This window comes from Frankia sp. RB5, assembly GCF_059816245.1.
The window spans coordinates 1-54,674 of sequence record NZ_JCBATA010000021.1 but is presented as its reverse complement, the minus strand read 5'-3'; the positions used below and the strand labels follow the sequence as shown (position 1 = coordinate 54,674).

At 72.6% G+C, this 54,674-nt stretch carries 62 protein-coding genes, 1 pseudogene and 1 riboswitch; of the genes and pseudogenes, 56 read left to right on the top strand and 7 right to left on the bottom strand.

Annotated features, from left to right (window positions below; genetic code table 11):
• The first annotated feature begins 634 nt into the window (after window positions 1–634).
• The 36 genes from rpsL to truA all read left to right on the top strand — a co-directional run bounded on the left by rpsL (window position 635) and on the right by truA (window position 24,187).
• Window positions 635–1,009, top strand: a complete 375-nt coding sequence (rpsL, locus tag AC6EXY_RS13490; protein ID WP_009740532.1) for a 30S ribosomal protein S12 — start codon at window positions 635–637, stop codon at window positions 1,007–1,009.
• Window positions 1,009–1,479, top strand: coding sequence for a 30S ribosomal protein S7 (rpsG, locus tag AC6EXY_RS13485; protein ID WP_101832667.1), 471 nt, complete (start codon window positions 1,009–1,011; stop codon window positions 1,477–1,479). The genes rpsL and rpsG overlap by 1 nt, the downstream gene beginning before the upstream one ends.
• Before the next feature lie 6 nt (window positions 1,480–1,485).
• Complete coding sequence (fusA, locus tag AC6EXY_RS13480) at window positions 1,486–3,582, top strand: elongation factor G (RefSeq protein ID WP_101832668.1); 2,097 nt, start codon at window positions 1,486–1,488, stop codon at window positions 3,580–3,582.
• A gap of 74 nt (window positions 3,583–3,656) precedes the next feature.
• The gene (gene tuf / locus AC6EXY_RS13475) at window positions 3,657–4,850 is read left to right on the top strand and encodes an elongation factor Tu (protein WP_101832669.1); all 1,194 of its coding nucleotides are present in this window, start codon (window positions 3,657–3,659) and stop codon (window positions 4,848–4,850) included.
• A 302-nt stretch (window positions 4,851–5,152) separates the two neighbouring features.
• Window positions 5,153–5,461 (top strand): 30S ribosomal protein S10, encoded by a 309-nt coding sequence (gene rpsJ / locus AC6EXY_RS13470; protein WP_007514815.1) that lies wholly within the window; start codon window positions 5,153–5,155, stop codon window positions 5,459–5,461.
• 17 nt (window positions 5,462–5,478) lie between these two features.
• Entirely contained in the window at window positions 5,479–6,183 is a 705-nt protein-coding gene (gene rplC / locus AC6EXY_RS13465) for a 50S ribosomal protein L3 (RefSeq protein WP_101832670.1), read from the top strand.
• Window positions 6,180–6,887: a 50S ribosomal protein L4 gene (gene rplD / locus AC6EXY_RS13460; RefSeq protein WP_101832671.1), complete on the top strand. Its 708-nt coding sequence runs from the start codon at window positions 6,180–6,182 to the stop codon at window positions 6,885–6,887. The genes rplC and rplD overlap by 4 nt, the downstream gene beginning before the upstream one ends.
• Window positions 6,884–7,180 carry a 50S ribosomal protein L23 gene (gene rplW, locus AC6EXY_RS13455; protein WP_101832672.1) on the top strand — a complete coding sequence of 99 codons (297 nt, stop codon included), beginning with the start codon at window positions 6,884–6,886 and terminating at the stop codon, window positions 7,178–7,180. Before rplD ends, rplW begins: the two co-directional genes overlap by 4 nt.
• Before the next feature lie 49 nt (window positions 7,181–7,229).
• Window positions 7,230–8,063 (top strand): 50S ribosomal protein L2, encoded by an 834-nt coding sequence (rplB, locus tag AC6EXY_RS13450; RefSeq protein ID WP_101832673.1) that lies wholly within the window; start codon window positions 7,230–7,232, stop codon window positions 8,061–8,063.
• A gap of 87 nt (window positions 8,064–8,150) precedes the next feature.
• Window positions 8,151–8,432, top strand: a complete 282-nt coding sequence (gene rpsS / locus AC6EXY_RS13445) for a 30S ribosomal protein S19 (RefSeq protein WP_009740524.1) — start codon at window positions 8,151–8,153, stop codon at window positions 8,430–8,432.
• Window positions 8,425–8,850, top strand: coding sequence for a 50S ribosomal protein L22 (rplV, locus tag AC6EXY_RS13440; RefSeq protein WP_101832674.1), 426 nt, complete (start codon window positions 8,425–8,427; stop codon window positions 8,848–8,850). The genes rpsS and rplV overlap by 8 nt, the downstream gene beginning before the upstream one ends.
• Complete coding sequence (gene rpsC, locus AC6EXY_RS13435) at window positions 8,850–9,836, top strand: 30S ribosomal protein S3 (protein WP_101832675.1); 987 nt, start codon at window positions 8,850–8,852, stop codon at window positions 9,834–9,836. Before rplV ends, rpsC begins: the two co-directional genes overlap by 1 nt.
• A gap of 3 nt (window positions 9,837–9,839) precedes the next feature.
• Entirely contained in the window at window positions 9,840–10,256 is a 417-nt protein-coding gene (gene rplP, locus AC6EXY_RS13430) for a 50S ribosomal protein L16 (RefSeq protein WP_101832676.1), read from the top strand.
• Window positions 10,256–10,522, top strand: coding sequence for a 50S ribosomal protein L29 (gene rpmC / locus AC6EXY_RS13425; protein ID WP_207770364.1), 267 nt, complete (start codon window positions 10,256–10,258; stop codon window positions 10,520–10,522). Before rplP ends, rpmC begins: the two co-directional genes overlap by 1 nt.
• Before the next feature lie 5 nt (window positions 10,523–10,527).
• Complete coding sequence (gene rpsQ, locus AC6EXY_RS13420; RefSeq protein WP_207770365.1) at window positions 10,528–10,836, top strand: 30S ribosomal protein S17; 309 nt, start codon at window positions 10,528–10,530, stop codon at window positions 10,834–10,836.
• Between the two features lie 87 nt (window positions 10,837–10,923).
• The gene (gene rplN, locus AC6EXY_RS13415) at window positions 10,924–11,292 is read left to right on the top strand and encodes a 50S ribosomal protein L14 (RefSeq protein ID WP_009740518.1); all 369 of its coding nucleotides are present in this window, start codon (window positions 10,924–10,926) and stop codon (window positions 11,290–11,292) included.
• Window positions 11,293–11,294: 2 nt separating this feature from the next.
• On the top strand, window positions 11,295–11,621 hold the full coding sequence (rplX, locus tag AC6EXY_RS13410; protein WP_101832708.1) for a 50S ribosomal protein L24: 327 nt from the start codon (window positions 11,295–11,297) through the stop codon (window positions 11,619–11,621).
• A gap of 42 nt (window positions 11,622–11,663) precedes the next feature.
• Window positions 11,664–12,260, top strand: coding sequence for a 50S ribosomal protein L5 (rplE, locus tag AC6EXY_RS13405; protein ID WP_101832679.1), 597 nt, complete (start codon window positions 11,664–11,666; stop codon window positions 12,258–12,260).
• A 4-nt stretch (window positions 12,261–12,264) separates the two neighbouring features.
• Complete coding sequence (locus AC6EXY_RS13400) at window positions 12,265–12,450, top strand: type Z 30S ribosomal protein S14 (RefSeq protein ID WP_101832680.1); 186 nt, start codon at window positions 12,265–12,267, stop codon at window positions 12,448–12,450.
• 167 nt (window positions 12,451–12,617) lie between these two features.
• Complete coding sequence (gene rpsH, locus AC6EXY_RS13395; RefSeq protein ID WP_101832681.1) at window positions 12,618–13,028, top strand: 30S ribosomal protein S8; 411 nt, start codon at window positions 12,618–12,620, stop codon at window positions 13,026–13,028.
• A gap of 12 nt (window positions 13,029–13,040) precedes the next feature.
• A complete protein-coding gene (gene rplF, locus AC6EXY_RS13390) occupies window positions 13,041–13,577 on the top strand; it encodes a 50S ribosomal protein L6 (protein ID WP_101832682.1) in 537 nt (178 codons plus the stop codon).
• A 10-nt stretch (window positions 13,578–13,587) separates the two neighbouring features.
• The gene (rplR, locus tag AC6EXY_RS13385; protein ID WP_101832683.1) at window positions 13,588–13,962 is read left to right on the top strand and encodes a 50S ribosomal protein L18; all 375 of its coding nucleotides are present in this window, start codon (window positions 13,588–13,590) and stop codon (window positions 13,960–13,962) included.
• 50 nt (window positions 13,963–14,012) lie between these two features.
• Window positions 14,013–14,633 carry a 30S ribosomal protein S5 gene (gene rpsE, locus AC6EXY_RS13380; RefSeq protein WP_101832684.1) on the top strand — a complete coding sequence of 207 codons (621 nt, stop codon included), beginning with the start codon at window positions 14,013–14,015 and terminating at the stop codon, window positions 14,631–14,633.
• Window positions 14,633–14,818 carry a 50S ribosomal protein L30 gene (rpmD, locus tag AC6EXY_RS13375; protein WP_101832685.1) on the top strand — a complete coding sequence of 62 codons (186 nt, stop codon included), beginning with the start codon at window positions 14,633–14,635 and terminating at the stop codon, window positions 14,816–14,818. The genes rpsE and rpmD overlap by 1 nt, the downstream gene beginning before the upstream one ends.
• 2 nt (window positions 14,819–14,820) lie before the next feature.
• Entirely contained in the window at window positions 14,821–15,321 is a 501-nt protein-coding gene (rplO, locus tag AC6EXY_RS13370; protein WP_101832686.1) for a 50S ribosomal protein L15, read from the top strand.
• Window positions 15,322–15,574: 253 nt separating this feature from the next.
• Window positions 15,575–16,867: a preprotein translocase subunit SecY gene (gene secY / locus AC6EXY_RS13365; protein WP_101832687.1), complete on the top strand. Its 1,293-nt coding sequence runs from the start codon at window positions 15,575–15,577 to the stop codon at window positions 16,865–16,867.
• Entirely contained in the window at window positions 16,867–17,520 is a 654-nt protein-coding gene (locus tag AC6EXY_RS13360; RefSeq protein WP_101832688.1) for an adenylate kinase, read from the top strand. The genes secY and AC6EXY_RS13360 overlap by 1 nt, the downstream gene beginning before the upstream one ends.
• 125 nt (window positions 17,521–17,645) lie before the next feature.
• Complete coding sequence (gene map, locus AC6EXY_RS13355; protein WP_101832689.1) at window positions 17,646–18,491, top strand: type I methionyl aminopeptidase; 846 nt, start codon at window positions 17,646–17,648, stop codon at window positions 18,489–18,491.
• 252 nt (window positions 18,492–18,743) lie between these two features.
• Window positions 18,744–18,965, top strand: coding sequence for a translation initiation factor IF-1 (infA, locus tag AC6EXY_RS13350; RefSeq protein ID WP_006541558.1), 222 nt, complete (start codon window positions 18,744–18,746; stop codon window positions 18,963–18,965).
• A 110-nt stretch (window positions 18,966–19,075) separates the two neighbouring features.
• Entirely contained in the window at window positions 19,076–19,189 is a 114-nt protein-coding gene (gene rpmJ, locus AC6EXY_RS13345; RefSeq protein WP_003956441.1) for a 50S ribosomal protein L36, read from the top strand.
• Window positions 19,190–19,464: 275 nt separating this feature from the next.
• On the top strand, window positions 19,465–19,845 hold the full coding sequence (rpsM, locus tag AC6EXY_RS13340) for a 30S ribosomal protein S13 (RefSeq protein ID WP_101832690.1): 381 nt from the start codon (window positions 19,465–19,467) through the stop codon (window positions 19,843–19,845).
• Between the two features lie 88 nt (window positions 19,846–19,933).
• Window positions 19,934–20,338, top strand: coding sequence for a 30S ribosomal protein S11 (gene rpsK, locus AC6EXY_RS13335; RefSeq protein WP_009740503.1), 405 nt, complete (start codon window positions 19,934–19,936; stop codon window positions 20,336–20,338).
• 77 nt (window positions 20,339–20,415) lie between these two features.
• On the top strand, window positions 20,416–21,045 hold the full coding sequence (gene rpsD, locus AC6EXY_RS13330; RefSeq protein ID WP_101832691.1) for a 30S ribosomal protein S4: 630 nt from the start codon (window positions 20,416–20,418) through the stop codon (window positions 21,043–21,045).
• Between the two features lie 243 nt (window positions 21,046–21,288).
• Window positions 21,289–22,338 (top strand): DNA-directed RNA polymerase subunit alpha, encoded by a 1,050-nt coding sequence (locus AC6EXY_RS13325; RefSeq protein ID WP_101832692.1) that lies wholly within the window; start codon window positions 21,289–21,291, stop codon window positions 22,336–22,338.
• A 120-nt stretch (window positions 22,339–22,458) separates the two neighbouring features.
• Window positions 22,459–23,136, top strand: a complete 678-nt coding sequence (rplQ, locus tag AC6EXY_RS13320) for a 50S ribosomal protein L17 (RefSeq protein ID WP_499817612.1) — start codon at window positions 22,459–22,461, stop codon at window positions 23,134–23,136.
• A 163-nt stretch (window positions 23,137–23,299) separates the two neighbouring features.
• Window positions 23,300–24,187 (top strand): tRNA pseudouridine(38-40) synthase TruA, encoded by an 888-nt coding sequence (gene truA / locus AC6EXY_RS13315; protein WP_243407695.1) that lies wholly within the window; start codon window positions 23,300–23,302, stop codon window positions 24,185–24,187.
• Window positions 24,188–24,200: 13 nt separating this feature from the next.
• On the opposite strand, the gene AC6EXY_RS13310 is transcribed toward truA, so the two are convergent.
• Window positions 24,201–25,868 (bottom strand): hypothetical protein, encoded by a 1,668-nt coding sequence (locus AC6EXY_RS13310; RefSeq protein ID WP_499817613.1) that lies wholly within the window; start codon window positions 25,866–25,868, stop codon window positions 24,201–24,203.
• Between the two features lie 308 nt (window positions 25,869–26,176).
• Here AC6EXY_RS13310 and rplM point away from each other — a divergent pair, with 308 nt between their 5' ends.
• The 4 genes from rplM (at window position 26,177) to glmS (ending at window position 30,637) form a co-directional block, all read left to right on the top strand.
• Window positions 26,177–26,620 (top strand): 50S ribosomal protein L13, encoded by a 444-nt coding sequence (gene rplM, locus AC6EXY_RS13305; RefSeq protein WP_101832696.1) that lies wholly within the window; start codon window positions 26,177–26,179, stop codon window positions 26,618–26,620.
• Between the two features lie 85 nt (window positions 26,621–26,705).
• Window positions 26,706–27,113 (top strand): 30S ribosomal protein S9, encoded by a 408-nt coding sequence (gene rpsI, locus AC6EXY_RS13300; RefSeq protein ID WP_101832697.1) that lies wholly within the window; start codon window positions 26,706–26,708, stop codon window positions 27,111–27,113.
• A gap of 115 nt (window positions 27,114–27,228) precedes the next feature.
• The gene (gene glmM / locus AC6EXY_RS13295; protein ID WP_101832698.1) at window positions 27,229–28,593 is read left to right on the top strand and encodes a phosphoglucosamine mutase; all 1,365 of its coding nucleotides are present in this window, start codon (window positions 27,229–27,231) and stop codon (window positions 28,591–28,593) included.
• Between the two features lie 100 nt (window positions 28,594–28,693).
• Window positions 28,694–30,637: a glutamine--fructose-6-phosphate transaminase (isomerizing) gene (gene glmS / locus AC6EXY_RS13290; protein WP_101832699.1), complete on the top strand. Its 1,944-nt coding sequence runs from the start codon at window positions 28,694–28,696 to the stop codon at window positions 30,635–30,637.
• Between the two features lie 163 nt (window positions 30,638–30,800).
• On the opposite strand, the gene AC6EXY_RS13285 is transcribed toward glmS, so the two are convergent.
• Window positions 30,801–31,364, bottom strand: coding sequence for an SWIM zinc finger family protein (locus AC6EXY_RS13285; protein ID WP_101832700.1), 564 nt, complete (start codon window positions 31,362–31,364; stop codon window positions 30,801–30,803).
• 205 nt (window positions 31,365–31,569) lie between these two features.
• On the opposite strand from AC6EXY_RS13285, the gene AC6EXY_RS13280 reads away from it, so the two are divergent.
• From AC6EXY_RS13280 to alr, 4 genes are all read left to right on the top strand, one after another.
• A complete protein-coding gene (locus AC6EXY_RS13280) occupies window positions 31,570–32,535 on the top strand; it encodes a PadR family transcriptional regulator (RefSeq protein WP_101832701.1) in 966 nt (321 codons plus the stop codon).
• Between the two features lie 181 nt (window positions 32,536–32,716).
• Window positions 32,717–33,073 (top strand): holo-ACP synthase, encoded by a 357-nt coding sequence (locus AC6EXY_RS13275; protein ID WP_101832702.1) that lies wholly within the window; start codon window positions 32,717–32,719, stop codon window positions 33,071–33,073.
• A gap of 61 nt (window positions 33,074–33,134) precedes the next feature.
• Entirely contained in the window at window positions 33,135–34,700 is a 1,566-nt protein-coding gene (locus tag AC6EXY_RS13270) for an NAD(P)H-hydrate dehydratase (protein ID WP_101832703.1), read from the top strand.
• Window positions 34,701–34,710: 10 nt separating this feature from the next.
• Window positions 34,711–35,874 (top strand): alanine racemase, encoded by a 1,164-nt coding sequence (gene alr / locus AC6EXY_RS13265; protein WP_101832704.1) that lies wholly within the window; start codon window positions 34,711–34,713, stop codon window positions 35,872–35,874.
• A 70-nt stretch (window positions 35,875–35,944) separates the two neighbouring features.
• Here alr and AC6EXY_RS13260 read toward each other — a convergent pair whose 3' ends face one another.
• Entirely contained in the window at window positions 35,945–36,379 is a 435-nt protein-coding gene (locus AC6EXY_RS13260; protein ID WP_499817614.1) for a hypothetical protein, read from the bottom strand.
• Window positions 36,380–36,502: 123 nt separating this feature from the next.
• Window positions 36,503–36,588, top strand: a riboswitch (ZMP/ZTP riboswitch).
• A gap of 27 nt (window positions 36,589–36,615) precedes the next feature.
• Between AC6EXY_RS13260 and glyA the strand changes: the two genes are divergently transcribed.
• The 5 genes from glyA to AC6EXY_RS13235 all read left to right on the top strand — a co-directional run bounded on the left by glyA (window position 36,616) and on the right by AC6EXY_RS13235 (window position 41,160).
• A complete protein-coding gene (gene glyA / locus AC6EXY_RS13255) occupies window positions 36,616–37,878 on the top strand; it encodes a serine hydroxymethyltransferase (RefSeq protein ID WP_101832710.1) in 1,263 nt (420 codons plus the stop codon).
• 94 nt (window positions 37,879–37,972) lie between these two features.
• Window positions 37,973–39,118, top strand: a complete 1,146-nt coding sequence (locus AC6EXY_RS13250; RefSeq protein ID WP_243407697.1) for an alpha/beta fold hydrolase — start codon at window positions 37,973–37,975, stop codon at window positions 39,116–39,118.
• Between the two features lie 147 nt (window positions 39,119–39,265).
• Window positions 39,266–39,757: a tRNA (adenosine(37)-N6)-threonylcarbamoyltransferase complex ATPase subunit type 1 TsaE gene (gene tsaE, locus AC6EXY_RS13245; RefSeq protein ID WP_499817615.1), complete on the top strand. Its 492-nt coding sequence runs from the start codon at window positions 39,266–39,268 to the stop codon at window positions 39,755–39,757.
• 33 nt (window positions 39,758–39,790) lie between these two features.
• Window positions 39,791–40,543: a tRNA (adenosine(37)-N6)-threonylcarbamoyltransferase complex dimerization subunit type 1 TsaB gene (gene tsaB, locus AC6EXY_RS13240; RefSeq protein WP_499817616.1), complete on the top strand. Its 753-nt coding sequence runs from the start codon at window positions 39,791–39,793 to the stop codon at window positions 40,541–40,543.
• A gap of 53 nt (window positions 40,544–40,596) precedes the next feature.
• Window positions 40,597–41,160 carry a GNAT family N-acetyltransferase gene (locus tag AC6EXY_RS13235; protein ID WP_101832713.1) on the top strand — a complete coding sequence of 188 codons (564 nt, stop codon included), beginning with the start codon at window positions 40,597–40,599 and terminating at the stop codon, window positions 41,158–41,160.
• Window positions 41,161–41,184: 24 nt separating this feature from the next.
• On the opposite strand, the gene AC6EXY_RS13230 is transcribed toward AC6EXY_RS13235, so the two are convergent.
• Window positions 41,185–41,820: an FMN-dependent NADH-azoreductase gene (locus AC6EXY_RS13230; protein WP_101832706.1), complete on the bottom strand. Its 636-nt coding sequence runs from the start codon at window positions 41,818–41,820 to the stop codon at window positions 41,185–41,187.
• A 145-nt stretch (window positions 41,821–41,965) separates the two neighbouring features.
• Between AC6EXY_RS13230 and AC6EXY_RS13225 the strand changes: the two genes are divergently transcribed.
• Entirely contained in the window at window positions 41,966–42,667 is a 702-nt protein-coding gene (locus AC6EXY_RS13225) for a MarR family winged helix-turn-helix transcriptional regulator (RefSeq protein ID WP_101832707.1), read from the top strand.
• A 341-nt stretch (window positions 42,668–43,008) separates the two neighbouring features.
• Here the strand turns inward: AC6EXY_RS13225 and AC6EXY_RS13220 are convergent, their stop codons facing one another.
• Window positions 43,009–43,374 (bottom strand): hypothetical protein, encoded by a 366-nt coding sequence (locus tag AC6EXY_RS13220; RefSeq protein WP_499817620.1) that lies wholly within the window; start codon window positions 43,372–43,374, stop codon window positions 43,009–43,011.
• A gap of 295 nt (window positions 43,375–43,669) precedes the next feature.
• On the opposite strand from AC6EXY_RS13220, the gene groES reads away from it, so the two are divergent.
• Both groES and groL read left to right on the top strand, forming a co-directional pair.
• On the top strand, window positions 43,670–43,975 hold the full coding sequence (gene groES, locus AC6EXY_RS13215) for a co-chaperone GroES (RefSeq protein WP_009740479.1): 306 nt from the start codon (window positions 43,670–43,672) through the stop codon (window positions 43,973–43,975).
• A 127-nt stretch (window positions 43,976–44,102) separates the two neighbouring features.
• Entirely contained in the window at window positions 44,103–45,743 is a 1,641-nt protein-coding gene (gene groL, locus AC6EXY_RS13210) for a chaperonin GroEL (RefSeq protein ID WP_499817617.1), read from the top strand.
• Between the two features lie 224 nt (window positions 45,744–45,967).
• Here groL and AC6EXY_RS13205 read toward each other — a convergent pair whose 3' ends face one another.
• Both AC6EXY_RS13205 and AC6EXY_RS13200 read right to left on the bottom strand, forming a co-directional pair.
• A complete protein-coding gene (locus AC6EXY_RS13205) occupies window positions 45,968–46,300 on the bottom strand; it encodes a WhiB family transcriptional regulator (protein ID WP_011602341.1) in 333 nt (110 codons plus the stop codon).
• 795 nt (window positions 46,301–47,095) lie between these two features.
• A complete protein-coding gene (locus AC6EXY_RS13200; protein WP_499817618.1) occupies window positions 47,096–47,512 on the bottom strand; it encodes a DUF5319 domain-containing protein in 417 nt (138 codons plus the stop codon).
• A gap of 385 nt (window positions 47,513–47,897) precedes the next feature.
• Between AC6EXY_RS13200 and guaB the strand changes: the two genes are divergently transcribed.
• From guaB to AC6EXY_RS13180, 4 genes and pseudogenes are all read left to right on the top strand, one after another.
• Entirely contained in the window at window positions 47,898–49,493 is a 1,596-nt protein-coding gene (gene guaB, locus AC6EXY_RS13195) for an IMP dehydrogenase (protein ID WP_101831720.1), read from the top strand.
• Window positions 49,494–49,685: 192 nt separating this feature from the next.
• Window positions 49,686–50,816, top strand: coding sequence for a GuaB3 family IMP dehydrogenase-related protein (locus AC6EXY_RS13190; protein ID WP_101831719.1), 1,131 nt, complete (start codon window positions 49,686–49,688; stop codon window positions 50,814–50,816).
• A 169-nt stretch (window positions 50,817–50,985) separates the two neighbouring features.
• The gene (locus AC6EXY_RS13185) at window positions 50,986–52,281 is read left to right on the top strand and encodes a hypothetical protein (RefSeq protein ID WP_499817619.1); all 1,296 of its coding nucleotides are present in this window, start codon (window positions 50,986–50,988) and stop codon (window positions 52,279–52,281) included.
• A 319-nt stretch (window positions 52,282–52,600) separates the two neighbouring features.
• Window positions 52,601–54,674 (top strand): annotated as a pseudogene (locus AC6EXY_RS13180) (hypothetical protein); the annotation flags it as partial.

Genomic DNA, 54,674 nt, shown 5'->3' with positions numbered 1-54,674 from the left:
GGAGCGGGGTGCTCGGGCCCGGAGGTTCGTGGTCGAGGTGTCGTCCGCGATCCCGCGGCTGCGCCCCGCTGCCCCGGTGAACGATGTCGCCGCCGGAGTCCGGCCGCCCCGCAGCGCGGGTAGTGATCGTCGGCTTCGGTGTAGGGCATCGGTTTCGGCGGCGCCGTCCGCCTGGTCGGGCCTGATCAGGCGTTGTCGGGCCGCCGCGGGGCTGGGGTTGTCTGCGCGGGAGGTCGGCCGATACCCCGTTCGACACGTGACGCGGCCGTGGAGTACTGTTGATGACCGTGGCCGGAGTCCGCGTGACTCTGGCGTGCGTCTCGCACTTCGATGTGGCGCCGTGGTGTCGGATCGGTTGACGAAAGGTCACCATCCAGCAGCCGTCGGCGACTGTCGGGCTCGGTTTCCGCGAAGCGGCCGGGCGGGCTGACGCGCTCTCCACCGTGGTGGATCTTCGTATCCGGAGATCTGACGGTCGAGATGGCGCGACACGCCCGACCGCGTGGGTCGGAGCAACCGGTCGCGGGTCACCGAGAGTGGCCCGGGTGCGGATCGCAAGCAATGCAGGTAGGCCGGCGTACCGGTCTGGTTGCCCAAGGCAGTACGACGAGGCGTCACAGGAACGGGAGCGGCGTTGCCCACGATCCAGCAGCTGGTCCGCAAGGGCCGGCAGGACAAGGTCGAGAAGACCAAGACCCCGGCACTCAAGGGGAGCCCTCAGCGTCGTGGTGTGTGCACCCGCGTCTACACGACCACCCCCAAGAAGCCGAACTCGGCGCTGCGCAAGGTGGCGCGAGTCCGGCTGAACAGCGGGATCGAGGTCACCGCCTACATCCCCGGTGTCGGCCACAACCTGCAGGAGCACTCGATCGTCCTCGTCCGTGGTGGTCGGGTGAAGGACCTCCCGGGCGTCCGCTACAAGATCGTCCGCGGCGCTCTCGACACGCAGGGCGTCCGTAACCGCAAGCAGGCTCGCAGCCGCTACGGCGCGAAGAAGGAGAAGGGCTGATGCCGCGCAAGGGGCCCGCGCCCAAGCACGCCGTCGTCGTCGACCCGGTGTACGGGTCGCCGCTGGTGACCGCGCTGGTGAACAAGGTGCTGATGAGCGGCAAGAAGTCCGTCGCGGAGCGCATCGTGTACGGCGCGCTGGAGGGCGCGAAGAACAAGACCGGCAACGACCCGGTCGTCACGCTCAAGCGGGCGCTCGACAACGTCAAGCCCACGCTGGAGGTGCGCAGCCGCCGCGTCGGTGGCGCCACCTACCAGGTCCCGGTGGAGGTCCGCGCCGGCCGCAGCACGACACTGGCGCTGCGCTGGCTCGTCGGCTACTCCCGGGCTCGCCGCGAGAAGACGATGACCGAGCGGCTGATGAACGAGCTCATCGACGCGAGCAACGGCCTCGGCGCGAGCGTGAAGCGCCGGGAGGACACCCACAAGATGGCGGAGTCCAACAAGGCCTTCGCCCACTACCGCTGGTAGCTCTCCATGGCATCTGACGATCGTTCCTTGCTGGCCAGGACCCGCAACATCGGGATCATGGCCCACATCGACGCGGGCAAGACCACCACCACCGAGCGCATCCTCTTCTACACCGGTGTGAACTACAAGATCGGTGAGGTCCACGAGGGCGGCGCCACGATGGACTGGATGGAGCAGGAGCAGGAGCGGGGGATCACCATCACCTCCGCGGCCACCACCTGTATCTGGCGCGACCACACCATCAACATCATCGACACGCCCGGCCACGTCGACTTCACGGTCGAGGTCGAGCGGTCGCTGCGCGTCCTCGACGGCGCCGTGGCGGTGTTCGACGCCGTCGCCGGCGTCGAACCGCAGAGCGAGACGGTCTGGAAGCAGGCCGACCGCTACGACGTGCCGCGCATCGCGTTCGTCAACAAGATGGACCGGGTCGGCGCGGAGTTCCACCGCTGCGTGGACATGATGGTCGACCGGCTCGACGCCACGCCTGCCGTCATCCAGCTCCCCTGGGGCGTGGAGTCGGACTTCCGCGGCGTCATCGACCTGATCCGGATGAAGGGCCTGCTCTGGCAGAGCGAGGACAAGGGCGCTTCCTACGAGGCGGTCGACATCCCGGGCGACCACGCCGAGGCCGCGCAGGAGTGGCGCGACAAGCTCATCGAGACCGTCGCCGAGAACGACGACGAGCTGATGGAGCTCTACCTCGAGGGCGAGGAGCCCTCGGAGGAGCAGCTCGTCGCCGCGCTGCGGCGGGGTACGCTGGCGAGCAAGATCAACCCGGTGCTGTGTGGCTCCGCGTTCAAGAACAAGGGCGTGCAGCCCATGCTCGACGCGGTCGTCAACTTCCTGCCGAACCCGCTCGACATCGGCGCCACCGTGGGTCATTCGGTGAGCGACGAGTCCACGGAGGTCCGGCGCGAGCCGACCGAGGACGAGCCGTTCTCCGCGCTCGCGTTCAAGATCATGAGCGACCCGTACGTCGGCAAGCTGACCTACATCCGGGTGTACTCGGGCAAGCTCACCGCGGGCTCGCCGGTCCTGAACTCGACGAAGGACCGCAAGGAGCGCATCGGCCGCATCCTGCAGATGCACGCCAACCACCGGGAGGACCGGGACGGCGTCGGTGCGGGTCAGATCGTCGCCGTGGTGGGCCTGAAGAACACCACCACCGGTGACACGCTCTGCGACCCGAACGCTCCGGTGATCCTGGAGTCGATGACGTTCCCGGCGCCGGTCATCCACGTCGCGATCGAGCCGAAGACCAAGGCCGACCAGCAGAAGCTGGGCACCGCGATCCAGCGGCTCGCCGAGGAGGACCCGACCTTCCAGGTCCGCACCGACGAGGAGACCGGTCAGACGATCATCGCGGGCATGGGCGAGCTGCACCTCGACGTGCTGGTCGACCGGATGCGACGCGAGTTCTCGGTCGAGGCGAACGTCGGCAAGCCGCAGGTGGCCTACCGCGAGACGATCCGCCGCAAGGTGGAGAAGGTCGACTACACCCACAAGAAGCAGACGGGTGGGTCGGGCCAGTACGCCCGGGTGATCATCAGCCTGGAGCCCTCCGGCGGCGACGGCGGTGGCTACGAGTTCCAGAACAAGGTCACCGGTGGCCGCATCCCCAAGGAGTACATCCCCTCGGTGGACGCCGGCTGCCAGGAGGCCATGGAGTTCGGCGTCCTCGCGGGCTACCCGCTGGTCGACGTCAAGGTGACCCTCCTGGACGGCCAGTTCCACGACGTGGACTCGTCCGAGCTCGCGTTCAAGATCGCCGGTTCGATGGCGTTCAAGGACGCGGCCCGCAAGGCGGACCCGGTGCTGCTGGAGCCGCTGATGGCCGTCGAGGTCACCACGCCCGAGGACCACATGGGCGACGTGATCGGCGACCTGAACTCGCGGCGCGGGCAGATCCAGGCCATGGAGGAGCGCGGCGGCTCCCGCATCGTGCGGGCGACCGTCCCCCTGTCGGAGATGTTCGGCTACGTCGGCGACCTGCGGTCGAAGACGTCCGGCCGGGCCAGCTACTCGATGCAGTTCGACTCCTACGCCGAGGTTCCCGGGAACGTCGCCAAGGAGATCATCGCCAAGGCGAGGGGGGAGTGACCGCGCCGTCGGCGTGATCACCACCCCAACCTGACTACACCAGCACGACACCACCCGTCCTTGGAGGGACACCCGTGGCGAAGCAGAAGTTCGAGCGGACGAAGCCGCACGTCAATATCGGCACCATCGGTCACATCGACCATGGCAAGACCACGCTGACCGCTGCGATCACCAAGGTCCTGCACGACGCGCACCCGGACCTCAACCCCTTCACGCCGTTCGACCAGATCGACAAGGCGCCGGAGGAGAAGGCCCGCGGCATCACGATCTCGATCGCGCACGTCGAGTACCAGACCGACGCCCGGCACTACGCGCACGTCGACTGCCCGGGTCACGCGGACTACATCAAGAACATGATCACCGGCGCCGCGCAGATGGACGGCGCGATCCTGGTGGTCTCCGCGACCGACGGCCCGATGCCGCAGACGAAGGAGCACGTGCTGCTCGCTCGTCAGGTCGGCGTGCCGTACATCGTCGTGGCGCTCAACAAGGCCGACATGGTCGACGACGAGGAGATCCTCGAGCTCGTCGAGCTCGAGGTCCGAGAGCTGCTGAACACCTACGAGTTCCCCGGCGACGACGTTCCGGTCATCCGCGTCTCCGCGCTCAAGGCGCTGGAGGGTGACAAGGAGTGGGGCGCCAAGCTGCTCGAGCTCATGGCGGCGGTCGACGAGTCGATCCCCGAGCCGCAGCGTGACATCGACCGGCCGTTCCTCATGCCGATCGAGGACGTCTTCACGATCACCGGTCGCGGCACGGTCGTCACCGGCCGCGTCGAGCGCGGAATCGTCAAGGTCAACGAGACCGTCGAGATCGTCGGTATCAAGCCGGAGACCACCTCGACCACCGTCACCGGTGTCGAGATGTTCCGCAAGCTGCTCGACGAGGGTCGCGCCGGTGACAACGTCGGCCTGCTCCTGCGCGGCATCAAGCGCGAGGACGTGGAGCGCGGCCAGGTCATCGTGAAGCCGAAGTCGATCACCCCGCACACGGTGTTCGAGGCTCGCGTCTACATCCTGAACAAGGACGAGGGCGGCCGCCACACCCCGTTCTTCAAGAACTACCGGCCGCAGTTCTACTTCCGCACCACCGACGTGACCGGCGTCGTGACCCTCCCCGAGGGCACCGAGATGGTCATGCCGGGCGACAACACCGAGATGACGGTCGAGCTCATCCAGCCGATCGCCATGGAGGAGGGTCTGCGCTTCGCCATCCGCGAGGGTGGCCGGACCGTCGGCGCGGGCCAGGTCACGAAGGTTCTCAAGTAGTACGTGCGGGCGGTGGGTCTGCGATCACGGACCCACCGCCCGCATTGCTGCCCGGGACGGCGATCGTCGCCCCGGGTGGCACCGGCTGCCGGTGGTCCCGGCCGCCGACGTGGCAGGCAATCCGGCTCCGACCGTCGATCCGTCGGCGGGGGACCGGCACGAGACAGCGGTGGAACCGGCAGATCCGCACCGCCGGCGGTGGACAGCGCGAAGGCGCGCGGTCCGCGGCGCGCGGATCTACGGGCGGTGACCCGGTAAGCGGTACCGGCCGGACGAGACAGACAGGACAGGCGAAGCCCACCATGGCGGCACAGAAGATCCGCATTCGGCTCAAGGCCTATGACCACGAGGTCATCGACAGCTCGGCGAGGAAGATCGTCGAGACGGTGACCCGGACGGGTGCGCAGGTCGCGGGACCGGTGCCGCTGCCGACGGAGAAGAACATCTACTGCGTCATCCGGTCGCCGCACAAGTACAAGGACAGCCGCGAGCACTTCGAGATGCGGACGCACAAGCGGCTGATCGACATCCTTGACCCGACGCCGAAGACGGTCGACTCGCTCATGCGCCTCGACCTCCCCGCCGGCGTCGACATCGAGATCAAGCTGTAAGAGGGGCCGGCGCAGTCATGCTCATCCGCAACTACAGAGGGCTCCTGGGCACCAAGCTCGGGATGACCCAGGTATGGGACGCGAACAACCGCGTCGTGCCGGTCACCGTCATCAAGGCCGGACCCAACGTCGTCACGCAGGTCAAGTCGCCCGACGCCGACGGCTACTCGGCCGTCCAGCTCGGCTACGGCGAGGTCGACCCGCGCCGGGTCAACAAGCCGGCCCGCGGGCACTTCGCCACCAGTGGGGTCACGCCGCGGCGCCACCTCGCCGAACTGCGCACCGCCGACGCGGGCAACTACCGCCCCGGCCAGCAGCTGACCGGCGAGGTGTTCGCGCCGGGTGTCGTCGTCGACATCACCGGCACCTCCAAGGGCAAGGGCTTCGCCGGTGTCATGAAGCGCCACGGCTTCAAGGGCCTGGGCGCCGGGCACGGCGTCGAGCGCAAGCACCGCTCGCCGGGTTCGGTCGGCGGCTGCGCCACCCCCGGCCGGGTCTTCAAGGGTCTGCGCATGGCCGGCCGCATGGGCCACGCCCGCACGACCACCCCCGGCCTGACCATCCACGCCGTCGACACCGAGCGTGGCTACCTGCTGGTGAAGGGCGCGGTGCCCGGCCCGGACGGCGGGCTCGTCTTCGTGCGCAGCGCGGCCAAGCGCCCGGCGCCCGAGAACTTCGCCCCGGCCGCGGCGACCGGCGCCGCTGAGGAGGTCTCGGCATGAGCCCGGCGGCGATCGCATCCGAGTCGGATGCCATCACCCGCACAGTCGAGGTGCACGGCGGGGACGGCGGCAGCGCCGAACTGCCCGCCGGCGTGTTCGACGTGCCGCTGAACGTCCCGCTGATTCACCAGGTCGTCGTCGCGCAGCTCGCGGCGGCCCGGCAGGGGACCCACGACACCAAGACCCGCGGCGAGGTTCGTGGCGGCGGCCGTAAGCCCTACCGCCAGAAGGGCACCGGCCGCGCCCGGCAGGGCTCGCTGCGCGCCCCGCAGTTCGCCGGCGGTGGCGTCGTGCACGGCCCGACGCCGCGCTCGTACGACCAGCGCACCCCGAAGAAGATGAAGGCCGCCGCGCTGCGCGGTGCCCTGTCCGACCGGGCGCGCAACAACCGGGTGCACGTAGTGAGCTCGCTGGTTTCCGGCGACGCGCCGTCGACGAAGGCCGCGGTCACGGCGCTGCGCGCGATCGCCGACACCCGCCGGGTGCTCGTGGTCGCCAGCCGCTCCGACGAACTGATCTGGCTGAGCCTGCGCAACGTCGCCGCGGTGCACCTGCTCGACCCGGGCCAGCTCAACACCTACGACGTCCTGGTCAGCGACGACGTCGTGTTCACCAAGGAGGCGCTGGCCGCGTTCGTCAACCGTGACAGCAAGCCGGCCCGCGGCAACCAGCCGAGCACCACCGGGGCGGAGGAGGACAAGTGATTCCCGACCCGCGTGACGTGATCCTGCGGCCGGTCGTCTCGGAGAAGAGCTACGGCCTGCTCGATGAGAACGTCTACACGTTCATCGTCCGCCCGGACGCGAACAAGACCCAGATCAAGCTCGCCGTCCAGCAGATCTTCAACGTGCGGGTCCTGCGGGTGAACACCATCAACCGGCAGGGCAAGCGCAAGCGCACCAAGCATGGCTGGGGCCACCGGGCCTCGACCAAGCGCGCGCTGGTGAGCCTCGCGCCCGGTGACACGATCGAGATCTTCGGAGGTCCCGGTGCCTGAGCGCGCGTGCCGCGCGACGACGGCGGCGGGCCAGGGACGGTAGGAAGCCATGGGTATTCGTAGATACAAGCCGACGACCCCGGGCCGTCGCGGCGCGAGCGTGGCCGACTTCGTCGAGATCACGCGGGACCACCCGGAGAAGTCGCTGGTCCGCCCGCTGCACTCCAAGGGCGGCCGCAACGTCCACGGCCGGATCACCACCCGCCACCAGGGCGGCGGCCACAAGCGCGCCTACCGGATCATCGACTTCCGTCGGGACAAGGACGGCGTGCCGGCCAAGGTCGCGCACATCGAGTACGACCCGAACCGCACCGCCCGGATCGCGCTGCTGCACTACGCCGACGGCGAGAAGCGCTACATCCTCGCCCCGGTCCGGCTCAAGCAGGGCGACCAGGTCAGCTCCGGCATCGGGGCGGACATCAAGCCCGGCAACGCGCTGCCGCTGCGCAACATCCCGACCGGTACCGTGATCCACGCCATCGAGCTGCGGCCCGGCGGCGGCGCGAAGATCGCTCGCAGCGCCGGCGCCAGTGTGCAGCTCGTCGCGAAGGACGGCCCCTACGCCCAGCTGCGGATGCCCTCGGGCGAGATCCGCAACGTCGACGTCCGCTGCCGCGCAACGGTCGGCGAGGTCGGCAACGCCGAGCAGAGCAACATCAACTGGGGTAAGGCCGGCCGGATGCGCTGGAAGGGCCGCCGGCCCACCGTGCGCGGTGTGGCGATGAACCCGGTCGACCACCCGCACGGTGGTGGTGAGGGCAAGACCTCCGGTGGTCGCCACCCGGTCAACCCGAAGGGCCGTCCCGAGGGCCGGACCCGGGCCCACAAGAAGTCGTCCGACGCGCTGATCGTGCGTCGTCGCAAGCAGAACAGGCGGCGGTAGTGACCTCACGACACCGGACCCACGCTCCCGTGAGCCACCCGTCGCACCGCGTCAACCAGATCTGAGCAGGAAGGAGGAGACACAGCCATGCCACGCAGTCTGAAGAAGGGCCCGTTCGTCGACGACCACCTGCTCAAGAAGGTGGACGTGCAGAACTCCAAGGGCACCAAGCACGTCATCAAGACCTGGTCGCGCCGCTCGACCGTGATCCCCGACATGTTGGGGCACACGATCGCCGTGCACGACGGCCGCAAGCACGTGCCGGTGTTCATCACCGAGGGCATGGTCGGGCACAAGCTCGGCGAGTTCGCCCCGACCCGGACCTTCCGCGGGCACGTCAAGGAGGACCGGAGGTCGCGCCGTGGCTGACGATCTCGTCGACGGCCTGACCCGGGCCGGCCTGCCCGGCGCCAAGGCCAGCGCGCGCTACGTTCATGTGTCGCCGACCAAGGCCCGCCGGGTCGTCGACCTGGTCCGCGGTCGTTCCGTCACCGAGGCCCTGGACATCCTCCGCTTCGCCCCGCAGTCCGCCAGCGACGACGTGTTCAAGGTCGTCGCCAGCGCCGCGGCGAACGCCGAGAACAACCACAACCTCGACCCCGCCACCCTGTGGGTCGGCGAGGTGTACGTGGACGAGGGGCCGACGCTCAAGCGCATCCGCCCCCGCGCCCAGGGACGGGCCTACCGGATCCGCAAGCGCACCAGCCACATCACCGTCGTGGTGGAGAGCCGGGAACCGGTCGCCGCGGCCGGCCGGGGCGCGAAGACGACTAGGAGGGCCCGGTAGTGGGACAGAAGGTCAACCCGCACGGGTTCCGGCTTGGCATCACGTCGGAGTTCACCTCCCGCTGGTACGCCGACAAGCAGTACAAGGCGTACGTCGGCGAGGACGTGAAGATCCGCAAGATGATGTCACGGGGCATGGAGCGGGCCGGGATCAGCCGGGTCGACATCGAGCGGACCCAGGGACGGCTGCGGGTGGACATCCACACCGCGCGCCCGGGCATCGTCATCGGCCGCCGCGGCGCGGAGGCCGACCGCATCCGCGGCGACCTGGAGAAGCTCACCGGCAAGCAGGTGCAGCTGAACATCCTCGAGGTCAAGAACCCCGAGGTCGACGCACAGCTCGTCGCCCAGGGCGTGGCCGAGCAGCTGTCCAGCCGGGTCAGCTTCCGGCGCGCCATGCGCAAGGCGATGCAGACCGCCATGAAGGGCGGCGCCAAGGGCATCCGGGTGCAGTGCTCCGGTCGCCTCGGCGGCGCCGAGATGAGCCGCTCGGAGTTCTACCGCGAGGGTCGGGTCCCGCTGCACACGCTGCGCGCGGACATCGACTACGGCTTCTACGAGGCCCGGACGAACTTCGGCCGGATCGGCGTCAAGGTCTGGATCTACAAGGGCGACATCGTGCAGAGCCGCGCCGAGCGTGAGGCGCAGGAGGCGCTGCAGCGTCAGTCCCGCCGGGACCGGCCGCGGCGCGGGCCGCGCTCGGGTTCGTCCGGCACCACCCAGGGCGGCACCGACGCCGGCCGCGCGGCGGCGCGCAGCGAGCGCCGGGGACGTGGCGGCGGTGGCGGCGGCAACGCGCCCGCCCCCGAGTCCACCTCGCCCGAGACGGCTCCGGCGGACACGGCTCCGGCCGAGACGGCTCCGGCCGAGACGGCTCCGGCCGAGGCCGCTCCGGTGGAGGCCACGGCGGCGCAGGCGCCCGCCTCGACCGCCCCGGAGTCGACCAGCGCGCCGACCGCGGGCACCGCGGAGAAGGCGGAGGAATAGATCATGCTGATTCCCCGGAAGGTCGCGCACCGCAAGCAGCACCACCCCAGGCGGACCGGCGCGGCCAAGGGTGGCACCAAGGTCACCTTCGGTGAGTACGGGATCCAGGCGCTGGAGTCCGCGTACGTGACGAACCGCCAGATCGAGTCGGCGCGTATCGCGATGACCCGCCACATCCGCCGTGGTGGCAAGGTGTGGATCAACATCTACCCGGACCGGCCGCTGACGAAGAAGCCGGCCGAGACCCGGATGGGTTCCGGTAAGGGCTCGCCCGAGTGGTGGATCGCGAACGTGAAGCCGGGCCGGGTCATGTTCGAGCTGTCCGGTGTCGCGGAGCCCGTGGCCCGGGAGGCGATGCGGCGCGCCATCCACAAGCTGCCGATGAAGTGCCGGTTCGTGGTTCGTGAAGGTGGTGCGTGATGGCTGTCGCTACCGCGGACGAGCTGCGGAGCCTGTCGGGCGACGAGCTCGTTGACAAGCTCCGGGAGGCCAAGGAGGAGCTGTTCAACCTCCGGTTCCAGGCGGCGACCGGGCAGCTGACCAACAACCGCCGGCTGCGGTCGGTGCGGCGCGACATCGCCAAGATCTACACGGTGATGCGCGAACGGGAGCTGGGAATCACCGGCGATCCGGCGCTGGTCGCCGGCACGGCGGACGATGACGCGACGCAGTCGGAACGGGCGTGAGGGCAGTGGCAGACGAGACGGCCTCGCAGCAGGCCAGTGAGCAGGACGGCGCCGCGGGCGCCGACCGCGGCTTCCGCAAGGTCCGTGAGGGCCTCGTGGTCAGCGACAAGATGACCAAGACCGTCGTGGTCGCCGTCGAGGACCGCGTGCAGCACCCGCTGTACGGCAAGACGATCCGCCGGACGAAGAAGATCAAGGCGCACGACGAGCACGGCACCACCGGTGTCGGTGACCGCGTGCTGCTGATGGAGACCCGGCCGCTGTCGGCCACCAAGCGGTGGCGTGTCGTGCAGGTGCTGGAGAAGGCGAAGTAGGTCCTCCGGGCCGCGTGACCCCCCCGGGGCGCGACCCGACCAGGCAGTACCGGTTGATCAGTAGTACCGGGTGATCAGGAGCAGAAAGTGATTCAGCAGGAGTCGCGACTTCGGGTCGCCGACAACACCGGGGCACGGGAGATCCTCTGCATCCGGGTGCTTGGCGGCTCTGGGCGTCGTTACGCGGGGATCGGCGACATCATCGTCGGCACGGTCAAGGACGCCCTGCCCGGCGCCGGCGTGAAGCGCGGCGACGTGGTCAAGGCGGTCGTGGTGCGCACCACCAAGGAGCGCCGGCGGCCGGACGGCTCCTACATCCGGTTCGACGAGAACGCCGCGGTGCTGATCCGGGACGGCGGCGACCCGCGGGGCACCCGCATCTTCGGCCCGGTGGGCCGCGAGCTGCGGGACAAGAAGTTCATGAAGATTATTTCCCTGGCGCCGGAGGTGCTGTGACCGTGGCCACTCTGAAGATCAAGAAGGGTGACACGGTCCAGATCATCACCGGCAAGGACCGTGGCCTGAAGGGCAAGGTCATCCGGGCGTTCCCGGAGCAGAACAAGGTCCTCGTCGAGGGCGCGAACCGGATCACCCGGCACACCCGTGTCCAGCAGAGCGCGCGAGGCTCGCAGTCCGGCGGCATCATCACCCAGGAGGCGCCGATCCACGTGAGCAACGTGATGATCGTCGATCCGTCGGACGGCAAGCCCACGCGCATCGGCTACCGCGTCAACGAGGACGGCACCAAGGTCCGTATCTCCCGGCGCACCGGCACCGAGCTGTAGGCCGAGCGAGCAGTCGAGCAGTTTGGGAATCGAGATCAGACAATGACTGTGACCACCGAAGACCGGACCACCGGTGACCGGCCCGAGGCTCGTCCCGTCCCCCGGCTCAAGCAGCGGTACCGGGCGGAGATCGCGCCGGCGCTGCGGGAGGAGTTCTCCTACCGCAACGTCATGCAGATCCCCGGCGTCGTGAAGGTCGTCGTGAACATGGGTGTCGGCGACGCCGCCCGGGACGCGAAGCTCATCGACGGCGCCGTGCGTGACCTCGCGGCCATCACGGGCCAGAAGCCGGCCGTGCGCCGGGCGAAGAAGTCCATCGCCCAGTTCAAGCTGCGCGAGGGCATGCCGATCGGCGCGAAGGTGACCCTGCGCGGCGACCGCATGTGGGAGTTCCTCGACCGGCTGGTCTCCATCGGCCTGCCCCGCATCCGTGACTTCCGTGGGCTGTCCCCGAAGCAGTTCGACGGCGCGGGCAACTACACGTTCGGCGTGGTCGAACAGTCGATCTTCCACGAGATCGACATCGACCGGATCGACCGGGTCCGGGGCATGGATATCACGGTCGTCACCACGGCGACCACCGACGACGAGGGCCGGGCGCTCCTGCGAGCGCTGGGCTTCCCCTTCCGGGAGAACTAGACAGATGGCCAAGAAGGCACTGATCGAGAAGTCGAACCGCAAGCCGAAGTTCGCGGTGCGCGGCTACACCCGCTGCCAGCGCTGCGGCCGGTCCCGCTCGGTGTACCGGGTGTTCGGGCTGTGCCGGGTCTGCCTGCGGCAGATGGCGCACCGCGGCGAGCTGCCGGGCATCACCAAGAGCTCCTGGTAGAACCGGAGCTCCTGGTGGACCAGGCGCCACCGGTGGTCTGACCACCGGCATCGCACCACCTCCGAACCACCCCCGCAGTCCACCCGATCGCGGCAGGCCCGAACCCCGGCAGCCAGGGCGCCCAGCCCGGAGCCGATGGGAACCGCCGTGAGAAAGGCGTCAAGCCCATGACGATGACCGACCCGATTGCGGACATGCTCACCCGTGTCCGCAACGCCAGCCGGGCGTACCACGACCGCGTGGTGATGCCCCACAGCAAGATCAAGACTCACATCGCCGAAATCCTCCAGCAGGAGGGCTACATCTCCGGCTGGCACGTCGAGGACGCGACCTTGGCCGGCGGTGTCGGCAGCACGCTGGTCATCGATCTGAAGTACGGCCCGAACCGCGAGCGTTCGATCGCCGGGATCAAGCGCATCAGCAAGCCGGGCCTGCGGGTCTACGCCAAGGCGACGACTCTTCCCAAGGTGCTCGGTGGCCTGGGTGTCGCGATCATCTCGACCTCGTCGGGGCTGCTGACCGACAAGCAGGCGAGCAAGCGGGGCGTGGGCGGAGAAGTCCTCGCCTACGTCTGGTAAGGAGGGCGAGCGATGTCACGGATCGGGCGCCAGCCCATTCCCGTCCCCAGCGGTGTCGACATCACCGTGGAGGGGGCCACCGTCACCGTCAAGGGGCCCAAGGGCACCCTGAGCCACACCGTCGTCGACCCCATCGTGGTCAACAGCGAGGACGGCAAGCTCGTCGTGGTCCGCCCCGACGACGAACGCCGCTCCCGGGCGCTGCACGGCCTGACCCGCACGCTGGTCGCGAACATGGTCACCGGCGTCACTGCCGGGTACTCCAAGACGCTGGAGATCGTCGGCGTCGGGTACCGCGTCCAGGCGAAGGGCTCGGACCTCGAGTTCGCGCTCGGCTACAGCCACCCCGTCCCGGTCAAGGCCCCCGAGGGCATCCGCTTCGAGGTGCAGACCCCGACCCGCTTCGTCGTCCACGGGATCGACAAGCAGCAGGTCGGCGAGGTCTCCGCGAAGATCCGCGGATTGCGCAAGCCCGACCCGTACAAGGGCAAGGGCGTGCGGTACCAGGGCGAGGTCGTCCGCCGCAAGGTCGGGAAGACCGGGAAGTAGGAGATAGATCATGGCAGTGAGCCTTGGCGCCAGCGCGAAGCGACGGACCTCGAAGCTCCGTCGGCACGCCCGCGTGCGCAAGAGGGTGGTGGGCACCCAGTCCCGCCCCCGGCTCGTCGTCACCCGGTCCTCGCGGCACATCTACGCCCAGGTCATCGACGACGCCGCCGGCCACACGCTGGCCTCGGCGTCCACCCTGGACGTGACCCTGCGCGGCGGCGAGGGCGACAAGTCCGCCCTGGCGCGCAAGGTCGGCGAGCTGGTCGCGCAGCGGGCGAAGGCCGCCGGCGTCGACGCCGTCGTGTTCGACCGCGGCGGGCGGACCTACGCCGGGCGGATCGCCGCCCTCGCGGACGCGGCCCGGGAAAGCGGGTTGAGCTTCTGATGACCCGCCGGCACGGATTCCAGGACAGCCAGAACAGGGAGATGTTGTAGATGCCAGGCCAGCAGCGCCGCGGCGGCGGCTCCGGCGGCTCCGACCGTCGGGAACGCCGGGACCGGTCGGGCGGCGGCCCGGCCCAGGAGAAGAACGCCTACGTCGAGCGGGTCGTCGCGATCAACCGCGTGGCCAAGGTCGTCAAGGGCGGTCGCCGGTTCAGCTTCACCGCGCTCGTCGTGGTGGGTGACGCGGACGGGACCGTCGGCGTCGGCTACGGCAAGGCGAAGGAGGTGCCGGCCGCCATCGCCAAGGGTGTCGAGGAGGCCAAGAAGCACTTCTTCAAGGTGCCTCGCATCGGCTCCACGATCCCGCACCCGGTGCAGGGTGAGGAGGCGGCGGGCGTCGTCCTGCTCAAGCCGGCCTCGCCCGGTACCGGTGTCATCGCCGGCGGCCCGGTGCGTGCCGTGCTGGAGTGCGCCGGCGTGCACGACGTGCTGTCGAAGTCGCTCGGCTCGTCGAACCCGATCAACATCGTGCACGCGACGGTGGCCGCCCTGCGCGGCCTCATGCGGCCCGAGGAGATCGCGGCCCGGCGTGGCCTGCCGCTCGAGGACGTCGCCCCGCCGGCCATGCTGCGCGCCCGCGCGGCGGCGGCGGGAGCGGGGGCGAGTGCGTGATGGCGAAGCTGCGCATCACCCAGATCCGTTCGGGCATCGGCGGCACCCACAACCAGCGGGCGACGCTGCGGACCCTCGGTCTGCGCAAGATCAATGCGTCGACCGTCCGTGAGGACCGTCCCGAGGTCCGCGGGATGATCAGGACTGTGACCCACCTTGTCCGGGTCGAGGAGGTGGACTCCTAGCCATGGCCGAACTGACGAAGACCGACGCGGGCGACACCGAGGCGGCGGGGACCGAGCGTGGCCGGGGCCTGAAGGTGCATCACCTGCGCCCGGCCCCCGGGGCGCACCGCAAGAAGATCCGGGTCGGCCGCGGTGAGGGCTCCAAGGGCAAGACGGCCGGGCGCGGCACCAAGGGCTCCAAGGCCCGCAAGCAGGTGCCGGCCCGGTTCGAGGGTGGCCAGATGCCGCTGCACATGCGGCTGCCCAAGCTCAAGGGCTTCAACAACCCAGCCCGCGTCGAGTACCAGGTGGTGAACGTCGCCACCCTCGCGCAGCTGTTCCCCGAGGGCGGCGAGGTCACGAAGGCCGATCTCGTGGCCCGGGGCGCCGTGCGCGCCAAGTCACCGATCAAGGTGCTCGGCACCGGCGACATCGCGGTCGCGCTGCACGTCAGCGCGGACGCGTTCTCGGCCTCCGCGCGTGAGAAGATCGCGGCGGCCGGGGGGAGCGTCACCGAGAGTTAAGACGGCGGACGGGGGTGGCCTTCGGGCCGCCCCCGTCTCGTGCGTCCGCGGACACCCGGGCCGGCGGCCGGTGCGCACCGACACCAGCCAGTCCATCCCGGCTACCGACGCTCACCGGACGTGATGTCCGGACGAGTGGACCGGGTGTCCTGTTACAGTCGCCTAACCGACGTCGGCCACCGGCCGGCATCGGCGCTCCGCACCGGGCAGGATGTCCACTACCCGTCGGTCGCAATCCCAAGCAGGAGGAGCCGTGCTCACCGCCTTCACGCGGGCATTCCGCACTCCTGACCTGCGGAAAAAGCTGCTGTTCACCGTCGGGGTCGTGGTGCTGTTCCGGTTCGGCAGCGTCATGCCCTCGCCCGGGGTCTCGACCCGCGCGGTCAACACCTGCCTGAACGCCGCGAGCGCCAGCAACAGCAACGTCTACTCGCTGATCAACCTGTTCAGCGGCGGCGCACTGCTCCAGCTGTCGATCTTCGCGCTGGGCATCATGCCCTACATCACCTCGAGCATCATCATCCAGCTGCTCGTCGTGGTGATCCCGCGGCTGGAGCAGCTGAAGAAGGAAGGCAGCTCGGGCGAGCAGAAGCTCACCCAGTACACCCGCTACCTGACGATCGCCCTCGGCGTCCTGCAGGCGACCGGGATCGTGGCCCTGGCCCGCAGCGGCCGGCTGTTCCCGAGCTGTACGGCGGCCATCATCCCGGACACGAGCCTGTTCCGGATCACGACGATCGTCGTCACGATGACGGCTGGTACCGCGGTCATCATGTGGATGGGTGAGCTGATCACGGCTCGCGGCGTCGGCAACGGCATGTCCCTGCTGATCTTCACCTCCATCGCGGCCCGGCTGCCCTCGGAGGGCACGAGCATCCTGCAGGTCGCCGGTGGCGTGGTGTTCAGCCTGGTGCTGCTGCTCGGGCTCGCGATCGTGGTGTTCGTGGTGTTCGTGGAGCAGTCGCAGCGGCGGATCCCCGTCCAGTACGCGAAGCGGCTCATCGGCCGGCGGATGTACGGGGGCACCTCCACCTATCTGCCGATCAAGGTGAACCAGGCTGGCATCATCCCGGTCATCTTCGCCTCGTCCCTGCTCCAGCTCCCGCAGCTGGTGGGGCAGGTGTGGAGCAACCAGGGCTTCCAGGACTTCGAACAGCGATATCTCTCCCGCGGTGACCACCCGCTCTACCTGGTCACCTATTTCGCGCTCATCATCTTCTTCACCTACTTCTACGTCGCCATCACCTTCAACCCGACGGAGGTGGCCGACAACATGAAGAAGTACGGCGGATTCATCCCCGGGATCAGACCGGGCAACCCGACGGCGGAGTACCTCAAACACGTCCTGGACCGGATCACGCTGCCAGGCTCCCTGTTCCTGGGAGTGATCACCGTCCTTCCGTTGGCACTGTTGAACCTGACCAAGGACCAGCCGTTCCCGTTCGCGGGCACCTCGGTCCTGATCATGGTGGGGGTTGGGCTGGAGACCGTGAAGCAGATCGAAAGCCAGCTCATGCTCCGCAACTACGAAGGTTTCCTCCGGTAGTGCGAATCGTACTGGTGGGACCGCCCGGTGCCGGAAAGGGTACGCAGGCCGCGTTCATCGCCCAGGCGCGGTCCATCCCCAAGATCTCGACTGGGGACATCTTCCGAGCGAACGTGCGACAGGGAACGGAGCTGGGCGTCAAGGCCAAGACCTTCATGGACGCCGGCGACCTCGTGCCGGACGAGATCACCATCGGCATGGTCCGCAACCGGCTCGCCGAGGACGACGCGGTCAAGGGCTTCCTGCTCGACGGCTTCCCCCGCAACGTCCCGCAGGCCGAGGTTCTCGGCCAGATGCTCGACGGCATGGGGACCCGGCTCGACGTCGTGCTGGAGCTCGTCGTCGACGACGACGAGGTCGTGCGGCGGCTGTCCGGCCGGCGGACGTGCCGCAACTGCGGTCACATCTGGCACCTCGACTTCGACCCGCCGTCGGTCGAGGGTGTGTGCGACCGGTGCGGCGGCGAGCTGTTCCAGCGCGACGACGACCGGTCGGAGACCGTGCGCCACCGGCTGGAGGTCTACGCGGACCAGACGTCCCCGCTGGTGGCCTACTACGCCGAGAAGGGCATCCTGATCGGTATCGACGCCACCGGGCCGGTGGACAACGTCACCGATCGCGCCCTCGACGCGCTGCGCCACTACGGAGACTGACGCCCGAGGGCCCGCCGGCGCCGGGGGCGGAGCCCGGTCACGTCGGTGATCATCCGCGTCGTCGGCGCGGGGGCGGCTAGCATCGGGAAACGGACCAGTACACGGACACAGACCGGGGCGAGAGCGTGGCGCGACGAGAACACGTCCAGATCAAGACGGCGGCGGAGATCGCCAAGATGCGAGTGGCCGGCCTGCTCGTCGCCAAGACGCTGGCCCGCCTGCGCGAAGCGGTCGCCCCCGGCGTCAGCACAGCGGATCTGGACGCCCTCGCCGAGAAGACGATCCGTGCCGACGGTGGCATCCCGTCGTTCAAGGGGTACGCCCAGCCGCCCTATCCGGCGTCGATCTGCAGCTCCGTGAACGACGAGGTGGTCCACGCGATCCCGTCCCGCAAGCGGGTGCTTCGCGAGGGTGACATCATCTCGATCGACTGCGGCGCGATCGTGGACGGCTGGCACGGCGACGCGGCGATCACGGTCCCCGTCGGCGAGGTCGGGCCGGACGTCCTCGCCATGATCGAGACCTGTGAGGGCTCGCTGTGGGCGGGCCTGGCCGCGGCGCAGCTCGGTGGCCGGCTCACCGACATCAGCGCCGCGGTCGAGCGGCACATCAAGCCGCACGACTACGGCATCGTCGACCACTACGGCGGGCACGGCATCGGCACCGAGATGCACCAGCCGCCGCACGTGCTCAACTACGGCCGGCCCGGTCGCGGCATCCGACTGGTCGAGGGCCTCGCGCTCGCCATCGAGCCGATGATCACGATGGGATCGGCGGACACGACGGTGCTGTCCGACGACTGGACCGTCGTTACCCGCGACGGCAGCCTCGCCGCCCACACCGAGCACTCGGTGGCGATCACGCATCGGGGCCCGTGGGTGCTGACCGAGCCGGACGGCGGGGTGGCCCGCCTCGCCGCGCTCGGCGTCGCCTGCGGCCAGCCCGCCGACGCCCCGACCGGCATCGCCTGAGCCTGGTTGGCCCTTGACGACTGGGCCACGTACACTCTTCAGTTGGCGGTCTTCTCACGCCGGTGTGCTCCACCGCGTCGATAGCAGTCCTGTTACGTGGCAGTTGCGGTCGGTGGCAGTGTGGTTGGTCGGTCGGGTCCCCTCAAGGGTGGCCAGGCCGCTGACCTGGGTTGTTCCGGGCTCGTCCCGGACCACTCGACCGGTCGCGGCCGAACCGCCGGCTCAGTCGTCGACGTCAGGACAGCGGAGGACATGCCGAAGAAGGACGGGGCCATCGAGATCGAGGGCCGAGTGGTGGAGCCGCTCCCGAACGCCATGTTCCGGGTGGAGCTCCAGAACGGTCATCGCGTTCTCGCCCACATCAGCGGGAAGATGCGCCAGCACTACATCCGGATCCTGCCGGAGGACCGCGTCGTGGTCGAGCTCTCGCCCTACGACCTGTCCCGTGGTCGCATCGTCTACCGCTACAAGTAGTCGATAACCAGTAGTCGATCACCGCTCGGCGATCGCTACGCTGCATCCATCGCCCTACGTTCACCATCGCCACGCGCGGCCCGCGGCTGCGCAGGAGGTTCGCAACAGCCGTGAAGGTCAAGCCCAGCGTCAAGAAGATCTGTGACAAGTGCAAGGTGATCCGCCGCCACGGGCGTGTCATGGTCATCTGCGACAACCTTCGTCACAAGCAGCGTCAGGGCTGAGGACCTGGCAGGACCCGCACGGCCATACCCGGCCGAGCGGATCCCGGCAGTAGTCCTGCTCCTGACGGGTGCCCCGCACCCGCTCACAAGCCGACGCGCGCGGCCCGCGCGCCGTCGGCGCCGGGCCCGGTGCGAGGATCACCACCACCACGCGATGCCAGACGTCCCGCGAGGGACGTTTCACCCCCGGTCGGAGGCCGGGGCCCGGCCGGCCCGTTCGCCGGCCGGGGCGGCATCGCCCGAGACCTCCGGTCGCAGGAAGGAAACATCGGTTCATGGCACGCCTTTCCGGCGTCGACCTGCCCCGCGAAAAGCGGGTCGAGATCGCTCTGACCTACATCTTCGGGATCGGCCGCAGCCGCTCGCGAGACACCCTCGCCGCCACCGGGATCAACCCGGACACGCGGGTGCGGGATCTCAGCGAGGAGGAGATCGTCCGGCTGCGCGAGTGGATCGACGCGAACTACCGGGTCGAGGGTGACCTCAACCGGGAGATCAAGCAGGACATCCGCCGCAAGATGGAGATCGGCTGCTACCAGGGTCTCCGCCACCGGCGCAACCTGCCCGTCCACGGTCAGCGCACCCACACCAACGCGCGCACCCGCAAGGGCCCGCGCCGTGCCATCGCCGGCAAGAAGAAGGCCGGCAAGAAGTAGTCAGGGTGCCCGGCGGGCCGGCCAGGTCCGCCCGCTGACGACCCCTGATCGACGACCTCGACCTCGCACACGGAGACCACACGCGAAGATGCCTCCCAAGACGCGCGCAGCCGGCGCCAAGAAGGTCCGGCGCAAGGAAAAGAAGAACGTCGCCCACGGGCACGCTCACATCAAGAGCACGTTCAACAACACGATCGTCTCGATCACCGACCCGACCGGGAACGTGATCTCCTGGGCCTCCGCCGGCCACGTCGGCTTCAAGGGCTCCCGCAAGTCGACCCCCTTCGCCGCGCAGATGGCCGCCGAGAACGCGGCGCGCAAGGCGCAGGAGCACGGCATGCGCAAGGTCGACGTGTTCGTGAAGGGCCCGGGCTCCGGCCGGGAGACCGCGATCCGCTCGCTGCAGGCGGCGGGCCTCGAGGTCGGGGCGATCCAGGATGTCACCCCGACCCCGCACAACGGCTGCCGTCCGCCGAAGCGGCGCAGGGTGTGACCATGCGACACGCCGACCCGGTCCGGGTCGCGGCGTCGCGCTCGAGTTCGCGCCAGGAAACGAGAGAGAAGGAATAGATGGCCCGTTACACCGGCGCGGACTGCAAGCGTTGCCGCCGCGAGAAGACGAAGCTGTACCTCAAGGGCAGCAAGTGCGACACCCCGAAGTGCCCGATCGAGATCCGGCCCTACCCGCCGGGCGAGCACGGCCGGGGCCGCACCAAGGACTCCGAGTACCTGCTGCAGAAGCGTGAGAAGCAGAAGTGCGCCCGGATCTACGGCGTGCTCGAGAAGCAGTTCCGCGGCTACTACGACGAGGCGAACCGCCGCGCCGGCAAGACCGGTGACGAGCTGCTGAAGATCCTCGAGTCGCGGCTCGACAACGTCGTCTACCGAGGCGGCTTCGCGCCGTCGCGGGACGCCGCCCGTCAGGCGGTGCGGCACGGCCACGTCCAGGTCAACGGGCGCAAGGTCGACATCCCGAGCTACCGGGTCAGCGAGAACGACATCGTCGAGATCACGCCGAAGGCGCGCGAGCTCACCCCGTTCGTCATCGCCCGGGAGACCGCGGGCCAGGGCCGGGCGGTCCCGGCCTGGATCGAGGCGATCCCGAGCCAGATGCGGATCCTGGTGCACTCGCTGCCGGCCCGGCAGGTGATCGACACGCAGGTCCAGGAGCAGCTGATCGTCGAGCTCTACTCCAAGTAGGTCTCGGCCGAGCGGCCACGGCCGGCCCGCCGCGACCTCGCGGTGGGCCGGTTCCGTCGTCCCGCCAGAGTGTCCCCGCAACGTGCCGCTTTCCGGTGGCGCCCGCGCGGAGGCACACTGGAGGGGCGTACGGGCGTAATCGCACGGACGGGACGGACCGATGTCCCGTCCGCCGGCTCCCCGGCGGGGAGCCAGCACCACACGGCGTCATATGGCGGGCGCCGTGGGCGGAAGGAATCCACCATGCTGATCGCTCAGCGTCCCACCCTCGTCGAGGACCCGATCTCCGAGTTCCGGTCCCGGTTCGTGATCGAGCCGCTGGAGCCTGGTTTCGGCTACACCCTCGGCAACTCGCTGCGCCGGACCCTGCTGTCCTCCATCCCCGGCGCCTCGGTCACCAGCATCCGCGTCGACGGGGTGCTGCACGAGTTCTCCACCGTGCCCGGCGTCAAGGAGGACGTGACCGACCTGATCCTGAACCTCAAGGAACTGGTCGTCAGCTCCGACAACGACGAGCCGACCGTGATGTACCTGCGCAAGCAGGGTCCCGGTGAGGTGACGGCGGCGGACATCGCCCCGCCGGCCGGCGTCGAGGTGCACAGCCCCGAGCTGCGCCTGGCGACCCTCAACGACAAGGGCAAGCTCGAGATCGAGCTGACCGTCGAGCGGGGCCGCGGCTACGTCAGCGCCGCCCAGAACAAGCAGGCCGGCCAGGAGATCGGGCGCATCCCGATCGACTCGATCTACTCGCCCGTGCTCAAGGTGACCTACAAGGTCGAGGCCACCCGCGTCGAGCAGCGCACCGACTTCGACCGGCTCATCGTCGACGTCGAGACGAAGCCGTCGATCTCGCCGCGCGACGCGATGGCCAGCGCCGGCAAGACCCTCGTCGGCCTGTTCGGGCTGGCGCAGGAGCTCAACGCCGAGGCCGAGGGCGTCGACATCGGCCCGTCCGCCGCGGACGCGGCGCTGGCGGCCGACCTCGCCCTGCCGATCGAGGAGATGGACCTGACCGTCCGCTCCTACAACTGCCTCAAGCGCGAGGGCATCCACACGATCGGCGAGCTGGTCTCGCGCAGCGAGGCCGACCTGCTCGACATCCGCAACTTCGGGCAGAAGTCGATCGACGAGGTCAAGACGAAGCTCGGCGCGATGGGTCTGCAGCTCAAGGACTCCCCGCCCGGATTCGACCCGCGCCAGGCCGTCGACACCTACGGCACCGACACCTACAACGCGCCGTTCTCCGACCCGCACGACGACGGCGCGGAGTTCGTCGAGACCGAGCAGTACTGACCAGCACGAGGGCCCCCGCGGGCGACCGCGGGGGCCCTCGACGACCTCCGGTGGCGCACGCCGCCGTCCCTGTGGGCGGGCAGCCTGGCGGGACAGTGAAAGGAACGAGGAGCACTCATCATGCCCACGCCAACCAAGGGCGCCCGGCTCGGCGGCAGCCCCGCACATGAGCGGCTGCTGCTGGCCAACCTCGCCACCGCGCTGTTCGAGCACGGCGGCATCACCACCACCGAGGCGAAGGCGAAGCGGCTGCGGCCCTACGCCGAGCGGCTGGTGACCTTCGCCAAGCGCGGCGACCTGCACGCCCGTCGCCGGGTGATGCGCCAGGTGCGGGACAACTCGGTCGTGCACACGCTGTTCACCGAGATCGGCCCGCGGTACGCCAACCGCAGCGGTGGCTACACCCGGATCATCAAGCTCGGCAACCGCAAGGGCGACAACGCGCCGCTGGCCCGCATCGAGCTCGTCGAGGCGCTGACCGTCGGCCAGCAGGCCGTCGGCGAGGCCGAGCGGGCGCGCGGCACCCGCTTCCAGGAGCGGCGCACCCCGACCGGTGCCACCGCCGAGGCCGCGGAGGACCTGGCCAAGGAGTCCCCGACCGCCGCCGCCGTGGCCGCGCAGGCCGCCGAGGCCGCGGAGGACCTGGCCAAGGAGTCCCCGACCGCCGCCGCCGTGGCCGCGCAGGCCGCCGAGGCCGAGGCCGGGACCACGCGGGCCGCGGCCACCGAGCCCGAGGTGGCGACCGGGGCGGACGCGCCCGCGACCGACGAGCAGGGCTCGGGCGGCGCGAGCTCCTGACCCGCTCGGCGGGGAAACACCCGCCGACGAGTAGATCGCTGAAGGCCCGCCGCCCCATGATGGGCGGCGGGCCTTCGACGTTGCTGATCCCGGCCTCGACCCGCCGGGCCGCGTGGCCGTTGCGTCCACGGGATCCCTGTCCCATCGCCCGGGGGAGATGCAGATGTCCGACGATGTGCGAGCCCGCCCGGACCCACCCCGCGCCCTGCCCGCGGTGGCGGGCACCGCCGGGGCGCTGGTGCGGCTGCGGCTGGACATCGCCTACGACGGCACCCCGTTCGCCGGCTGGGCCCGCCAGCCGGGCCGGCGGACCGTGCAGGGCGATGTGGAGGACGCGCTCATCCGGGTGGCCCGGCTCTCGGCGGTCCGACTGACGGTGGCCGGGCGCACCGACTCCGGTGTGCACGCCGTCGGACAGGTGGCGCACGTCGACCTGCCGGCCGAGGTTCCGCTCGGCGGGCTGGCGCGGCGGCTCAACGGCGTGCTCGACCGGTCGATCCGGGTCACCGGCCTCGCTCCGGCGCCGGCCGGGTTCGACGCCCGCTTCTCCGCGCTGTCCCGCCGGTACGCCTACCGGATCACCGACGCCGCCCACGGGGCCGAGCCGCTGCGCCGCTACGACACCCTGGCCTGGCCCCGGCCGCTCGACGTCGGCGCGATGGCGGCGGCGGCGCTGTTGCTGGTCGGCGAGCATGACTTCGCGGCCTTCTGCCGGCGCCGGGAGGGCGCGACGACCGTGCGGACGCTGCTGCGCCTGGACGTGTCCCGCCGCCGCCCGGACGGCGTGGTGGTGGCCGACGTCGAGGCCGACGCCTTCTGCCACTCGATGGTGCGCGCCCTCGTCGGCGGACTGCTGGCGGTCGGCGACGGGCGCCGGCCCGTCGGCTGGCCGGTGGCGGTGCTGCGCCGCGGGGTGCGGGACCCGGCGGTCACGGTCGCCCCGGCACACGGGCTCACGTTGATGGAGGTGCGCTACCCGCCGGACGCGGAGCTCGCCGCCCGGGCCGAGGTGACCCGGGCCGTACGCGTCCCCACCACCCCTTCCGGCTGATCCGTCCGGGCCGTCAGCGGCGTGGGCCGTGGCCGAGGACGGCGCGGTCGCCGATCGGCTCGGTGGCGAGGACCGCCAGGTCGTTCTGCGCGTTGCGCAGCGGCGTGTCGGCGGCCGCGCCCTGCGTGCCGTCGACGTAGGCCACCTGGGTGTAGATGAGGTAGTGGCCGCGGCTGATCGCGCCGCGCCAGGAGTTGTTCCCACCCGGCCCGGTGATCTGGGCGCCGGTCAGGGCGCCCGCCGGAATCGGCAGCGGCATGATGCCGCCGCGCCCCTGGTTGAGCACCTGCGCACCCTGGGTGGCCGTCGTGCTGGTGTCGAGGTTGAAGACGGTGGCGCCGACGAGCACCTGGCGCTCCCCCTGGCGCGGGTTGGTGAGGAACAGCGAGCGCACCACCTGCCGGCAGTGCGCCGCGGTGAACTGGGCCGCCAGATCGCCGGTCAGTTGTGGGCAGCCGGAGTCGAGCCGCTGCGCGATGCGGCGATAGCCGCGCGCGTTGACGTCGACGGACGCCTCGGGAAAGAACTCGTTCGCGACGATCGGATCGGAGTCCGTGGTCACGCTGTCGAGGAAGTTCGGCGGAATCTGCGGCAGGGCCGCCGACGCGACCGGAGCGGGCGCCTGCCCCCCGTCGCCGCCTCCGCCTCCGCCCCGCAGCGCGACCACGGCCACGGCCGCGATGAGCAGCAGGACGGCACCGGCGACGACGACGAGCATCCGCCGCGGCCGCCGGGCGCGATCGCCGGACCGCCCGTCCTCGTGGTCCCCCTCGCCACTCCCGCCGCCACCGCCTCGCGGGGCGCCGTCGTCGAAGGCTCCACCGTCATAGGCCCCACCGTCAGAGGCCCCACCGCCGAAGCGGCCATCCTTGCCGTAGCCGTCGTCGTCGAACCCGTCGTCGTCGAACCTGTCGTCGAACGGATCGTCGGTGCCGTCGTCCGGGGCAGTCTTCGCGCCGCGGCCGGTGGGCAGGGCGTCGAGGTCCGGGTCGTCGAATCCGTCGCCGCCGAAACCGCGTACCCGAGGTAGTGGAGTGATGTCGCCGGGGCCGCCGGGTTCACCCGACCAGCCGCGCAGGCGCCAGCCCTCGCCGGGCCGCGTCGGCCCGACCGGGTCGGGGCCGGTCGGCGGGTCGCCGTCGGCCATGCGTGAGGCCGGGCGCTCGTACCGGCCGGGCCATCCCGGGCCGGTCGCCGCCGCGGCGCGACCCGGGCCGGTGGGCGTGTGGCCAGGGCCGGTCGGCATCGCCGAGGTGACGGGCAGGGGGGAGGTGGTCGGCGAGGCCACAGGCGCCGTGAACGCCCCGGTTGACCCGGGCGACGCCGGCCCGGACGGCCGCGGCGAACCCGGAGCGACCGGCGAACCCGCCGCGACCGGCTGGTCATCCGTGCCGGGCGGAACAGCCGACGACCCGCCGGCTGCCAGGGCCGCGCCGGGCCGCGGGGCGGGGTCGTCGCCGTCGTCCGGGGTGAGGTGGTCGAAGGAGAACGAGTAGGTCCGCGGGCCACCGAACAGCGGGTCGTCGGCGGGTGGCGTCCAGCCCTCGTAGGTGACGTGGCGGCCGCGCAGGTCGAGACCCGACGTCAGCGGGCCGCTGCGGGTGGCGGGGCTCGGCGTGTCGTCCGCGGGACCGCCGGACCCCGCGGGCTCCTCGTGTCCCCCGCCATCCAATTCAGTCATCTCGGTCAGAATAGCCAGCGCAGCTGGCTTGGCCAGTCCATCTGGGTGTCCTGGCGGTGGGGAGTCCGCCGCGCGCCGGGGGGAGTGCGCGCTGGTTACACTCAAGGTGGCGAGGTTCCGGAATGCCCGGCCAGGCGCTCCGCGCGTGGTGCGCGGTAGCCGGTCGGCGGTCAGCCTCCATCGCCTGGTAACCTCAAAGACTGCTGCGCGTGACACGTTCCGTCTGCGCGCTCCACATTCTTGACGCGCCCAGCTCGCCGGCTACTCGGGAGCCGCCGGGCAGGCCGTCCGAACGAGAAGGCAGACCTGTGCGCACGTACCAGCCCAAGCCCGCGGACGTTCAGCGCGTGTGGCACGTCATTGATGCCACCGACGTGGTGCTCGGTCGGCTGGCGACCCAGGCCGCCAACCTGCTCCGGGGCAAGCACAAGGCGTACTACGCGCCCCACATCGACACCGGCGACTTCGTCGTCGTGATCAACGCCGGCAAGGTGGCGCTCAGCGGCAACAAGCGCGAGCAGGCGCAGTACCACCGCCACTCGGGCTTCCCAGGCGGTCTGCGCAGCACCTCCTACGGGGAGCTGCTCGACACGCGCCCGCAGGTCATCGTCGAGAAGGCGATCAAGGGCATGCTGCCGAAGAACAAGCTCGGCCGCGCCCAGGGCACCAAGCTGAAGGTCTACGCGGGTCCGACCCACCCGCACCAGGCCCAGCAGCCCACCCCGTTCGAGATCATCCAGGTCGCGCAGTAACCGCGGACCTCCTCCGGCCGGCCGGCGGGCAGCGCCCGCGGGACCGGCTTTGGGAACCACGCATCAACCGAGGAAGGAACGCGACGTGGCTGTCGTGACCGACGTACAGGGCAACCCCCGCGCCACCGGGCGGCGCAAGGAGGCGGTCGTCCGGGTTCGGCTGCTCCCGGGCACGGGGCAGTGGACGCTCAACGGGCGCTCCCTTGAGGAGTACTTCCCGAACAAGGTGCACCAGCAGCTCGTCAACGAGCCGCTGAAGGCGCTGGACCGGGCCGAGTCGTATGACATCGTCGCCCGGCTGCACGGCGGCGGCGTGTCCGGCCAGGCCGGCGCGCTGCGACTCGCCCTCGCCCGCGCGCTGACGCTGGCGGAGGAGGAGTCCCGGCCTACTCTGAAGAAGGCCGGCTTCCTGACCCGTGACGCCCGGGTCAAGGAGCGCAAGAAGTACGGCCTGAAGAAGGCCCGTAAGGCTCCGCAGTACAGCAAGCGTTGATCCCGCGTCCCCGTCCCATGCGCGTCCCGAGAGGGACGCGCGGGGCGGGGACGGACAGCGCCGTCGGCGCGTGCCCGGGTCTCCGCCTGCCACTTCGACACCATGGGAGACCTCAGTGACGAGGCTCTTCGGCACCGACGGGGTTCGGGGCGTTGCCAATGTCGACCTGACCGCGGAGCAGGCGCTCTCGCTCGCCTCCGCGGCCGCGGAGCTGCTCGGCGGGCCCGGCCGGGCCGCCGGATCGGGTGAGCGGCGGCCGCTCGTCGTGGTCGGGCGGGACACCCGGCCGTCCGGCGAGTTCCTGGAGGCGGCGGTCGTCGCGGGACTCGCGGCCTCGGGTGCCGACGTCGCGCGGATCGGGGTGGCACCGACACCGGCCGTCGCCCACGCGGTGGCCAGCAGCGGGGCCACGTTCGGCGTGATGCTGTCCGCCAGCCACAACCCGATGCCCGACAACGGCATCAAGCTGTTCGCCGCCGGCGGCCTGAAGCTCCCCGACGACGTCGAGGACGCCATCGAGCGGCGGATGGCGCAGCCCCCGGGCCATCGGCCGGTCGGCCGGCAGGTCGGGCGGGTCCGGGACGAACCCGGCCTCGTCGACGCCTACGCCCACCATCTGCTCGCCGCGCTGCCCGGGCGCCTCGACGGCCTGCGGGTCGTCGTCGACTGCGCCCAGGGCGCGGCCTCGGCGCTCGCGCCCCGCGTGCTGCGCGCCGCCGGCGCCGACGTCATCGCCCTGCACGCCGACGGCGACGGCAACGCGATCAACGACGGCAGCGGGGCCACCCATCTGGACAGCCTGCGGGCCGCCGTGCTGGCGCAGGGCGCCGATGTCGGCATCGCGCACGACGGTGACGCGGACCGCTGCCTCGCCGTCGACGCGAGCGGGGAGGTCGTCGACGGCGACCAGATCCTGGCCGTCTGCGCCCTCGCCCTGGCCGAGCGCGGCGAACTGGCCCACGACACCGTCGTCGTCACCGTCATGTCGAACCTGGGCTTCCACCACGCGATGCGCGAGGCCGGCATCACCGTCGTCTCCACGCCGGTCGGCGACCGGTACGTGCTGGAGGCGATGCGGGCCGGCGGCTACGTGCTCGGCGGTGAGCAGAGCGGGCACGTGGTCTTCCTCGATCACGCCACCACCGGCGACGGCCTGCTGACCGCACTGCGGCTGCTCGGCCGGGTCGCCGAGACCGGCCAGCCCCTCGGCGAGCTCGCCAAGGCGATGACGCGCCTGCCGCAGGTGCTCGTCAACGTCCGCGGGGTGGACCGCACCCGGGTGGGGGCCTCACCCGAGCTGCACGCCGCCGTCGCCGCGGCCGAGGCGGAGCTCGGTGACGCCGGCCGGGTGCTGCTGCGGCCCAGCGGGACCGAGCCGCTGGTACGGGTCATGGTGGAGGCGGAGACCGACGCCGTCGCCCGGGAGACCGCGCAGCGCCTCGCCGCCGCGGTGCGCGGCGCGCTGCCCGCGGTGGGCTGAGCGAGACCATCCGCGCCCCGCGGGCCACACGAGGACAACTCGTCGTGGGTTCGCACCGGGTGTTTCGGTGTGCCATCCGCAACCTGCGTACGCTGAGCGCATGTGCGGGATCATCGGGTACGTCGGTGACCAGTCGGCCCTGGATGTCGCTCTCGGCGGCCTGAGGCGGCTGGAGTACCGCGGCTACGACTCGTCCGGTGTCGCCGTCGTCGGAGCCGGCGCGCTGCGCACGGTCCGCCGGGCCGGCAAGCTCGCGAACCTCGAGAAGCTGCTGTCCGAGGGCCCGGAACGCGACCCGATGCCCGGGACGACCGGGATGGGGCACACCCGGTGGGCCACCCACGGCGGTCCCACCGACCAGAACGCCCATCCCCACACCGACTGCACCGGCGCGATCGCCGTCATCCACAACGGCATCATCGAGAACTTCGCCGCGCTGCGCGCCGAGCTGGAGGGCATCGGCCACGAGCTGACCAGCGAGACCGACACCGAGGTCGTCGCGCACCTGCTGGAGGTCGAGCTCGGCAACGCCGCGGCGGCGCAGGCCGGCGCGGTGCCCGAGGATGTCGCGCCGGGCGGGCCCGCGGCGTCCGGAGCCGCCGGCGTGCCCGTCGCGCAGCATCCGCTCACCGCCGCGCTGCGGCGGGTCTGCCGCCGGCTGGAGGGCGCCTTCACCCTGGTCGTGCTGCACCGTGACTTCCCCGAGGTCGTCCTCGGCGCCCGGCGCAACAGCCCGCTGGTCGTCGGGATCGGCCAGGGTGAGACGTTCCTCGCGAGCGACGTGTCGGCGTTCATCGCGCACACCCGCGAGGCGATGGAGATCGGGCAGGACCAGATCGTCGAGGCCCGGCGCGACGGCGTCACGGTGACCGACTTCGCCGGCGAGATCGTCGAGGGTCGTCGCTATCACGTCGACTGGGACGCGAGCGCCGCCGAGAAGGGCGGCTACCCGTACTTCATGCTCAAGGAGATCAACGAGCAGCCCACCGCGCTGGCCGACACGCTGCGCGGCCGGCTGTCCGCCGACGGGGCGATCGTGCTCGACGAGGAGCGGCTGTCCGCCCAGGACTTCCGCGACGTCGACAAGGTCTTCATCGTCGCCTGCGGCACCGCCTACCACGCCGGGCTCATCGCGAAGTACGCCGTCGAGCACTGGACGAGGCTGCCCTGCGAGGTCGAGATGGCGTCGGAGTTCCGCTACCGCGACCCGGTGCTCGACCGGTCCACTCTCGTCATTGCGATCAGCCAGAGCGGGGAGACCCTCGACACGCTGATGGCGGTCAAGCACGCCCGCGAGCAGAAGGCCCGGGTGCTGGCGATCTGCAACACCAACGGGTCGACGATCCCGCGCGAGTCCGACGCGGTGCTCTACACCCGCTGCGGGCCCGAGGTGGGTGTCGCCTCGACCAAGACGTTCCTCGGGCAGGTCGCCGCCTGCCTGCTCGTCGGGCTGTACCTGGCGCAGGTGCGCGGGGTGCTCTACGGCGACGAGGTGGCGGCCTACGTCGAGCGGCTGCAGCGGATGCCCGACCTGGTGGGCCGCACGCTGCACCGGCTCGAGCCGATCCGAGAGCTGGCCCGTGGCCTCGCCGACGCGAAGGCGGTGCTCTTCCTCGGCCGGCACGTGGGCTACCCGGTGGCGTTGGAGGGCGCGCTCAAGCTCAAGGAGCTCGCCTACATGCATGCCGAGGGCTTCCCGGCGGGCGAGCTCAAGCATGGGCCGATCGCGCTCATCGAGCCCGGGCTGCCGGTGATCGTCGTCGTGCCCTCGCCGCGGGGGCGGGCGCACCTGCACGGCAAGGTCGTCTCGAACATCCAGGAGGTCCGGGCCCGCGGCGCACGGACGATCGTGATCGCCGAGGACGGCGACGTCGCGGTCGAGCCCTACGCCGACCATCTGATCCGGGTGCCGGCGACGTCGTCGCTGTTCGCGCCGCTGGTGACCACACTGCCGCTGCAGGTGTTCGCCTGTGAGCTCGCGCTCGCCCGCGGCCTGGACGTCGACCAGCCCCGCAACCTCGCCAAGTCCGTCACCGTCGAGTAGCGGGGAGCGGCAGGCAGGCCAGGACGGCCGCGGGCCCGCGGCCTCGGTGACGCCGCCGAGCCTCGACGGTGGCCGCGGTGACACCCGCCACCGTCTCGCCGCTCTCGCCCCGCCCACCGGTCGCGGCTGTCGGCGGCCAGGGACGGCTGCCGGTGGCTGTCGCTCAGGCGGAGGGGGCGGCGCCGTGCTGGCGGCCGTGCCAGGCGACCGTCGCCTCCCACAGCGCGTCGGCGACGGCCTCGTGCTCGTCCGCGGCGTCGAGCAGGGTCTCGACCAGCTCGGCGCGGGGCACCCGGCTGAGGAAGACGCGCATCGCCGCGTGCACCGGGTCGTCGGCGAACAGGGAGCCCTCGACGACGATGCCCTCGCCGTCCTCGTCCCCGTCGTCCTCGGCGAGGCCGGCGGAGCCCGTGGCGACCAGTGCGAGGGCGACGGCGTGCCGGCAGAAGGCGCCCGCGGAGCCCTCGGCGCAGGTACAGCCGGTCCGCGGCTCCTCGTCGGTCGCCTCCAGCCTGACCTCGTGCGGCCCGTCGTCGTCGACGGTGCCGGAGGCGTTGGTGGGTCGGATGCGCAGCTGATCGACCCGGCCGAGCAGTGCCAGGTTCACCCCTTCGAGGAACACGTCCGTGCCCGCGCGCTGCGCGCAGGCACGCTCCTCGAAGGCTGCTTCGAGCGGGGTGACGGCGTCCCCCTCGTGCCCGTTCTCCCCGGACACAGAAATGATCACCGGCCAATCCTACGGAATCGGCGCGCGAACAGTACTGCTCAGGCGTCCGACATCGTCCTGACTGGGTTGCCTGACGTACGCTCGCGATATATCGTGAACGTACGTCAGGGGGTCGGGATGACTCCCGTTGTCAATCTGTAGCTCCCCGGCCGCCACACAGGCGAGGCGGGAGCGACACCCCTCAGTACCGAAAGGAATGATCATTATGACGTCGCAGGCGATTCCGGGCCCCTGGGGCCGCGGAGAGTGGGGCCCGCTCGATCCGGCCCGGTTGGCGCGGTTCTTCGAGGCCGCGGCCGGCTGGATGGAGCGTGAGGGCCTCACCGGCGAGGAGCGCTGTGGGCCGGGCCGTGGATGGACCAGTCGGGCCACCCGTGGCGAGTCCGGCGGGCGGCACGAGCACGGTGGCCGGCACGAGCATGGTGGCCGCGGCGGTCGCGGCGAGCCCGGTGGTCGCGCCGAGGGCCGCGGCCGCGGGCGCCGCGGCGGACCCGGCTGGCCGTTCGGCGGATTCCCCGGTCCGGGCTTCGGCGCCGGTTTCGGCCCGGGTTTCGGCGGCCCGGGTTTCGGCCGGGGGCCACGGGTGGGGCGAGGTGACGTCCGGGAGGCGTTGCTGGCCCTGCTGGCGGAGGAGCCGATGCACGGCTACCAGATGATCCGTGAGCTGGCCGAGCGCAGCGGCGGCACCTGGCGGCCGAGCCCCGGCTCGGTCTACCCGGTGCTGTCGATGCTGGCCGACGAGGGCCTCGTGCGGGCCGAGGAGGCCGACGGCAGGCGGGTCTTCCACCTCACGGACGCCGGGCGCGCGCACGTCGAGTCCCGCGCCGGTCAGCGCAGGCCGTGGGAGACGGCGGCGGACAGCGCCGACGACGACATGGCGAGCCTGCGCTCGCTGGCCTTCGCGGTCGGCGCCGCGATCGTCCAGGTCGCCCAGGCAGGCGACGAGGCGCAGCTCGCGGCGGCCCGCGGGCTGCTCGCGGAGACCCGCCGGGGTCTTTACCGGATCCTCGCCGACGACGGCGAGGATGATGCGGCCGGTACCGGCTCTTCCGGTGACGAGCCGGGCGCCGCGGGCGGCAAGGACGGCGACCGGGGCGGCGTGGAGGGCACCGAGGGAGACGATGGGCCGACCGGCACGCAGGACCCGACGGACCCCTTCACCAAGTCCTGACCGAGGCAGGCGCCGGGCCGGGCCGTCCGGTGCGCGCCGAACCACGGCCATACCGCGCCGCCGGCCGCGTACGCACGCCACCACCGCGCCGCGCGGTGGTCAGCGCGGCGCACCGGCCCCGCATCGTGCCGTCCCCGGCATCCGGGCGTCGGGGCGCGGCCCGGTGTGGGAACCTTGGCCGATGGCGGTGGTGGGCATCGGCGTCGACGTCGTGGACGTCGATCGTTTCGCCGCGACGCTGTCCCGGACGCCGGGCATCGCCATGCGGCTGTTCACCCCCGCCGAGCGCGCGCTGACCCGGCCGGAGCGGCTCGCCGCCCGGTTCGCGGCGAAGGAGGCCGTGGCCAAGGCGCTCGGCGTGCCCCCCGGCCTGGAATGGCATGACGCCGAGGTGATGATCGCCCCCGGCGGCCGCCCGCAGCTGCGGGTCGGCCGGACCGTCGCCGCGGCGGCGACCCGCCTCGGCATCGCGTCCTGGCATCTCTCTCTCACCCACGACGGCGGCGTCGCCATCGCCATGGTCGTCGCCGAGAGCTGAGCGCGCGGCGGGCGCCGCGCGGTGGGCGACGCGCGGGCCCACGCCGGTGGAGCATGGCGGCATGCCGAACGCGCACACGGTCGATCAGGTCCGCGCCGCCGAGGCGCCGCTGCTCGCCGGCCCGCCCCCAGGGATCCTCATGCAACGGGCGGTGTCCGGGCTGGTCGCGTATGTCGCGCGCCGCCTCGGCCGGGTCCACGGCGCGCGGATCGTCGTCCTCGCCGGCGGCGGGGACAACGGCGGCGACGCGCTGTGGGCGGGCGCCCGCCTGGCCGCCCGCGGAGCCCGGGTCGACGCGCTCGCGCCAGGCCGTACCCATCCCGAGGGCAGCGCCGCGCTGCTGGCGGCTGGCGGCCGGCTGCATGGCCCCGACCCGGCGCCCGCCGACGAGGTCGCCCGCGCCCTGGTCGGCGAGGCCGACCTGGTGCTCGACGGCCTGCTCGGGATCGGCGGGCGCGGCGGCCTGCGCCCGGCCCACGCCCGGCTCGCCGCGTTCGCCCCGCCGCGGCGCACGGTCGCGGTCGACGTCCCCAGCGGTGTCGACGCGGACACCGGCGAGGTGGCCGGAGAGGCGGTGCGGGCCAGTGCCACCGTCACCTTCGGCACCCACAAGCGTGGCCTGTGGCTGATGCCCGGGGCGGCCCACACCGGTCCGGTCGAACTCGTCGACATCGGGCTGGTGCTGCCCGAACCCGACCTGCGTGCGCTCGACGACGCCGACGTCGCCGCGCTGCTGCCCGTGCCGGGCGCCGCGTCGTCGAAGTACCGGCGAGGCGTGCTCGGCCTCGTCGCGGGCAGCGACGCCTACCCGGGCGCCGCCGTGCTGGCCGTGGGCGGGGCACTGCGCGGCGGCGCCGGATACCTGCGGGTCATCACCGAGGGCCGGCTCGGCGCGGCGCCCGGCGACCCGCACAGCCGGGCCGCCGACCTCGTCCTGCGGGCACACCCCGAGGCGGTGGTCACCCCGATCGCGCCCGGTGACGGCACGGCGATGCTGGCCGCCGGGCGGGTGCAGGCCTGGGCGATCGGGCCGGGCCTGGCCCCCGGACCGCCGGTCCGCGACCTGCTCGCCACGCTGCTCGGTGCCGACGAGCCGGTCGTCGTCGACGCGGGGGCCCTCGATCCGCTGGGCGAGCTGCTCGGCGCCGATCCCGCGGTGCTGCGCGGACGATCGGCGCCGGTGCTGGTCACCCCGCATGAGGGCGAGTTCGCCCGGCTGACCCGGCTCGCGCTCGGCTGGGATCCGCGGACCACCGACACCGAGCTGGCCCGCGACCGGCTCGGCACCGTGCGCCGCGCGGCCGCCGCGACCGGCGCGACCGTGCTGCTCAAGGGCGCCCGGACGCTGGTCGTCGACCCGGCCGGCGCGGCCTGGGCGAACCTGACCGGTTCTGCCTGGCTCGGCAGCGCCGGCACCGGCGACGTGCTCACCGGCCTGATCGGCTCGCTGCTCGCCGCCGGTGTGCCCGCGACCCTGGCCGGGGCGGTCGGCGCCCACCTGCACGGCCGGGCGGCCGAGCGGGCCGCGCTGCCGCTCGCCGCGAGCGATCTGCCGGACCTGCTGCCGCGGGTCGTCACCGAGCTGCTGGACGGCGAGACAGCGCCGAAGCCCGGTCACTGCCGGTAGCGTTGGGCGGGTGAGCGACGAGGGGACCGCAGGGGCCGGCACGCCGGTCGGAGCCGAGACCCGCACCTACGCGGCCATCGACCTGGATGCCGTGCGCACGTCGGTGGCCGCCCTGGCCCGGCGCGCCGGTGACGCGGCGACGATGGCCGTCGTCAAGGCGGACGGATATGGCCATGGCATGCTCCCGTGCGCCCGGGCGGCCCTGGACGCCGGCGCGAGCTGGCTGGGCACGGCCTTCCTGGAGGAGGCGCTGGCCCTGCGCGCCGCCGGGATCACCGCGCCGGTGCTGTGCTGGCTCAGCGTGCCGGGGGAGCGGTTCGCCGCGGCGATCGACGCCGGCATCGACCTGTCCGCCTCGGCGCCGTGGGCGCTGGCGGAGATCGCGGCGGCGGCGCGGGCGGTCGGCCGCCCCGCCCGGGTGCACCTGAAGGCGGACACCGGCCTCGGCCGGGCCGGGGCGACGCCGGCGGACTGGCCCGCGATGTGCGACGAGGCGGCGGCGCTGCAGGCCGAGGGTGTGATCGAGGCGTTCGGCGTGTGGAGCCACCTGGCGTTCGCCGACGCGCCGGGCCATCCGACCGTGCAGGCACAGATCGGGGTGTTCCGCGACGCCGTCGACATCGCCGAGAAGGCGGGGCTCGCGCCGACCGTGCGGCACCTGGCCAATTCGGCCGCCACCCTGGTCAGCCCGGAGGCGCATTTCGACCTGGTCCGTCCTGGGGTGTCCGTCTACGGGCTCTCGCCCGGCCCGGAGGTCGGCCCGCCGGCGCGGTTCGGGCTGCGGCCGGCGATGACGCTGGTCAGCCATGCGGCGCTGGTCAAGCGGGTGCCAGCGGGCACCGGCGTCTCCTACGCCCACCGCTACACCACCACGCGGGAGTCGACGCTCGCACTGGTGCCGCTCGGCTACGCAGACGGCGTGCCCCGGGCGGCGACGAATGTCGGCGAGGTGCTGTTCGCCGGCCGGCGGCGGCGGATCGCCGGCACGGTCTGCATGGACCAGTTCGTCCTGGACATCGGGGACGACGCGGCGCGCGCCGGCGACGAGGTCGTGCTGTTCGGCCCGGGCGGGCGCGGCGAGCCCACCGCGGACGACTGGGCCGCCGCGCTCGGCACGATCAACTACGAGATCGTCACCCGGATCGGCGCCCGCGTGCCGCGCGTCTACCGCTAGCCCCAGCCGCGGTCACGGGACATCGGCCGCGGCGGGCTGCGGGCCGCCGGGCTGGCGGTGGTCCCGCGGATCAGCCGCAGCCGCCGGAGGAGCAGCCGCCGCCGGTGGGCGCGCTGCCGCCGAAGGCGCCGCGCTCCAGGCGCCGGCGCACGGGCTGGGACGCGGCCAGCGCCGCCTCCCGCTCGGCATCCTCGATGCGCGCACGGGTGGTGAGGGTCAACATCACCGGCCCGGCGGACGCCGGGGCGGGGGCCGCGGGCCCACCGGCGATGTCGAGCCCGCCGGACGTCGCGGCGCCCCCGGCCGCGCTGGGCCCGCCAGCGACGGCAGACCCGCTCGCCACGTCGGAGCCGCCGATGACGTCGGGTTCATCGTCGATGCCGGGATCGTCGGTCATGCCGGGACCGTCGGCCATGCCGAGGGCGGCCGCACGGGCCGGGCCGGTCAGACCGCGGCCCGGGTTCGGCGCCACATCCCCACTCCTGCGCCGCGACAGCAGCTTCATGATTCGCGCCTCCGTGAGGACCATCGAGGGACCTGGTCAGTTGCCTCCACGGTAGAGGACGACGTCCCGAACGGCCCGGCGTGCTGGCACCGATGTGACCGACCCGGGTGGCGGCTAGAATCAGACCGGAGTCGCGACTGGCGCACAGAGGTGGAACTGACCACCGGGGAGCGATGATCGGATCGGTGCCGCGCGTCTGGGTGCCTCCGGCCGAACGTGACGTGCCGGAGGTCAGTGTGCACAATCCGCCCCTTCCCGAACTCGCCGTCGCCGACCCGGAGCTCGCCGGTCTCGTCGAGGCCGAGGCCGCCCGCCAGCACGCGTCGATCAGGCTGATCGCCTCGGAGAACTACGTCTCCACCGCCGTGCTCGAGGCGTCCGGCTCAGTGCTGACCAACAAGTACTCCGAGGGCTACGTCGGCCGCCGTTACTACGAGGGCCAGCAGGTCGTCGACCCGATCGAGACGTTGGCGGTGGACCGGGCGAAGGCGCTGTTCGGCGTCGAGCACGCCAACGTCCAGCCCTACTCCGGCTCGCCGGCGAACCTGGCCGTCTACCTGGCCTTCGCCCAGCCGGGGGACACGGTGATGGGCCTGTCGCTGCCGATGGGCGGCCATCTCACCCACGGCTGGAGCGTCTCGGCGACCGGGAAGTGGTTTCGCAGCGTGCGCTACGGCCTGCGGGCCGAGACTGGTCGAATCGACCTGGACGAGGTGCGTGACCTGGCCCTCGCCGAGCGTCCGAAGATCATTTTTTGTGGTGGGACGGCCATCCCGCGGACGATCGACTACCCGGCGTTCGCGGAGATCGCCCGGGAGGTCGGCGCGGTGCTCGTCGCGGACATCGCGCACATCGCCGGCCTGATCGCGGGCGGCGCGCACCCGTCCCCGGTCGGGCACGCCCCGGTGATCACGACCACCACGCACAAGACGCTGCGCGGCCCGCGCGGCGCGATGATCCTCGCCGACGCGGAGCACGCCACCGCGGTGGACAAGGCGGTCTTCCCCGGCCTGCAGGGCGGCCCGCACAACCACACCACCGCGGCGATCGCCGTGGCCCTGCGGGAGGCGTCGACGCCGGCGTTCCGCGACTACGCCCACGGCGTCGTCGCCAACGCCCGCGCCCTGGCCGAGGCGCTCGTCGAGCGGGGCTTCGACCTCGTCACCGGCGGCACCGACAACCACCTCATCCTCATCGACCTGACCAGCAAGGACATCGCCGGCAAGCCCGCGGCGAAGGCGCTCGACGCGGCCGGGATCGAGCTGAACCACAACGCCGTGCCGTTCGACAGGCGCAAGCCGTTCGACCCGTCCGGCATCCGGCTCGGCACCGCCGCCATCACCACCCGCGGGCTGACGACCGCCCACATGCCGCTGATCGCCGGCTGGATCGACGATGTGGTCAAGGCGGCCGGCGCGAACGACCAGGCCGTCATCAGCCGGGTCCGCGGGCAGGTCACCGAGCTGATCACCTCCTTCCCGATGCCCGGCTTCGCCTGATCCACCCCGTCCGACCCGCTCCCGTCCGCCTGCTCCGGCCGTCCCGGCGGTGCATCATCAGACCAGGGCAGTCCGGACGAGCCGGGCATGGCCGATGCGGACGGAGGCGGCGATGGTGCGGGCGGTCGGCGCGATCGTGGGATCCCGGGCGGGGCGGGCCGTCACGGGCTCGGTCGGGGTGGTCGGCGCGGCGCTCGCCGCCGGGCTCGTCGCCGAGCGGCGGGCGATCCGCCGCCGCCGCGACCAGCCGGACGTCGCGCCGGCGGCGCGGGTGGGGCCGATCGGCGGGCGGCCCACCACGGTGATCGCCGCCGACGGGGTGCCGCTGTTCGTCGAGGAGACCGGGCCGGCCGACGCACCGCTCACGTTCGTCTTCGTGCACGGATTCTGCGTGCGCTCCGACTGCTGGGTCCTGCAGCGGCGGGAGCTGGCCGACCTCGGCCGGATGGTCTTCTTCGACCAGCGGGCGCACGGCCGCTCCGGCCCGTCCGAGGCCGGCCGCTGCACGATCGACGTGCTCGCCGACGACCTGTACCGGGTGCTGTGCGAGCGGGTGCCCAGCGGCCCGGTGATCCTCGTCGGCCACTCGATGGGCGGCATGTCGGTGCTGGGTCTCGCCGACGCCCATCCGGAGCTGTTCGGCGACCGGATCATCGGGGTGGGGCTGCTGTCGACCAGCGCCTCGGAGCTCGCCCGGGCGGCGCTGGGGGTGCCGGCGCTGTTCACCGGGGCGGTGCGCCGAGTGCTGCCCGGCGTCGCCGTCGGGATGCGGCACGCCTCCGGGGCGCTGGAGCGGCTGCGCGGCGGGGGCAGCGACCTGTCCTGGGAGATCACGCGGCGGATCGGGTTCGGCGCCACCGAGCTGCCGCCGTCCATCATCACGTTCCTGGAGGCGATGGTCTCCGACACGCCGGTCGAGGTGATCGGCGCGTTCCTGCCGACGCTGCTCGACAACGACCGCCTCGCCGCCGCGGGCCGCCTCGCCGCCACCCCGACGCTGATCGTCGTCGGGGACGCGGACCTCATCACCCCGGTCGGCCACAGTCGTGCCATCGCCGCGGCACTGCCCGACGCGGAGCTCGTCGTCGAGCCGGGCGCCGGGCACTCCATCATGTTGGAGCGACCCGAGGCGGTGAACGCCGCGCTGCGCCGGTTGGTCGCCCGGGCCCTGGCTGTGCACGACCTGCCCCGGACGTCGGCCGACCACCGGCTGCGCGCCGTCGACGGCACCGCCGCCTAGCCGCCACTGACCGCTACCGTCGGCGTACCGGCCGCGGTGGCGCACCGGAGCGCCGGGCATCGGCTGCGCTGGCGCGGGCGTCCATGGCGCGCGGCGTCGGCGGCGCGGTGGTGGAGCGGTGGCGGAAGGGACGAGCAAGGTGAGGGTATGGCTGTGAACGCGGCGCCGCGGGACCAGATCGTGGTGCCCACCGCGGAGCGGATGCGCGAGCTCGGCACGCGGCTCGCCACGCTGCTGCGCCCCGGCGACCTGCTCGTGCTGTCGGGACCGCTCGGCGCGGGCAAGACGGTGCTCGCCCAGGGCATCGCCGCCGGCCTCGGCGTGCGCGAGACGGTCACCTCGCCGACGTTCGTGCTGGCGCGCGTCTACCCCGGCGGCCGGATTCCCCTCGTGCACGTCGACGCCTACCGTCTCGGCGGCGCGGCCGAACTCGACGACCTCGACCTCGACGCCGACGCCGACAGCGCGGTGACCGTCGTCGAGTGGGGCGCGGGGCTCGCGGAGGGGCTAGCCGGGGACCATCTGGAGGTCGTCGTCGCCCGGCCCACCGCCGGGGAGACGGGCGAGGTCCGGACCGTACGGCTGATCGCGTCCGGACCGGGCTGGGCAGAGCGGCTGCGGGAGCTGCCGCCCGGCTGAGGCGTCCGGCCCGGCGATCCGTAGTCTGGACGAGTGCTGGTGCTCGCCCTTGACACATCGACGGCTGCCTGCGCCGTGGCGCTCGCCGAGCTGACGGCCGCCGATCCCGCGGTGGCGGCGGCGGATGGCGTGGCCTCGCCGCCCGCGGTGCACGTCTGGCCGCGGGGGAGCGTGGTGACGGTCGATGCCCGCCGGCATGGCGAGCTGCTCGCCCCCTCGATGCGCACGGTGCTCGACGAGGCCCAGGCCCGCCCGTCCGACCTGGCGGCGGTGGTGGTCGGCGCCGGGCCGGGGCCGTTCACGAGCCTGCGGGTCGGCATGGTGACCGCCGCCGCCTTCGCCGACGCGCTGGAGATCCCCGTGCACGGCGTGTGTTCGCTTGACGGGATCGGCGCGGCCACCACCGGGCTCACCGCCGTCATCACCGACGCGCGCCGCCGCGAGGTCTACTGGGCCCGCTACGACGGTGGCGTCCGGGTGGGCGAGCCCGCGGTCGGCCGCCCGGCGCGGGTCGCCGAGGCGCTGCGGGCGGCCGGTGTCGGCGCCGTCGCGGGCCCCGGGCTCGCGCTGTACCCGGAGGCGTTCGCCGGTTTCGACCCGGTCGCGCTGCCCGCCGCCGACGGTGATGTGACCGCCCCCGAGGCCGGCTACCCGCGCCCGGAGCTGCTCGTCGGCCTCGCCGGCCCGGACCTGCTGGCCGGGCGCGTCCCCCGCCCGCTGGCCCCGCTGTACCTGCGGCGGCCGGACGCGGCCGAGCCACACGCGCCGAAGCCGGTCAGGGTGTGATCCCCGGCGCGGGGCCGAGCGCGGACCGGGAGGTGGACCTGGTGCTCGTGCCGATGCGCTGGTGGCACATCGAGACGGTCGCGGCCCTGGAGCCGAGCGTCTTCGCGGCCGACCCGTGGAGCGCGGAGCTGTTCTGGTCCGAGCTCGCCCAGGGCGTCCAGCGGCGCTACCTGACAGCGCTCGCCGGGCCGTCCGCCCAACCCGGCTCGGTCGGTTCCGACGAACCCGGCGGGCCGGGGACGTGGGACGTCGCGTCGATCGTCGGGTATGGGGGTCTCGCCGTCGCCGACGACGGTGCCTACATCCAGACGGTCGGCGTGGTGCCCGCGATGCGGGGGCGCGGCATCGGCGCCCGGCTGATGATCGCGCTGCTGCGGCATGCCCGGACGGTCGGCGCGCGTTCCTGCGGGCTGGAGGTCCGCACCGACAACCACGCGGCCCGGGCGCTGTACGCCCGCCTCGGCTTCGTCGACATCGGGATGCGGCGGGGCTACTACCAGCCCTCCGGCGGTGACGCGTACGTGATGCGGGTCCGCCCCATCGACACCGTCGGCTACGCCACCCTCCTCGACGGCATGGAGCGGGATCTTCCCGGCCGGGTGCGCCTGGCACCCTGACCGGGTCGTCCCCTCAGCGCGGGCTCAGGCCGCGGCCCGCGCCCGCGCGGCGGCCTCGCCGGCGGCCAGGCTGCTCTCGAACAGCTCGGTGAACTGCGCCAGCGCCGGGTTGACCGGGGCGAGCGTCATCTCCACCCGGATGAGCTCCACGTCGGACGCCCCGAGGGACTCCAGGACGTGCGCGACGTAGGGGAGCTGGTGGTCCCAACCCTCCTTGGGGGTGCCCGCCCCGTAGGAACCGCCCTGGGTGGCGATGACGGTGGCGCGGCGCCCGGTCATCGCCGACCGCTCCGGCGGCTGCCGCAGGGTGCGCCCGACGAGGATCACCTGGTCCACCCAGGCCTTGAACGTGGACGGCACCGAGAAGTTGTACATCGGCAGTGACAGCAGGTACTCGTCCGCCGTCTCCACCTCCCCGATCAGCTCCTCGCGGAGCTTGACCGCGTCGTTCTGGCCGGGCGTGCGCTGCTCGGGCGGGGTCGCCGCCGCCGACACGGCCGTCCAGTCCAGGTGCGGGGGTGGCGTGAGGGCGAGGTCGCGATAGGTGATGGTGCCGCCGGGATGAGCGGCGCGCCAGGCGTCGACGAACGTGGCGCCGAGAGCCCGGGAGGTCGAGCCCTCCGGGGCGAAGCTCGCGTCGACGTGCAGCAGATGAGCCATGCGTCGGTCCTCCGACCAGATCGTCGTCTCTGATGATCTTCTTTGCATAGAAGATCTGTAGGAAGACTATCGTAAGAAAAGATAGTCTGCACGAGCACTTATCTCGGGAGGTGATTGATCTGATCGAGAGGGGTAGGCTGGTCCGGTGAGCGACGCCACGGCGTCCGCGTCGCGCGGCGCCGAACCAGACGGGTTGCCCGAGGACCTCGGGTGGGACCTGGGCTGGCTGCTGGGCCAGGTGCAGTACGGCTACCTGGCCGCGGCCGCGGCCGCCGTCAGTCAGCTGCCCGGCGGACTTCGCGCGCTGCACGTGCTCGGGGCGGCGGTCGGGCCGCAGGCGCGCAACCAGATCGAGGTGGCCCGCCGGTTCGGCATCGACCGCACGGTGATGGTGCGCATCGTCGACGAGCTCGAGCGGGACGGTCTCGTCCAGCGCCAGCCCGACCCGGCCGACCGGCGGGCGCGCATCATCACCGCGACCGCCAAGGGTGCGCGGCTCCACGCCACCGCCCAGCAGTCGCGGCAGCTGGTCGACCAGCACGTGCTCGGCGGGCTCTCGCCCACCGAGCGGGAGGTCTTCGTCGATCAGCTGCGCCGGATCACCGCCCGGCTGCTCGCCGTCGACCCGACCCACGGCGCCGCGGCCTGCGACGCCGCCCGCCGGGAGATCGACGCGCACGAGGCTCCCACCGCCCCGAGCGAGGCTTCCGTCGACCCATGCGACGGGCCCGCCGACCTGTGCGAGGCTCTCGCCGGCCCATGCGAGCTTCCCTCCGCCGCGGGTGAGGCTCCCTCCGCGTGTGAAGCGCCCGCATCCACGCACGAGGCTCCCTCCGCGGCGAGTTGAGCGCCCGCCGACCGACGTCGGCGCCGCGCGTGGGTCCTGGCTGGGCCGCGTCTCGAGTTGCGATCTTCGTGCACCGTCGTCGCGGCGGGTCGTGGCAGCGTTCTGGCAACGTCGCGGCGGCCCGTGTCGCGGTGACAAAACGGACACGACACGGGGAGTTCGCGACAGGACCCGTTCCCGCGCACGGCCCAGGAGTCTGCGTAACCATCTGTGATATCGGCCCTCGCCGGGGTGATGGGCACCGGGTCGGCCCGAGCCGGTCGCCTCCCGCGTCAGCCACCTCCGAGGACGCACTCCAGGCCGCCATCCATCGCAGCCGGACGCTGGCCGCGGAGCGGGGCTCAGTGCGCCGGGTGGACCTGGCGGAAAGGCCAGGCGTGCGCGGCGCCGGCGAGCAGGTCGGCCGGGGGCGTGGGAAAGGGCGGCCCGTCGGGCTCGTCGGTCCCCTGTCCGGTGCCGGTGCCGGCACCGGAGTCAGTCCCATGTCCGGGACCGGTGCCCGGAACGGACCCATGTCCGGGGTCGGCGCCAGCGGGGGCGGGGGTGCGGTTCGGGGGTGCCGGGGTGGGGGTTCGGAGGATGATCACGACGAGGTCGCCGGCCGGCTGGTGGCTGAGATACACCTCACCTTCCCGGTCGGCGAGCGCCTCGATCGCCCAGCGCCGGAGGTCGTCCAGGCGGCCGGGCGCGGCCCTGGCCTCCCACATCCAGATCACGTGGAACTCCCGTCACGCCGAGGGCGGCTGGTCGACGCGGGCGCGCGGCGACCGCGTCGAAGCCGGCCGGTCGGCGGGGCCGGCCCGTCGGGTGTGGCCGGCACGTCCGCGCCGCCGTTCGCTGCCGTGTTGACAGATCCGCACCATCTTGGTTGACGTGAGTGGTGCGGGTGCTAGGTTGGCACTCGGCACATGAGAGTGCCAGCGACGACAGGCGCCTGTTCACCCGCGACGGCAGGCCGCCAGGGTCGCTCTCTCATCCAGCGTAGGAAGGGGGAGGTCGATCGTGACGACCGCCACCAAGGTTGCTATCAAGCCTCTTGAGGACCGCATCGTCGTGCAGCCGTCCGACGCGGAGCAGACCACCGCGTCCGGCATCGTGATCCCGGACACGGCCAAGGAGAAGCCCCAGGAGGGCACCGTCCTGGCCGTCGGCCCGGGCCGGTTCGAGGACGGCAAGCGCGTCCCGCTCGACGTCAAGGTCGGCGACGTGGTGCTCTACAGCAAGTACGGCGGCACCGAGGTCAAGTACTCGGGCGAGGAGTACCTCGTGCTCTCCGCCCGCGACGTCCTCGCGATCATCGAGAAGTAGGCCGCTCGCCGGTAGCAACGCCAGGGGCGCGCCCCGCTGGTGCCACCCGGCTGTTGCCGGGTGCGCCGGCGGGGCGCGCCCTTGCGTTTCGCCGCCGGCCTCGGTGTCGGGAGAGGACACCTCAGGTATGCCGAAGATTCTCACGTTCAACTCCGACGCCCGCCGCGCGCTCGAGCACGGCGTCAACGCCCTCGCCGACGCGGTGAAGGTGACGATCGGTCCCCGCGGGCGCAACGTCGTCATCGACAAGTCCTACGGCGCGCCGACGATCACCAACGACGGGGTGACGATCGCGCGCGAGGTCGAGCTGGACGACCCGTACGAGAACCTGGGCGCGCAGCTGGCCAAGGAGGTCGCGACCAAGACCAACGACGTGGCCGGCGACGGCACCACGACGGCGACCGTGCTCGCCCAGGAGATGGTGCGGTTCGGCCTCAAGCAGGTCACCGCGGGCGCGGCCCCGCTGTCGCTGAAGGCGGGCATCGAGGCCGCCGTCGAGGCGGTGTCGGCGGCGCTGCTCGCGCAGGCCGTCGAGGTCAGCGCGAAGGAGACCATCGCCCAGGTCGCGGCGATCTCCGCGCAGGACGCCAAGGTCGGCGACCTGATCGCCGAGGCGATCGACAAGATCGGCAAGGACGGCGTCATCACGGTCGAGGAGAGCCAGACCCTCGGGCTGGACCTCGAGCTGACCGAGGGAATGAAGTTCGACAAGGGCTACATCTCGCCGTACTTCGTCACCGACGCGGAGGCGCAGGAGGCGGTCCTCGAGGACACGTACGTCCTGCTCTACCCGGGCAAGATCGCGGCGCTGAACGAGCTCCTGCCGCTGCTCGAGCAGGTCGTCCAGGAGCGCAAGCCGCTGCTGATCATCGCCGAGGACATCGAGGGCGAGGCCCTGTCGACCCTGGTCGTCAACGCCATCCGCAAGACCTTCCAGGTCGTCGCGGTGAAGGCCCCCGGGTTCGGGGATCGCCGCAAGGCGATGCTGCAGGACATCGCGGTGCTCACCGGCGGGCAGGTGATCGCCTCCGAGGTCGGCCTGTCGCTCGACGGCGTCACCCTCGCCGACCTCGGTCGCGCGCGGCGTGTGGTGGTCGACAAGGACAACACCACGATCGTCGACGGCGCCGGCACCGCCGAGTCCGTCAGCGACCGCGTCGCGCAGCTCAAGGCCGAGATCGAGGCCAGCGACTCCGACTGGGACCGGGAGAAGCTCCAGGAGCGTCTCGCCAAGCTCGCCGGCGGTGTCGCGGTCATCCGCGTTGGCGCCGCCACCGAGGTGGAGCTCAAGGAGAAGAAGCACCGCCTCGAGGACGCCGTCTCGGCGACCCGCGCGGCGATCGAGGAGGGCATCGTCGCCGGTGGCGGCTCCGCCCTGGCGCACGTCACCAGCGTTCTGGATGACGGTCTGGGCCGCACCGGTGACGAGCTCGCCGGTGTCCGGATCGTGCGCTCCGCGCTCGACGCCCCGCTGTCCTGGATCGCGCGTAACGCGGGCCAGGAGGGCGCGGTCATCGTCTCCAAGGTCAAGGAGCTCGAGCCGGGCCGCGGCTACAACGCGGCCACCGGCGAGTACACCGACCTGATCGCGGCCGGCGTCGTCGACCCGGTCAAGGTCACCCGGTCGGCGGTGGCGAACGCCGCCTCGATCGCGGCGCTGCTTATCACCACCGAGAGCCTCGTGGTCGAGAAGCCGGCCGAGCCGGAGCCCGGGCACGGTCACAGTCACAGCCACGGTCACAGCCACCCTCAGGGTCCCGGCTTCTGACCGCGGCCGCCGGGTGGGGCCGGGGGCCGAACCACGGCGCGCGATCCCACCCGGCATGCCCGCAGCGACGAACGCGGCCCGGCCAGGCCTCCTCGCGGAGGTCCGGCCGGGCCGCGTTCGTTTGTCCGCGGCGGGTGAGCCCGCCGGCCCCGATCACCCGTCCCGGGTGATCGGGGCCGCGGCGCCTCGATGCCCGCTTCCGTACCGGTACGGCGCCGTCGCGCTCAGCAGGCCGGGGCGAGTCCCGGCCGGGCCGGAACACGCCGGGCGACCCCCCGCCGGGAACGGCCGGTGAGGATCGCCTCCCGCTCCGACTCGCTGAGCCCACCCCACACGCCGTACGGTTCCCGGGCGGTCAGTGCGTATTCGCCGCAGGCCCGGATGACAGGGCATCGGGCGCAGATCGCCTTGGCCGCAGCCTCCCGGGCGGCCCGAGCGGGCCCGCGTTCCCCTTCCGGATGGAAGAACAGCTCGGTGCTCTCCCCGCGACAGGCGCCGTGCAGCTGCCACTCCCACTTCTCCGCGCCGGGGCCTGGAAGTCGTCGTACGTCGGTCATCGGCCTGAACCCCCCTCTCGACCTGAGCGGCGAGCGCCGCCGACTCACCGTAGTGCCGGTCACCCTATGAGTGATCTTGAAAAATTCACCCGGGCGAGCCCGCGGCGGCAGGCCGTCGGCCCCGCTGTGCTGCCGTGCTCGGTGCCGGCGCACCGGGACATGGCGCGGAACCGACGGACCGTCCCGCTGGGGACCACGGCCGGTCCAACCCGTCTCGCGTCCGCGGATCCGGCGGACGGCTTTCGTGGACGATGATTCGCCTACCCAGGCCATCGCCTGGTCACACGGCTCCGGCGGGATCGCCGGGTCCGGATGACGGCCGAGGCCGAGCGGCGCGGCGCGCGGGCCAGGCGCGGGGCGCCTGCCGTGGCGTCGGACGGTACCGGCGAGGCGACCGGGTGAGGAGGCGCTGGGCGCGGCGGCACCGGCGAGGCAGCGCTGGCCGCGGCGGCGGGCGCGACATCGGCGTCGCGCGGCCTGGCATTGGCAGTGAGCTGCCCCGGGAAGGCGCCGGCGGGCGGGCGGCACGTTCGGTGTCCTCCAGCTGACAGCGCCACGCTGGCCCGAAAGTCGTAGCCAATCGCCCGGCGACCCCCGGTCACCGGCCCCGCGCGGGCGCGAGCGGCCGGGTCCGGCACGTCCCGCGGCTACCGGCCCGCCGCCAACGCGGAGGTGCGACGTTACGTTCGGTAGTCGAGGAGGGGTGCGGTGAACAGGCGGGGAGCGGGTGCCACGAACTCGCCGCGCCCGCCGTGGGCCGTCACCGCGCCGGGTGACCGCGGCCGCCGGCCCGGATCAGCGGGTGTCGGCCTCCGAGGCGGTGGATGCCTCATACACGCCGTCGGCGAAGCCGCGTGCGTACTCCCAGCTCACGTAGCACGACGGATCAGGGGCGAAGGCCGGCTCGTGGACGCGAGTGCGCCCTTCGTTGAGCAGGTTGCGCAGGTTGCCAGCCAGCAGCTCCCAATCGAAGTAGTGGGGCTCAGCGCAGCCCTCGCAGTCGACGACGAGACCGCGGTAGCCGCGCGGCTCGAGCAGCGTGCGGAAGACGTCGAGGTCTCCCAGCTCGGCGAGGACCTCCTCCCGCTCGTGCAGGGACAGCGGTTCGAGCAGGTTGAGCTCGTCGACGGAGTCGAGGCGCGCGAGCTCGGCGGCCGGATCCTCGGGGTCACCCGCGAAGGGGTCGACAGGCTCGTCGCTCACGACGACCACGCTACGCTTGCCCGGACTGCTTAGTGGTCCCGATCTGCAGTCTCGGCACCGTTGTGTGGTGCTTGGGCGCTCGGCGCGTGGGATCGTTTTCCGTTGCGCAAACGCGGCACGTCGCGGCCGCGGCCGCCGGCAGCGGTTCCCGCAGTGGCGCCGCCGCGATCTCTGTCACGCCGGGGCGGCCCACCGGTGCCAACGCCATCTACGATGGGACGCAGGCCGTCGCCCGGCCACCGGCCCGTCGGCAGGTCGTCTTCCGCGTTCCCGTCGGCGGCCCTCGGCTCGTCGGCGGGCGACCGGGCCGGCCTGTCCAGGCATCCGGCGGGGCCGTGGCCGTCGGGCGGTTCCGCAGCGCTGCGGCACCGGTCAACCCGGAACGGAAGGTGCCATGAACGTTCCCCTTGCCACCGATCTGTCCTCGCTGGCGGGCGGGGGTGTCGAACCCCGCGCCGACCTGCTCGGCGCCGACGCCGCGCCGGTGCCGCCGAAGCTGGCGATGCTCGGGCTGACCTTCGACGACGTGCTGCTACTGCCGGCGGAGTCGGACATCGTTCCCGCCGAGGCGGACACCACGACCCGGCTGTCGCGGCACATCGAGCTGGCAGTGCCGCTGGTGTCCTCGGCGATGGACACGGTGACCGAGGCCCGGATGGCGATCGCCATGGCCCGCCAGGGCGGCGTCGGGGTGCTGCACCGCAACCTGTCGATCGACGAGCAGGCGCAGCAGGTCGACATGGTGAAGCGGTCCGAGTCCGGCATGATCGCCGCGCCGGTGACCTGCGGTCCGGACGCCACCCTCGAGGACGCGAACGTGCTGATGGCGCGCTACCGCATCTCGGGCGTGCCGGTGACCCAGCCGGACGGCCGCCTCGTCGGCATCGTCACCAACCGGGACATCCGCTTCGAGCGCGACTACTCCCGTCGGGTGCAGGACGTCATGACGCCGATGCCGCTGATCACGGCGCCGGTCGGCGTGTCCGCGGACGACGCGCTGGGCCTGCTGCGCCGGCACAAGATCGAGAAGCTGCCGATCGTCGACGAGCAGGACCGCCTGCGCGGTCTCATCACGGTGAAGGACTTCACCAAGCGCGAGCAGTACCCGAACGCGACCAAGGACGCGGACGGTCGGCTCGTCGTCGGGGCCGCGCTGGGCGTCGGAGAGGACGCGTACAAGCGGGCCCAGGTGCTCGTCGCCACGGGGGTGGACTTCCTGGTCGTGGACACCGCCCACGGTCACCAGCGCGCGGTGCCCGACATGGTCCGCCGGCTCAAGGCCGACATCCCGGCCGGCCCCGACGGCCGCCCGCTCGACGTGATCGGCGGGAACGTCGCCACCGGAGCCGGCGCCGCGGCCCTCATCGCCGCCGGCGCGGACGCGATCAAGGTCGGTGTGGGGCCGGGTTCGATCTGCACCACCCGGGTCGTCTCCGGGGTCGGTGTCCCGCAGGTCACCGCCATCTACGAGGCCTCCCAGGTCGCCCGCCGGCACGGCGTCCCCGTCATCGGTGACGGCGGCCTGCAGTACTCCGGGGACATCGCGAAGGCCATCGCGGTCGGCGCCGACACGGTCATGCTCGGCAGCCTGCTCGCCGGCGTCGACGAGAGCCCGGGCGAGCTGATCTTCATCAACGGGAAGCAGTACAAGGCCTATCGCGGCATGGGCTCGCTCGGCGCGATGCGCAGCCGCGGGACGGCCCGCTCCTACTCCAAGGACCGCTACTTCCAGGACGACGTCCTCTCCGACGACAAGCTCGTGCCGGAGGGCGTCGAGGGCCAGGTGCCCTATCGCGGTCCACTCGCCGCGGTCGCGCACCAGCTCGTCGGCGGCCTGCGCGCCGCGATGGGCTACACCGGGTCGCCGACGATCCGCCGCCTGCAGGAGGAGGCGCAGCTCGTCCGGATCACCTCGGCGGGCCTGATCGAGAGCCACCCGCACGACATCCAGATGACCGTCGAGGCGCCGAACTACAACTCCGCCCGCTGACCGCCGGCGGCTGCGCCGGCCAGTCCGGTCGTCGTGCCGGTGCCAGCGCCGGCGGGACCGTCCTGGTGGCCGCGGCGTGCCCGGCTGTGGCACCTTGGTGCATCCCGGGCGGACGCGGGCAGCCGGGCGACCCGGGCAGGGACGGGACAGGTTCGGCCGGTGAGCCCGCCGGCCCAGGCGGGAGGGCACGCAGTGGCAGAGGTCGAGATCGGGATCGGTAAGAGCGCGCGGGTCGCGTACAGCCTGGACGCGGTCGGCGTCGTCCCGTCGCGGCGCACCCGGGATCCCAAGGACGTCTCGCTGGCCTGGGAGATCGACGCCTACCGCTTCGAGCTGCCGCTGGTGTCGGTCGCCGCCGACGCCGTCACCTCGCCGGCCACGGCGATCGCCCTCGGCCAGCTCGGTGGGCTGGGGGTGCTGCACGTCGAGGGCCTGTGGACCCGGCACGAGGAGCCCGAGTCGCTCATCGCGGAGCTCACCGAACTCGGTGTCCACAAGGGCGAGGCGGCGGCGACGGAGCGGCTGCGCGCCCTGTACGAGGCGCCGGTCGACCCGGACCTCATCGCCCGCCGCATCGGCGACCTGCGGGAGGCCGGCGTGACGGTGGCCGCGGCGCTGCGGCCGCAGAAGGTACGGGCGCTGTCCCAGCACGTGCTGGCCGCCGGTGTCGACCTGCTGGTCATCCACGGCACCGCGGTGTCCGCCGAGCACCAGTCCCGGGGCACCGAGCCGCTCAACCTCAAGCGCTTCATCGGCGAGCTCGACATCCCCGTGCTGGTCGGCGGCTGTGCATCGTTCTCGACCGCGCTGCATCTGATGCGGACCGGTGCCGCCGGCGTCATCGTCGGCGTCGGCTCGGGACTCGGCGACCGCACCCGTGAGGTGCTCGGCGTCGGCGTGCCGCTGGCCACCGCGATCGCCGACGCGGCCGGTGCCCGGATGCGCTACCTCGACGAGTCGGGCGGCCGCTACGTCCACGTCGTCGCGCATGGTGACCTGCGTACCGGCGGCGACGTGGCGAAGGCGATCGCCTGCGGCGCCGACGCGGTCATGGTCGACGCGGCCTTCGCCGCCGCGTCGGACGCCCCGGGCCAGGGCGGCATGTGGCCGATGGACGTGCTGCACTCCGACCTGCCCCGGGGCCGCTGGGCGCCGGTCACCCCGACGGGAACCCTCGCCCAGATCGTCACCGGCCCCGGCGCCGCCACCGGAACCGGGCTGCTGAACCTCGCCGGCGGCCTGCGCACCGCGATGGCGACGACCGGGTACGCGACCCTCAAGGAGTTCCAGAAAGCCGAGGTCATGGTGGACGCCGCCAGCTGATCGCCGCGGGGGTCCGGGACGGGGGCATCCGGACGAGGGCGCGCGGACCGGTGGTCGGGTTCGTGACCGTGGGCTGACCCGCCCGTGGTCACGGCGGTACCCGGTCGATTCGGGCCTGACGTGGACATGGCACCCTGGGAACGTCCGTCTCCGGCACGAAGGACGACCGATGCGCCTCGACGAGCATGGCCGCTGGGTCAGTGATGACGGCGCCTACGTCTGGGACGAGGCCGCCCAGACCTGGCAGCCGTCATCCGCCGCACCGCCGGCCAGCTCCGGCGGCGCGGCCGCGTGGCCGCCCGCGGGCGGCACCGGCCCGAAGTCACCCGGCCGCGCGATCACCGGCGCGGTGGCCCGTCCGGGCGGAGAGGGCCCCCTCGCGGGGGTCCCCCGCCCGGCGGCGACCGGCCCTGCTGGTGGCGGCCAGGGCACCTCCGGCGGCCCCACGTCCGTCTCCGGTCCGTCCGACGATGGTCCGGGTGCCCGCAGCGGGGGAGCGCTGGGGCCCTACGGCGGAACCGGGCAGTTCGGCGGAACCGGGCAGTTCGGCCAGTGGGCGCTGACGGGCGGCCAGGTCCCGGTTGACGCGACCGGGCGGACCGCCGCCCCGCGCACGACGGCGCCGACGGCCGCCACCCCGCTGGGCGGTCCCGGCCTCGAGGCGGCGCGGGGCCCGGGCGGCGGCCCAGCCGCACGAGTGGCAGGCCCGGGGATGGCAGGCAGCGCCGGCACCGCGCCACGGCCGGGCGCGGGACGTGCGGGCGACCAGACGCGGCGGGAGGCCGCCGAGGACGACGAGCACGACACCGACGAGGACGCCTGGGGCGACGACGGGGAGTCGACCGGCGAGATCCGCCGCATCGCCGCGCCGATGGGCGCCGGCACCCCGCCCGCCCGCGCGACCGGTGTCGCGCACTGGGATGACGACGTCGACGACGGCGACCCCGGCTTTGCCGGCGATGTCGATGTCGACGGCGACCCCGATGACGACAACCGCGAGCCGGCCGAGTCCGGGTGGGCACCGTCGGGCGGCCGCTTCGCCGACCGTGGGGCCCGACCGGCGCCAGCCGGGGCCGTCCGCGGCGGGGCCGGTCGGGGCGGCGGGCTGCTCCGGCAGGTGCGCGATCGTCCGCCGCTGCTCATCGCGGCGGTCGTGGTGCTGGTGTGCGTGGGTCTCGGCATCGCCGGATTCCTGGCCCTGGGTGGCGGCGGCTCGGGCGGTGGGTCGTCGACGGGCACGGCGGCGGCCGGCAAGGGGATCTACGACAAGAGCGTCCGCGACGCCTACCTCAGCTCGTGCCTGGACGTGAGCAACGGCAACGAGGGCTACTGCACCTGCACGCTGGACAAACTCGAGGCGACGTACACCCAGGAGGAGTACCAGCGCTTCAGTGCCAACGTGCAGTCCGATTCGTCGCAGCGGATCGTGCGCGAGATCTACGCAGCCTGCCGTGACAAGCGATGACCGCGATCCGTGTAAAGTGGGCGAACAGCACCAACGTCACAATTCTGCCGGGGCGGCTCGCGGGGGATCCTGCGGTTGATTGCTTTTTCGCCGTTCGCAGGGTAAGACGTCCATCACACATAGCGATGCGGTCACGGCGGGGCGGCTCCTGGCGCCGCGTCCCGGGGCCTGACGTCTCCGAGTGGCGCCGCTCCCGACCGCCCGAGCCGGCTGGCTCCCGACCGCCCGAGCCGGCTGGGTGCGGGTTGCGACGACACGGTTCACACGATGCATGGCCGCACGATCGCGACGGCGAGCGTGCTGACCTGGAGGGCGGGAGATGCCGCCCGACGACGACACGCCGCCGCGCGGCCCCGCCTCCCACGCCACGGCTGCGGCGTGGCCCCACCGCCGGGCGGGTGACGGCCGGGTGACGACCCACGACGCCGATCTCAACCAGCCGGTGCCACCGCGGCGCGACGACGACTTCTTCGCGGTCGAGCGGGTCGGTGAGCCCGAGCCGTCCCCCGCGGCGCCGATGCCGACGTGGGGCCCGACGCCATGGCCGCCCGCCCCGGCGCCGGCGCCCCCGCACGGGCCTGGCCCCGACGCGCGGGCCGCTGCGGCGCCGGCCCGCGCCGCCGACCCCTTCGACGTCACCAGCAACCCCTTCGACGTCACCAGCACCTGGAACGACGGTCCGGCGCGCCCGGCAAGCCCGTCGGGGATCTCGGTCGCGCCGCCCAGCCCGACCCCGCCGGTCCGCCCGGCCCCGCCGCCACCCTCCACGTACGGGGAACCGCCCGGGCAGCACGTCACACCGCCCGGGCAGCACGTCACACCGCCTGGGCACTCCGCATCCCCCGGGCACTCCGCATCCCCCGGGCACTCCGCATCCCCCGGGCACTCCGCATCCCCCGGGCACTCCGCATCCCCCGGGCACTCCGCATCCCCCGGGCACTCCGCATCACCGGGGCACTCCGCATCCCCAGGGCATGGCGGGCCGGCGGCGCACGGCGGGCCGGCGGCGCACGGCGGGTATCCGCCGCCAGCCGGGCGGCAGGCCGCGCCCGGTGGGGGCGGGCCGATGTCGTACCTGCCGTCGGTCAGTCCGGTTCCGCCCGGTCATCCGCCGGCCCCCGGCGCCCCGCTGGCGGGTGAACGCGGATCCGCCCGCGGCGGCGTGCCCGGCGCGGGTGCCGGGACCGGCGGCGCCACCACGGGGGGCATCTCGATGGGGGGCGCGTGGCCGGGAGCGGGCCCTGGCCATCGCGCCCAGCCGGGTTGGGACGGGCCGTCGACGGGCTCTGTGCGGGTCGGTGACGCTCGCCGCCCCCCACCCCAGGACGGGACGGGGGACGGCTACACCGACCCGTTCACCGGCGGGTTCCCGATCTCCGCCCGCCCGGTGCCGTCGAACGGGCCCCGCACCGGTCCGATGCCCCTGCCGTCCCCGCCCGCCGGTTCGAGCCCCCTTTCGGGGCCGGCCGCGCCGGGAACGGCGCCTGGGGACCCCACGGGCGCGCCGGCCCGGTCAGATCCGTGGAACGGGCACAGCGCGCCGCGGCTGCGCCCGTTCGCCTCGCCCGGCGACGATCCGCTGCGCGCGGACCCGACGGCCACCGGCCAGGCCCTGCCGTATCCCTCCACCCCACCCCGCGGCTTCGGTGGCGACGGTTACCTGCCCGGGAGCGGGTCGCGCGGCACCGGCGCGACGGGCCGCCCCGGTACGGCGGCGGGAGCGGACGGCCCGGGCGCGCTGGCCAGGCGGCCCTCGCGCCAGTCACGTCCCGCCGCCGCCCGTCCGCCGGCGGGCTCCGACGCCGCGGCCGGGCCCGCCGACCAATCCGTTCCCGGCACGCGCCGCTCCGCGGTCGGCCACGCCCCGACACCGCCGCCCGCGGATGCCCGGGCGATGGGTTCCCCGGCCGGTGACCCGCGGGCCTCCGACCCGTCGCGGGACCCCTGGGGCGCCGCGGCCCGCCCGTCGGGCTGGCGCAACCCGCTGACCGACACGGGCAGTTTCGTTCGTCCGCTGCCACCGCCTGGACTGCCGGGCCTCATCGGCGACCGGGCGGATCCGCTGTCCGGGCCGCTGCCGGTGGTGCGCCGCCGCCCGGCGCAGGGTGCCCGCGGGCCGGCGGTGACGGATCCGCTCCCGACCGCCCAGCCGCCTGGAGCCCCACAGCCGCCTGGAGCCCCACAGCCGCCCGGAGCCCCTCAGCCGCACAACATGCCCGCCCGGTACGCGCTCGCCGACACCGAGCTCGCCGGGCAGCCCATCCGCGCGGGCATGTTGGCCATGGGGGGATCGCGGAACAGCACCTCGTCGAGCGCGTCGTCCACGCCCAGGCGGCCGCCGTGCAGGCGCCCGGCGAACCGAGGATCGGTGAGCATCAGCCGGATGGTCTGCG

Excerpts from the sequence above, each read along its gene's own strand:
- rpsG (WP_101832667.1), top strand. The coding sequence starts at position 1,009 with ATGCCGCGCAAGGGGCCCGCGCCCAAGCACGCCGTCGTCGTCGACCCG.
- fusA (WP_101832668.1), top strand. The coding sequence starts at position 1,486 with ATGGCATCTGACGATCGTTCCTTGCTGGCCAGGACCCGCAACATCGGG.
- rpsJ (WP_007514815.1), top strand. The coding sequence starts at position 5,153 with ATGGCGGCACAGAAGATCCGCATTCGGCTCAAGGCCTATGACCACGAG.
- rplC (WP_101832670.1), top strand. The coding sequence starts at position 5,479 with ATGCTCATCCGCAACTACAGAGGGCTCCTGGGCACCAAGCTCGGGATG.
- rplD (WP_101832671.1), top strand. The coding sequence starts at position 6,180 with ATGAGCCCGGCGGCGATCGCATCCGAGTCGGATGCCATCACCCGCACA.
- rplB (WP_101832673.1), top strand. The coding sequence starts at position 7,230 with ATGGGTATTCGTAGATACAAGCCGACGACCCCGGGCCGTCGCGGCGCG.
- rpsS (WP_009740524.1), top strand. The coding sequence starts at position 8,151 with ATGCCACGCAGTCTGAAGAAGGGCCCGTTCGTCGACGACCACCTGCTC.
- rplP (WP_101832676.1), top strand. The coding sequence starts at position 9,840 with ATGCTGATTCCCCGGAAGGTCGCGCACCGCAAGCAGCACCACCCCAGG.
- rpmC (WP_207770364.1), top strand. The coding sequence starts at position 10,256 with ATGGCTGTCGCTACCGCGGACGAGCTGCGGAGCCTGTCGGGCGACGAG.
- rplE (WP_101832679.1), top strand. The coding sequence starts at position 11,664 with ATGACTGTGACCACCGAAGACCGGACCACCGGTGACCGGCCCGAGGCT.
- AC6EXY_RS13400 (WP_101832680.1), top strand. The coding sequence starts at position 12,265 with ATGGCCAAGAAGGCACTGATCGAGAAGTCGAACCGCAAGCCGAAGTTC.
- rpsH (WP_101832681.1), top strand. The coding sequence starts at position 12,618 with ATGACGATGACCGACCCGATTGCGGACATGCTCACCCGTGTCCGCAAC.
- rplF (WP_101832682.1), top strand. The coding sequence starts at position 13,041 with ATGTCACGGATCGGGCGCCAGCCCATTCCCGTCCCCAGCGGTGTCGAC.
- rplR (WP_101832683.1), top strand. The coding sequence starts at position 13,588 with ATGGCAGTGAGCCTTGGCGCCAGCGCGAAGCGACGGACCTCGAAGCTC.
- rpsE (WP_101832684.1), top strand. The coding sequence starts at position 14,013 with ATGCCAGGCCAGCAGCGCCGCGGCGGCGGCTCCGGCGGCTCCGACCGT.
- rpmD (WP_101832685.1), top strand. The coding sequence starts at position 14,633 with ATGGCGAAGCTGCGCATCACCCAGATCCGTTCGGGCATCGGCGGCACC.
- rplO (WP_101832686.1), top strand. The coding sequence starts at position 14,821 with ATGGCCGAACTGACGAAGACCGACGCGGGCGACACCGAGGCGGCGGGG.
- infA (WP_006541558.1), top strand. The coding sequence starts at position 18,744 with ATGCCGAAGAAGGACGGGGCCATCGAGATCGAGGGCCGAGTGGTGGAG.
- rpsM (WP_101832690.1), top strand. The coding sequence starts at position 19,465 with ATGGCACGCCTTTCCGGCGTCGACCTGCCCCGCGAAAAGCGGGTCGAG.
- rpsK (WP_009740503.1), top strand. The coding sequence starts at position 19,934 with ATGCCTCCCAAGACGCGCGCAGCCGGCGCCAAGAAGGTCCGGCGCAAG.
- rpsD (WP_101832691.1), top strand. The coding sequence starts at position 20,416 with ATGGCCCGTTACACCGGCGCGGACTGCAAGCGTTGCCGCCGCGAGAAG.
- AC6EXY_RS13325 (WP_101832692.1), top strand. The coding sequence starts at position 21,289 with ATGCTGATCGCTCAGCGTCCCACCCTCGTCGAGGACCCGATCTCCGAG.
- rplQ (WP_499817612.1), top strand. The coding sequence starts at position 22,459 with ATGCCCACGCCAACCAAGGGCGCCCGGCTCGGCGGCAGCCCCGCACAT.
- truA (WP_243407695.1), top strand. The coding sequence starts at position 23,300 with ATGTCCGACGATGTGCGAGCCCGCCCGGACCCACCCCGCGCCCTGCCC.
- AC6EXY_RS13310 (WP_499817613.1), bottom strand. The coding sequence starts at position 25,868 with ATGACTGAATTGGATGGCGGGGGACACGAGGAGCCCGCGGGGTCCGGC.
- glmS (WP_101832699.1), top strand. The coding sequence starts at position 28,694 with ATGTGCGGGATCATCGGGTACGTCGGTGACCAGTCGGCCCTGGATGTC.
- AC6EXY_RS13280 (WP_101832701.1), top strand. The coding sequence starts at position 31,570 with ATGACGTCGCAGGCGATTCCGGGCCCCTGGGGCCGCGGAGAGTGGGGC.
- AC6EXY_RS13275 (WP_101832702.1), top strand. The coding sequence starts at position 32,717 with ATGGCGGTGGTGGGCATCGGCGTCGACGTCGTGGACGTCGATCGTTTC.
- AC6EXY_RS13270 (WP_101832703.1), top strand. The coding sequence starts at position 33,135 with ATGCCGAACGCGCACACGGTCGATCAGGTCCGCGCCGCCGAGGCGCCG.
- AC6EXY_RS13260 (WP_499817614.1), bottom strand. The coding sequence starts at position 36,379 with ATGAAGCTGCTGTCGCGGCGCAGGAGTGGGGATGTGGCGCCGAACCCG.
- AC6EXY_RS13250 (WP_243407697.1), top strand. The coding sequence starts at position 37,973 with ATGCGGACGGAGGCGGCGATGGTGCGGGCGGTCGGCGCGATCGTGGGA.
- tsaE (WP_499817615.1), top strand. The coding sequence starts at position 39,266 with ATGGCTGTGAACGCGGCGCCGCGGGACCAGATCGTGGTGCCCACCGCG.
- AC6EXY_RS13235 (WP_101832713.1), top strand. The coding sequence starts at position 40,597 with ATGCGCTGGTGGCACATCGAGACGGTCGCGGCCCTGGAGCCGAGCGTC.
- AC6EXY_RS13230 (WP_101832706.1), bottom strand. The coding sequence starts at position 41,820 with ATGGCTCATCTGCTGCACGTCGACGCGAGCTTCGCCCCGGAGGGCTCG.
- AC6EXY_RS13220 (WP_499817620.1), bottom strand. The coding sequence starts at position 43,374 with ATGTGGGAGGCCAGGGCCGCGCCCGGCCGCCTGGACGACCTCCGGCGC.
- groL (WP_499817617.1), top strand. The coding sequence starts at position 44,103 with ATGCCGAAGATTCTCACGTTCAACTCCGACGCCCGCCGCGCGCTCGAG.
- AC6EXY_RS13205 (WP_011602341.1), bottom strand. The coding sequence starts at position 46,300 with ATGACCGACGTACGACGACTTCCAGGCCCCGGCGCGGAGAAGTGGGAG.
- guaB (WP_101831720.1), top strand. The coding sequence starts at position 47,898 with ATGAACGTTCCCCTTGCCACCGATCTGTCCTCGCTGGCGGGCGGGGGT.
- AC6EXY_RS13185 (WP_499817619.1), top strand. The coding sequence starts at position 50,986 with ATGCGCCTCGACGAGCATGGCCGCTGGGTCAGTGATGACGGCGCCTAC.